Annotated in this window: 46 protein-coding genes (1 of these 46 running past the window's edge); 12 read left to right on the plus strand and 34 right to left on the minus strand. The window is 64.6% G+C overall.

Annotated features, from left to right (window positions below; all coding sequences use genetic code 11):
- Positions 1-430 precede the first annotated feature (430 nt).
- The 3 genes from MKI88_RS04635 to MKI88_RS04645 are packed head-to-tail and all read right to left on the minus strand — an operon-like array spanning position 431 to position 4,490.
- Positions 431-832, minus strand: a complete 402-nt coding sequence (locus MKI88_RS04635) for a thioesterase family protein (RefSeq protein WP_241629794.1) — start codon at positions 830-832, stop codon at positions 431-433.
- A 44-nt stretch (positions 833-876) separates the two neighbouring features.
- Positions 877-2,163, minus strand: coding sequence for a glycoside hydrolase family 130 protein (locus MKI88_RS04640; protein WP_241629905.1), 1,287 nt, complete (start codon positions 2,161-2,163; stop codon positions 877-879).
- A 47-nt stretch (positions 2,164-2,210) separates the two neighbouring features.
- Complete coding sequence (locus MKI88_RS04645) at positions 2,211-4,490, minus strand: glycosyltransferase family 4 protein (protein ID WP_241629795.1); 2,280 nt, start codon at positions 4,488-4,490, stop codon at positions 2,211-2,213.
- A gap of 224 nt (positions 4,491-4,714) precedes the next feature.
- On the opposite strand from MKI88_RS04645, the gene MKI88_RS04650 reads away from it, so the two are divergent.
- Complete coding sequence (locus MKI88_RS04650) at positions 4,715-6,586, plus strand: tetratricopeptide repeat protein (RefSeq protein ID WP_241629796.1); 1,872 nt, start codon at positions 4,715-4,717, stop codon at positions 6,584-6,586.
- On the opposite strand, the gene queF is transcribed toward MKI88_RS04650, so the two are convergent.
- Entirely contained in the window at positions 6,568-7,014 is a 447-nt protein-coding gene (gene queF / locus MKI88_RS04655) for a preQ(1) synthase (RefSeq protein WP_241629797.1), read from the minus strand. The genes MKI88_RS04650 and queF overlap by 19 nt on opposite strands.
- 150 nt (positions 7,015-7,164) lie before the next feature.
- Here queF and MKI88_RS04660 point away from each other — a divergent pair, with 150 nt between their 5' ends.
- The 4 genes from MKI88_RS04660 to MKI88_RS04675 all read left to right on the plus strand — a co-directional run bounded on the left by MKI88_RS04660 (position 7,165) and on the right by MKI88_RS04675 (position 11,761).
- Positions 7,165-8,664 (plus strand): S10 family peptidase, encoded by a 1,500-nt coding sequence (locus tag MKI88_RS04660; RefSeq protein ID WP_241629906.1) that lies wholly within the window; start codon positions 7,165-7,167, stop codon positions 8,662-8,664.
- Between the two features lie 114 nt (positions 8,665-8,778).
- Positions 8,779-9,621 carry a 3-mercaptopyruvate sulfurtransferase gene (gene sseA, locus MKI88_RS04665; protein ID WP_241629798.1) on the plus strand — a complete coding sequence of 281 codons (843 nt, stop codon included), beginning with the start codon at positions 8,779-8,781 and terminating at the stop codon, positions 9,619-9,621.
- On the plus strand, positions 9,618-10,808 hold the full coding sequence (gene metC / locus MKI88_RS04670; protein ID WP_241629799.1) for a cystathionine beta-lyase: 1,191 nt from the start codon (positions 9,618-9,620) through the stop codon (positions 10,806-10,808). The genes sseA and metC overlap by 4 nt, the downstream gene beginning before the upstream one ends.
- Positions 10,805-11,761 carry a mechanosensitive ion channel domain-containing protein gene (locus MKI88_RS04675; protein ID WP_348636235.1) on the plus strand — a complete coding sequence of 319 codons (957 nt, stop codon included), beginning with the start codon at positions 10,805-10,807 and terminating at the stop codon, positions 11,759-11,761. Before metC ends, MKI88_RS04675 begins: the two co-directional genes overlap by 4 nt.
- Here MKI88_RS04675 and MKI88_RS04680 read toward each other — a convergent pair.
- A complete protein-coding gene (locus MKI88_RS04680) occupies positions 11,758-12,105 on the minus strand; it encodes a hypothetical protein (RefSeq protein ID WP_241629800.1) in 348 nt (115 codons plus the stop codon). The two genes, MKI88_RS04675 and MKI88_RS04680, sit on opposite strands and share 4 nt — an antisense overlap.
- Before the next feature lie 226 nt (positions 12,106-12,331).
- On the opposite strand from MKI88_RS04680, the gene MKI88_RS04685 reads away from it, so the two are divergent.
- Positions 12,332-13,102 carry a TorF family putative porin gene (locus MKI88_RS04685; protein ID WP_241629801.1) on the plus strand — a complete coding sequence of 257 codons (771 nt, stop codon included), beginning with the start codon at positions 12,332-12,334 and terminating at the stop codon, positions 13,100-13,102.
- A 66-nt stretch (positions 13,103-13,168) separates the two neighbouring features.
- Here MKI88_RS04685 and MKI88_RS04690 read toward each other — a convergent pair whose 3' ends face one another.
- The 7 genes from MKI88_RS04690 to thyA form a co-directional block, all read right to left on the minus strand.
- Positions 13,169-13,585 carry a DUF3035 domain-containing protein gene (locus tag MKI88_RS04690; RefSeq protein ID WP_241629802.1) on the minus strand — a complete coding sequence of 139 codons (417 nt, stop codon included), beginning with the start codon at positions 13,583-13,585 and terminating at the stop codon, positions 13,169-13,171.
- Positions 13,578-14,105 carry a signal peptidase II gene (lspA, locus tag MKI88_RS04695; protein WP_241629803.1) on the minus strand — a complete coding sequence of 176 codons (528 nt, stop codon included), beginning with the start codon at positions 14,103-14,105 and terminating at the stop codon, positions 13,578-13,580. Before lspA ends, MKI88_RS04690 begins: the two co-directional genes overlap by 8 nt.
- A gap of 47 nt (positions 14,106-14,152) precedes the next feature.
- On the minus strand, positions 14,153-17,002 hold the full coding sequence (gene ileS / locus MKI88_RS04700; RefSeq protein ID WP_241629804.1) for an isoleucine--tRNA ligase: 2,850 nt from the start codon (positions 17,000-17,002) through the stop codon (positions 14,153-14,155).
- 157 nt (positions 17,003-17,159) lie between these two features.
- Positions 17,160-18,086 (minus strand): bifunctional riboflavin kinase/FAD synthetase, encoded by a 927-nt coding sequence (locus tag MKI88_RS04705; protein WP_241629805.1) that lies wholly within the window; start codon positions 18,084-18,086, stop codon positions 17,160-17,162.
- A gap of 67 nt (positions 18,087-18,153) precedes the next feature.
- Positions 18,154-19,329 carry a dipeptidase gene (locus MKI88_RS04710; RefSeq protein ID WP_241629806.1) on the minus strand — a complete coding sequence of 392 codons (1,176 nt, stop codon included), beginning with the start codon at positions 19,327-19,329 and terminating at the stop codon, positions 18,154-18,156.
- Positions 19,326-19,814: a dihydrofolate reductase gene (locus tag MKI88_RS04715; RefSeq protein ID WP_241629807.1), complete on the minus strand. Its 489-nt coding sequence runs from the start codon at positions 19,812-19,814 to the stop codon at positions 19,326-19,328. Before MKI88_RS04715 ends, MKI88_RS04710 begins: the two co-directional genes overlap by 4 nt.
- A complete protein-coding gene (gene thyA / locus MKI88_RS04720) occupies positions 19,811-20,605 on the minus strand; it encodes a thymidylate synthase (protein ID WP_241629808.1) in 795 nt (264 codons plus the stop codon). Before thyA ends, MKI88_RS04715 begins: the two co-directional genes overlap by 4 nt.
- A gap of 182 nt (positions 20,606-20,787) precedes the next feature.
- Here thyA and MKI88_RS04725 point away from each other — a divergent pair, with 182 nt between their 5' ends.
- Positions 20,788-21,168 carry a JAB domain-containing protein gene (locus MKI88_RS04725; RefSeq protein WP_241629809.1) on the plus strand — a complete coding sequence of 127 codons (381 nt, stop codon included), beginning with the start codon at positions 20,788-20,790 and terminating at the stop codon, positions 21,166-21,168.
- Here MKI88_RS04725 and MKI88_RS04730 read toward each other — a convergent pair.
- The 4 genes from MKI88_RS04730 to MKI88_RS04745 all read right to left on the minus strand — a co-directional run bounded on the left by MKI88_RS04730 (position 21,165) and on the right by MKI88_RS04745 (position 26,690).
- Positions 21,165-21,872, minus strand: coding sequence for a class I SAM-dependent methyltransferase (locus MKI88_RS04730; protein ID WP_407073301.1), 708 nt, complete (start codon positions 21,870-21,872; stop codon positions 21,165-21,167). The genes MKI88_RS04725 and MKI88_RS04730 overlap by 4 nt on opposite strands.
- Positions 21,862-22,989 (minus strand): peptide chain release factor 2, encoded by a 1,128-nt coding sequence (gene prfB, locus MKI88_RS04735; protein ID WP_241629810.1) that lies wholly within the window; start codon positions 22,987-22,989, stop codon positions 21,862-21,864. The genes MKI88_RS04730 and prfB overlap by 11 nt, the downstream gene beginning before the upstream one ends.
- Before the next feature lie 103 nt (positions 22,990-23,092).
- Entirely contained in the window at positions 23,093-25,633 is a 2,541-nt protein-coding gene (locus MKI88_RS04740; RefSeq protein ID WP_241629811.1) for a penicillin-binding protein 1A, read from the minus strand.
- A gap of 43 nt (positions 25,634-25,676) precedes the next feature.
- Positions 25,677-26,690, minus strand: coding sequence for an XdhC family protein (locus MKI88_RS04745; RefSeq protein WP_241629812.1), 1,014 nt, complete (start codon positions 26,688-26,690; stop codon positions 25,677-25,679).
- A gap of 72 nt (positions 26,691-26,762) precedes the next feature.
- Here MKI88_RS04745 and MKI88_RS04750 point away from each other — a divergent pair, with 72 nt between their 5' ends.
- Complete coding sequence (locus MKI88_RS04750) at positions 26,763-27,350, plus strand: NTP transferase domain-containing protein (protein ID WP_241629813.1); 588 nt, start codon at positions 26,763-26,765, stop codon at positions 27,348-27,350.
- 21 nt (positions 27,351-27,371) lie between these two features.
- Here MKI88_RS04750 and paoC read toward each other — a convergent pair whose 3' ends face one another.
- The 9 genes from paoC to MKI88_RS04795 all read right to left on the minus strand — a co-directional run bounded on the left by paoC (position 27,372) and on the right by MKI88_RS04795 (position 38,119).
- A complete protein-coding gene (gene paoC, locus MKI88_RS04755) occupies positions 27,372-29,576 on the minus strand; it encodes an aldehyde oxidoreductase molybdenum-binding subunit PaoC (protein ID WP_241629814.1) in 2,205 nt (734 codons plus the stop codon).
- Between the two features lie 3 nt (positions 29,577-29,579).
- Positions 29,580-30,530, minus strand: a complete 951-nt coding sequence (locus MKI88_RS04760; protein WP_241629815.1) for a xanthine dehydrogenase family protein subunit M — start codon at positions 30,528-30,530, stop codon at positions 29,580-29,582.
- Entirely contained in the window at positions 30,527-31,159 is a 633-nt protein-coding gene (paoA, locus tag MKI88_RS04765) for an aldehyde dehydrogenase iron-sulfur subunit PaoA (protein ID WP_241629816.1), read from the minus strand. Before paoA ends, MKI88_RS04760 begins: the two co-directional genes overlap by 4 nt.
- Positions 31,160-31,342: 183 nt before the next feature.
- Complete coding sequence (locus tag MKI88_RS04770; protein ID WP_241629817.1) at positions 31,343-32,332, minus strand: hypothetical protein; 990 nt, start codon at positions 32,330-32,332, stop codon at positions 31,343-31,345.
- A gap of 1,061 nt (positions 32,333-33,393) precedes the next feature.
- Positions 33,394-34,179, minus strand: coding sequence for an SDR family oxidoreductase (locus tag MKI88_RS04775; protein WP_241629818.1), 786 nt, complete (start codon positions 34,177-34,179; stop codon positions 33,394-33,396).
- Between the two features lie 12 nt (positions 34,180-34,191).
- The gene (locus MKI88_RS04780; protein ID WP_241629819.1) at positions 34,192-35,031 is read right to left on the minus strand and encodes an NAD(P)-dependent oxidoreductase; all 840 of its coding nucleotides are present in this window, start codon (positions 35,029-35,031) and stop codon (positions 34,192-34,194) included.
- 4 nt (positions 35,032-35,035) lie between these two features.
- Positions 35,036-35,761: an SDR family NAD(P)-dependent oxidoreductase gene (locus MKI88_RS04785; RefSeq protein WP_241629820.1), complete on the minus strand. Its 726-nt coding sequence runs from the start codon at positions 35,759-35,761 to the stop codon at positions 35,036-35,038.
- Between the two features lie 46 nt (positions 35,762-35,807).
- A complete protein-coding gene (locus tag MKI88_RS04790; RefSeq protein WP_241629908.1) occupies positions 35,808-36,590 on the minus strand; it encodes a carboxymuconolactone decarboxylase family protein in 783 nt (260 codons plus the stop codon).
- A 50-nt stretch (positions 36,591-36,640) separates the two neighbouring features.
- Positions 36,641-38,119 (minus strand): aldehyde dehydrogenase, encoded by a 1,479-nt coding sequence (locus MKI88_RS04795; protein ID WP_241629821.1) that lies wholly within the window; start codon positions 38,117-38,119, stop codon positions 36,641-36,643.
- Between the two features lie 180 nt (positions 38,120-38,299).
- Here MKI88_RS04795 and MKI88_RS04800 point away from each other — a divergent pair, with 180 nt between their 5' ends.
- Positions 38,300-39,007, plus strand: coding sequence for a transcriptional regulator (locus tag MKI88_RS04800; protein ID WP_241629822.1), 708 nt, complete (start codon positions 38,300-38,302; stop codon positions 39,005-39,007).
- 190 nt (positions 39,008-39,197) lie between these two features.
- Here MKI88_RS04800 and MKI88_RS04805 read toward each other — a convergent pair whose 3' ends face one another.
- The 7 genes from MKI88_RS04805 to MKI88_RS04835 form a co-directional block, all read right to left on the minus strand.
- Positions 39,198-40,841 (minus strand): arylsulfatase, encoded by a 1,644-nt coding sequence (locus tag MKI88_RS04805; protein ID WP_241629823.1) that lies wholly within the window; start codon positions 40,839-40,841, stop codon positions 39,198-39,200.
- An 85-nt stretch (positions 40,842-40,926) separates the two neighbouring features.
- Complete coding sequence (locus tag MKI88_RS04810; RefSeq protein ID WP_241629824.1) at positions 40,927-41,868, minus strand: TauD/TfdA family dioxygenase; 942 nt, start codon at positions 41,866-41,868, stop codon at positions 40,927-40,929.
- Between the two features lie 25 nt (positions 41,869-41,893).
- A complete protein-coding gene (locus MKI88_RS04815) occupies positions 41,894-42,769 on the minus strand; it encodes a TauD/TfdA family dioxygenase (RefSeq protein ID WP_241629825.1) in 876 nt (291 codons plus the stop codon).
- 14 nt (positions 42,770-42,783) lie between these two features.
- On the minus strand, positions 42,784-44,190 hold the full coding sequence (locus MKI88_RS04820) for an MFS transporter (protein ID WP_241629826.1): 1,407 nt from the start codon (positions 44,188-44,190) through the stop codon (positions 42,784-42,786).
- A gap of 8 nt (positions 44,191-44,198) precedes the next feature.
- A complete protein-coding gene (locus tag MKI88_RS04825) occupies positions 44,199-46,628 on the minus strand; it encodes a TonB-dependent receptor (RefSeq protein WP_241629827.1) in 2,430 nt (809 codons plus the stop codon).
- A gap of 685 nt (positions 46,629-47,313) precedes the next feature.
- Positions 47,314-47,967, minus strand: a complete 654-nt coding sequence (gene pgmB, locus MKI88_RS04830) for a beta-phosphoglucomutase (RefSeq protein WP_241629828.1) — start codon at positions 47,965-47,967, stop codon at positions 47,314-47,316.
- On the minus strand, positions 47,964-50,171 hold the full coding sequence (locus MKI88_RS04835) for a glycoside hydrolase family 65 protein (RefSeq protein WP_241629829.1): 2,208 nt from the start codon (positions 50,169-50,171) through the stop codon (positions 47,964-47,966). The genes pgmB and MKI88_RS04835 overlap by 4 nt, the downstream gene beginning before the upstream one ends.
- Positions 50,172-50,298: 127 nt before the next feature.
- On the opposite strand from MKI88_RS04835, the gene MKI88_RS04840 reads away from it, so the two are divergent.
- Positions 50,299-51,531, plus strand: coding sequence for a sugar MFS transporter (locus MKI88_RS04840; protein ID WP_241629830.1), 1,233 nt, complete (start codon positions 50,299-50,301; stop codon positions 51,529-51,531).
- Positions 51,532-51,533: 2 nt separating this feature from the next.
- Here MKI88_RS04840 and MKI88_RS04845 read toward each other — a convergent pair whose 3' ends face one another.
- Positions 51,534-52,592 carry a LacI family DNA-binding transcriptional regulator gene (locus tag MKI88_RS04845; RefSeq protein ID WP_241629831.1) on the minus strand — a complete coding sequence of 353 codons (1,059 nt, stop codon included), beginning with the start codon at positions 52,590-52,592 and terminating at the stop codon, positions 51,534-51,536.
- 176 nt (positions 52,593-52,768) lie between these two features.
- Between MKI88_RS04845 and MKI88_RS04850 the strand changes: the two genes are divergently transcribed.
- Together MKI88_RS04850 and MKI88_RS04855 are read left to right on the plus strand one after the other, a co-directional pair.
- A complete protein-coding gene (locus tag MKI88_RS04850; RefSeq protein ID WP_241629832.1) occupies positions 52,769-55,195 on the plus strand; it encodes a TonB-dependent siderophore receptor in 2,427 nt (808 codons plus the stop codon).
- Between the two features lie 34 nt (positions 55,196-55,229).
- The gene (locus MKI88_RS04855; RefSeq protein WP_241629833.1) at positions 55,230-57,227 is read left to right on the plus strand and encodes a hypothetical protein; all 1,998 of its coding nucleotides are present in this window, start codon (positions 55,230-55,232) and stop codon (positions 57,225-57,227) included.
- A 155-nt stretch (positions 57,228-57,382) separates the two neighbouring features.
- Here MKI88_RS04855 and MKI88_RS04860 read toward each other — a convergent pair whose 3' ends face one another.
- Positions 57,383-57,671 carry the 3' end of an alginate export family protein gene (locus MKI88_RS04860; protein ID WP_241629834.1) on the minus strand. The gene runs 1,070 nt beyond the window's last position, so 289 of the gene's 1,359 nt are visible here — the last part of the coding sequence; its start codon lies off the right edge, out of view — the gene reads right to left on this strand; its stop codon occupies positions 57,383-57,385.

The raw sequence follows: 57,671 nt of genomic DNA on the forward strand, positions 1-57,671 counted from the left end.
CGCTACAGCGCATATGGGTAGCGCGCGGCCGGTCAGCTTCGCTCCCACCGAGCTACACCATCATCAGGGACACGACCCAGGCCTGGTGAAGGCATGCGGTGAATGTCAGGCTTTGGGCGATCAAATTTCAAACGGGAAGATCCAACATTGCAGGCAGGGGCGGAGTTTCAGCCCCTTCTTCTCCCTCCCTGAAAGGGAACGGCGAAGTTAGATCTGCTGCTGCTGCTCGGATGCCCGCCCTCGGCAGTTCCGCTGTCCCGCATGCGGGCTTGCTGTCACTGTGGCCATCAATCACAGGCTCTTTGCATCGAGGATAGCGGTGCCGTGCCGTGATCGACGTTTACGATCACTGTGGGCTAACTGATTGAACGGATTGTCTTCGCGCGGCTGACCTACTGACCTTAGCCGCGCATTGCCCAAAGGCCGTGCGTCATGCCTTGCGAAAGAAGCGCTCGGCGATCTCGGTGGCGATACGCGCCGGCTTCAGCGTCTTGGCGTCGATGCAGCACCAGCTCGATTTCACCTCGGCCAGCACCTCTTCGCCGCGCTTGATCAGCGTTTCGTAGAAGGCGCGCGCGCCTTGCACCTTTTCGAGGATGACGGTGGCGATCACCTCGTCGTCGAGGAAGGCGGGCTTGCGATAGGTGATCTCGTGCTTGAGCGCGACCCACAGGTGTTTCGCCACCGCATCGGGCGGCGCCAGCGAGCGCCAGTGGTCGAGCACGGCTTCCTGCACCCAGTTCAGATAGTTGGCGTTGTTCACATGCCCCATGAAGTCGATATCGCCGGGAACGATTTCGATCGGATGGTCATGGGGAATCGCTACGGTCATGCGCTTACATTACTGTAAATAGTCGTGAAAGGCGAGGAGAAGCTTCACTTCATCAGGTCGAGCAGTGCCGGGACCGGCACAAAGGCGAAGGCGACTGAACTGTCGGCCACACCATAGGGCATGAAGATCAGGTCGCCATGCTTCATCGCGCCGCAGGTATAGACGACATTGGGCACATAGCCCTCGCGGTCCTGGTCGACGGCGGCAAGGACGGGCTCGGGCGTGCGCGCGAGCACCTTGGAAGGATCCTTCTTGTCGAGCAGTGCGGCGCCGATCGAATATTTGCGCATCGCGCCGACGCCGTGGGTGAGCAACAGCCAGCCCTCATCGAGCTCGATCGGCGGGCCGCAATTGCCCATCTGGACAAGCTCCCAGGGATAGACGGGCTCGAGCAGCTTCTCGCCTTCCTCCCAATGATCGATCGAGTCGGATTTCAGCAGGAAGATATTTTCGCCGTCCTGCCGGCCGATCATCATATAGCTGCCGTCGATCATCCGGGGGAACAGCGCCATGCCCTTGTTGCGCGCCGCAGCCCCCTTGATGGGCACGAGATCGAAGCAGTGAAAATCGCGCGTGCGCATCAGCTCGGACTGGATCTCGCGCCCCGAATAGGCGGTGTAGGTGCCGATCCATTCCACCGACCCGTCCTGATGCGTGAACTGGACGAGGCGCAGGTCCTCGAGCCCGTTGCGCTGCGCGGGGGTGATCGGGAAGATCACCGTGCCGGACAGGGTGCTGTCGGCGTGGCGATAGACCGTGACCGGACCCTCGGGCACGCGGTCCTCTGGCTCGTCGAGCGCGTCGGCGGCGGTCGCGAAAGGCGGCTCGGGCGCCAGCGTCAGCTGGCCTTTCTCGGTGATGATCCCCTCGCGAAACACGACCGTTGAGATATGCCCTTCTCCCACCGCGCGCAGCGACATGATGATGCGCTGCGACCCCTTGGGCATGCCCGTCTGGTCATGGTGCGCGACCACGCTGGGATTCATCAGCGCAGCGGCGGCATAGCTGTATTCATGGCAGAAATAGGCGCCGATAAGCTGGCGCTTGTCATCGCCGATATCGCCCAGATCGCGACCGAACTGTGCCTCGATTTCCTCATAGCGCGTCATGAACACGCGGCGCGTCTGCCAGTGGCGCTCCTCGAAATCCTTGAGCACGGCCTCGAGCTGCGCGCGCGCGACCTTGGTGTCCATTTCGAGCACTTCCTCGATCAGCCGTTGCGAGCGGCTGCGGGTCGCGCCATTGGCCTGCCAGGCGAGGTGAAAGGGGCGGACCACCACGCGCGAGGGGTCGGCGTAAAGCCGCAGGTGGTGATTGTAGACGCTGAGCATCGACTTCCCAGGCTCCACCAGCGCTCCCCCGCTGCGCGCCTGAAAATTCAAGCGACGGCATCCAGCCGTTTTGGCACGGCTGTGGCGGCCTTGGAAAGCCGGGAAATTGCGCAGGACGCAAGTTGCAGCGCGAGGATCGATTCTGCGCCCTGGTTGCGGTTGAGCCCCGTGGGCATCAGCCCGTCGAAGCAGCCGCCATCGGCCCGCGTGGCCAGCGGCATGTCGAGGTCGTTCTCGCCGAGGAACCAGCGATAGGCGCGCTGCGCCTCGTCAACCCAGCGGACATCCCCCGATGCGGCAAACGCCGCCTCGCAGGCGTCGATCGTCGCCTGCGCCTCGAGCGGCTGCTGGTCGAAGGGCATGGGGGGCTGGAATTCGCGTCCGAAGCTGTCGGTCCCTACCGCGCGAAAATGGCCTTCGGGCGCGATCTGTTGCGCGACGATCCATTCGAGCGTCTGCAGCCCGCATGCGCGATAGTCCTCGCGCCCAAGCGCCACCCCTGCGCGCAGCAGCGCCTCGGGCAAGCGCGCATTGTCATAGGCGAGCACCGTTTCGAACCACGGCCAGTCGGGCCGCCGCGATTCCGCAAGAAGCGACAATAGCTGATCGCCGAAGCTCTCGAGGATCTCGCGCGCTGCGCCATGGCCGTGCCGCGCCTCGATCACCGCGGCGGCGCCGAGCATCGCAAAGGCCTGCGCGCGAGGCGCTTCGAGCGCGAGCGCGTGATAGGCGGTACGATCGAACAGATTGGCTGCCCAGTCGGCGTGCTTCTGGATGGGCGCATGGCGCGATGTGACACCCAGCGACCACAGCGCTCGCCCGTGGCTGTCCTCGGATCCGAAATCCTCGCACCAACTCCGGTCGAAGCGCATGAAGTTCCGGAAGCGGCCGTGGTCGGGGTTCCAGCTATGCTGGACGAAGGCCGCATAGACCGTCATCCACTGGTCGCGCAGGCTTTCCTCCACATCCTCCATCCGGCTCAGCAGGATGAGCGCACGTGCATTGTCGTCGACGCAATAGCCGTGATGCCTGTCGGGCACAGAATAGATGCCGTGCTGGTACATGCCCGTCGAATCGCTCATGCGCAGAACCGCGGAGAGGTCTGGGGCGAGTGCTGTCGCGCCAGCGCTGGCCTTGCCCAGACGGCGCGGGCTGCGCCTTTCCATCTCGCCCAATATCACGGCTGCCTGTTCGGCTACGCGCGCCCAGGTCATCGTGCGGCCACGGGCATAGGCGCGCGCGGCAAGGGCGGTGCGCCCGGCGTCGTCGGCAAGCAATGCGCTGATCGCGTCACCCATTTGCGCGCTGTCCGAAAAATCGACCAGCACCCCATGCCGCTGATCCAGTATCTCCGTCGCATGGATATAGGGCGTCGATACGACGGGCTTGCCCACACCTACGGCATAGGACAGCGTGCCCGATGTGATCTGGTCGCGCTTCAGATAGGGGGTCACATAAACGTCGGCCGCCTGGAGATAGTCGAGCAGTTCATCGGTTCCCACGAAGGCGTCGATAAAGCGGAGATGCGCGCTCACGCCCAGCGTCTCGGCCAGCGCGATCAGGCGCTCGCGATAGGCTTCGCCCTCGCGTCGCGCCAGATTGGGATGCGTGGCGCCCAGCACGACATAGAGCGCCTGCGGATGCGCCGCCACGATGCGCGGCATCGCTTCGATCGCCACCTCGATCCCCTTGTCGGGCGCGAGCAGGCCGAAGGTCAGGATGACGTCGCGCCCCTCAAAACCGAAGCGCGGCTTGAGCGTCTCGGGGGCGACCAGCGCGCGGTCGGGAACGCCGTGAGGGATCACCTCGATCTGTGCATCGCTGACGCCATAGACGCGGCGCAATATCTCGCGGCCCGTTTCTGCCATGACGATCAGCCTGGAAGCGCGGCGCGCCAGCGCCTCCAGCACGCGACGCTCGTCCGCGCCAGGCTTTTCGAGCACGGTGTGCAGCGTCACGAGGACGGGCAGGTTGACCCGGTCGAGCAGGCTCAGGATGAACTCGCCGGCGGAGCCTCCGAAAATGCCATATTCGTGCTGAAGCCAGACCGCCCGTGCGCCGCTGTCGGCGATCGTCCGAGCGGCTGCACGGTAGGCGGCCGCATCGTGCTGGTCGATGGTGGAGACATGCTCGGGATAGATGATCCCCGTGCCGTCATCCATCGCATAGAGGTCAACGCGCATCGCGGGGAAGCGCGCGCGCAGCGCATCATATGTGTCGCTGGTAAAGGTCGCGATACCGCAGCGCCGCGGCAAAGCATTGCCGATCAGCGCGATGTGCGCCGGTGCTTCGATGGAAAACGCTTCACGGGAAGTCGTCTCGTCCATGGTCACCCTTTCGCTGGTGCAACAAATATGTTGGCGTCAAAACCCTGCGCTACAGAACGACTCCGAAGGGGGATGGTTGCTCATATTGTGCAATGCAACAAGGAGATTCCGCAGGCCGTTGGAATCATGCGGCCAAGCGCTGCTAGTCATCATGCTCAGGGGGTCTTGACCGTTGTCGGGGGGCCTCGGCTATCAGACGCCGGGAGCTTTGGGGGAGGGCAAGAATGTTGAATTCGGTTGCGTTGCTGTTTTTAGTCGTGTCGGCGCTTGCTCTACCCGCAGCATCTGTTGTTCGCGCGCCGACCGACGCGATTTCGGCGAGCGATATGCTGGTCAGTGCGCGCGTGGCCGCAGCCGAGGGGCGTGAAGACGAGGCGGTGCGGCTCTATCGCACACTGGCCGAGCACGATGATGCCGAGGCGATGTTCCTTCTGGGACAGGCGCTTCGGTCAGCGGATGGTGCCGCTCGCGATTTCGCCGAGGCGCGGAGATGGTTGCAGCGCAGCGCGGCGCAGAATCATGCAGGCGCGATCGTCGAACTCGGCTTGATGCTGGAACTGGGCCAGGGTGTTGAAGCGAATCCCGTCGAAGCGACCGATGCCTATCGCCGTGGCGCCGATCTTGGCGACGCGCGCGGAGCGTATTTCCTTGGCGTGAACTATCGGGACGGAATCGGGGCTGTGGCGGATGCGGCTGCCGCGGCTCGCTGGTTCCGGGTTGCGGCGGGAAGGGGGAGTTCCAGCGCGATGCAGGCGCTCGGCATCGCCTACGACACCGGCGCAGGAGTCAAACGAGACGATGGAGAAGCGCTGAGCTGGTTCCGAAAGGGGGCGGCGCTTGGCGACAGCTATTCGGAGCGTAGCGTCGGGATCATGTATCGCGACGGCCGCGGCGTGAAACGGGATCCGGTCGAGGCACTGCGCTGGTTCCGCAAGTCTGCGGATCAGGGCAATACTTGGGCGCTCAACGATGTAGGCATCGCCTATGCGGACGGGCAGGGCGTCGCCGAGGACGACGTCGAAGCAGCGCGCTGGTATCGCAAGGCTGCCGATGCCGGAAACGAAGTGGCGATGTATAATCTGGCACGGGCCTATGCGACGGGCGCCGGCGTTTCGAAGGATAACGCGGAAGCGTTGCGGCTTTATCGCAAGTCGGCCGACCTTGGCGACGGGGACGCGATGGTTCAGGTCGGCTATGCGTATGAGACCGCGGCAGACGTCAAGGAGGATTTCGCCGAGGCTGCGCGCTGGTATCGCAAGGCAGCGGACGCAGGCAATGCCACTGGGCTTTACAATCTCGCCAACCTCCATCGAAATGGCAAAGGCGTGAAGCAGGACTATACAGAGGCGCTTCGTCTGTACCGTCTGGCGAGCGAAAATGGCGATGTCGACGCGCTGCACTGGATCGGAATCATGTTTCAGGACGGCCTCGGTGTGCCGGCCGATCCCAAGGAAGCGGTGCGTTGGTACCAGAAGGGCGCGGACAAGGACGAGCCCTGGGCGGCCGCCAACCTTGCCCTGATGTACCTGAACGGAAATGGCGTTGCGAAGGATCTGCCGCGGGCTTTGCAATTGCTGCACAAGGCGGCTGAGGGAGACGTGCCCTTTGCATGGTCGACCCTTGGCAACCTCTATTACGACGGCGATGGCGTGACGCAGGACAAGACGAAGAGCGCCGGATATTACGCCAGGGCGGCGGAACTGGGGGATGCCGATGGCCAGCACGGCTATGCTTTCGCCTTGCTCAATGGCGAAGGGGTCGCGGTGGATGCGAAGGCCGCCATCGGCTGGCTGAGGAAGGCGGTCGATCAGGACGACAGCGAGGCCATGGTCCTGCTCGGTGCTTGCCATGAGGAAGGCAAGGGCGTTGCTGTCGACGCTCGCGAAGCGAACCGACTGTATCTGCAGGCTGCCGAACTCGGCAACGCACTCGCGATGCGCTATCTGGGCATCAATTATCGCGACGGTATCGGCGCCGATGCCGACGAGAAGCAGGCCGAGGCATGGTTCCGCAAGGCTATGGACGCCGATGACAAGGAAGCGCCCACCTTGCTGTTCAACATGCTCAACGGCGGTAATTATCCCCTGCCGCGATAGCCCGGCACACCCTGCTCGGGGAGCCACAGCCCGGCAGGCGGTTCGCCCGATTGCCAGAACACGTCGATCGGGATGCCGCCGCGCGGATACCAGTAGCCGCCGATGCGCAGCCATTTGGGTTGCATTTCGGCGAACAGCCGCTCGCCGATCCCCACGGTGCAATCCTCGTGAAAGGCGCGGTGGTTACGGAATGCGCCGAGAAACAGCTTCAGCGACTTGGATTCGACGATGGTCGCCTCGGGCGCATAGTCGATCACCAGATGCGCGAAATCGGGCTGGCCGGTGACCGGGCAAAGCGAGGTGAATTCGGGCGCGGTAAAGCGGACGAGATAAGGTCGTCCCGTGCGCGGATTGGGGACATAATCGAGCACCGCCTCTTCGGGCGAGTTGGGGAGCGTCGAGGTCTGGCCGAGATGGGTTGTCTGCATAACTGGCCATTTAGGGGATGCCCGCGCGGATAACCACCCTTTCGGTATTTTCGACCAACGACACTTGCCGCCGCGGCGCGCGAGCAATAGCAGGTCGATCAGATACTATATTCAAAGGGGCGCGGCGTGCTGAAATCGTTTGGAAAACTCATGGCTTGCGTGGGTGCTGTCGCGCTTGCCGCGAGCACGCCGGCATTCGCGCAGGACAAGGAAAAGGACAAGCCCGCTGCCGAAGCGCCAAAAGACGAGGCGATCCCAGCCCCCAGGCGATCGGTGACCAGACATAGCGGCCGCTTTGGCGGACAGGCAATCAGCTACACCGCCACCGCGAGCGAGACCTACCTCAAGGCCGATGACGGCACCCCGCGCGCGTCGATCTTCTCGATATCCTATGTGAAGGATGGCAAGGATCCCAACCGGCCAGTCACCTTTCTGTTCAACGGCGGACCGGGCTCGGGCTCGGTCTGGCTCCACATGGGTGCCTTCGGCCCCAAGCGCGTTGCCATCCCCTCGGACGCGCGCGATGACGGCGCGCCGCCCTATCCGATCGTCGACAATCCCGACAGCCTGCTCGACGTCACCGACATCGTCTTCATCGACCCCGTCGGCACGGGTTTCAGCCATGCGCTCGGCAAGACCGATCCCAAGGACTTCTACGGCGTCACCAAGGATGCCGAATCGATCGCGCAGTTCATCCGGTTGTGGCTGAACGAGAATGGCCGCTGGAACGCACCAAAATATCTGGGCGGCGAAAGCTATGGCACGACGCGCTCGGCCGCAGTGCTCGACCAGCTCGAGGGGGCGTATAACGATGTCGGCCTGAACGGCGTCATCCTGATCTCGACGGTGCTCGATTTCGCGGCGGGTGCGGACACGCCGGGCAACGAGATGTCCTACATCCTCAACGTGCCCTCGATGGCCGCGACAGCGCTCTACCATGGCAAGGCGCAGTCGGCGGGCGGGGTCGAGCAGTTCGTCGAGGAAGCGCGCCGATGGGCAATCGGGCCCTATGCCGCCGCCTTGCTCCAGGGCAATGCCCTGGCGGGTGAAGAGCGTGCGCAGGTACGCCGCGATCTAGCGCGTTTCACGGGGCTGTCGGAGACCTTTCTCGAACAGGCCGATCTGCGCGTATTGCCGTCGCGATTCTACAAGGAGCTGCTGCGCGATCGCGGTCTTACCGTCGGCCGGCTCGACAGCCGCTACACCGGCAAGGATTATGACAATGCGGGTGAGGAACCCGACAATGACCCCAGCTTCTACGGGATCGACGCCGGCTATACCGCGGCGATCAACGCGCACGCACGAGAGACGCTGAAGTTCGATACCGATCGCCGCTATGTCACCATCGGCAGCGTCGGCCCTTGGGACTGGCGCCTCGGCAATGGCCGTGACAGCGACGTCTATCTCAATGTCGCGCCGTATATCGGCAAGGGTCTGCGCGAGAATGCCGGGCTGCGCGTTTTCGTGGGGCAGGGCTATTACGACTTCGCCACGCCCTTCTTCGCCGCTGAATATGCGCTCAGCCGGACGGGAATGCCCAAGGACCGGATCGAGTATCGCTACTATGGATCGGGCCATATGATGTACGTCCGCGATGAGGATCGCGCGAAGCTGAGCCAGGATATCCGGGCGTTCATCCGCGCGCGCTGAACCGGCTTGATCCCGTCCGTCATGGCGGTTTCGAACGACCGGTAATCGCGCCGTCTCGACGGAGGAACCAGCGCGCACTAAGCATAGGAGGAATCAGGAAGAGGAGAGCGTTTCATGGACGTGCTGGTTTCGACCGAATGGCTCGCTGGGGAACTGGGTGCATCGGACCTGCGTGTGGTGGACGCGACCTATCTGCTTCCGGGGGACGGCCGCGACGCGGCGGCGGAATATGAAGCCGCGCATATCCCGGGCGCGGTCTACATGGACCTTGAAAACCTGGTCGACGGCACGAGCGATCTTCCCAACATGCTGCCGACACCCGAGAAATTCGCGAGCCGCATGCAGTCGCTGGGGTTGGGCGACGGCAGCAGGATCGTTCTCTATGACGATTCGCCCTATCGCACCGCAGCACGTGGCTGGTGGATGCTCCGCCTGTTCGGCGCGCATGATGTCGCGATCCTCGATGGCGGCCTCGCCAAATGGAAGGCCGAGGGACGCGAGCTGGCATCGGGCAAGGAACCCCATCGGCACCGTCACTATACGGTGTGGAAGGACGACGCGACGCTGCGCACGCTCGACCAGATGAAGGCCAATGTCGACAGCGGCGCCGAACAGGTGCTCGATGCGCGCAGCGCCGCGCGCTTCACGGGCGAGGAGGCGGATCCGCGTCCCAAGACGCATGCCGGCCACATTCCGGGGTCGAAGAACCTTCCTTACGGCAATCTCTTCAACGCCGACGGCACCTGGAAGCAGGGCGACGCGCTGAAACAGGCGTTCGCGAGCGCTGGTATCGATCTCGGCCAGCCGATCGTCACGACGTGCGGGTCGGGCATCACGGCTGCGGTACTCCTGTTCGGAGCGCAGCTCGCCGGTGCCAGCAAGGTCGCGCTTTATGACGGTTCGTGGAGCGAATGGGGTTCGGATCCCTCGACAAAGAAGGCGATGGGCGCGGCATGAGCAAAGGGGACGGGGGCGGACGCGGCGACGCGACGCGGCTCGTCCAGGCCGGACGGCGCCAGGAATGGGCGGGCGCGGTGGTCAACCCGCCCGTCTGGCGCGCGTCGACGATCCTGTACGGCAGCGTCGCCGAAATGCGTGGACGCCAGCACGATACGCATCATCAGTTCTATTACGGCCGGCGGGGAACGCCGACACAGTGGTCGCTCGCCGAAGCGCTGACCGAAATGGAGCCGGGGGCGGCGGGAACCCTGCTCTATTCCTCGGGCGTGGCGGCGGTGACGACGGCGCTGCTCTCGGTTCTCAGGCCCGGCGATGAACTGCTCATGGTGGACAGCGCCTATGAGCCGACGCGTGCCTTTTGCGAAGGGCTGCTGCGCCGCATCGGCGTCGTGACCCGCTATTACGACCCGCTGATCGGTGCCGGCATCGAAGCGCTGATTACCGATCAGACCGCGGCGATCTTCATGGAAAGTCCCGGCAGCCTGACCTTCGAGGTGCAGGACGTGCCCGCGATCACCGCGATCGCGCGCGCACGCGGTATCGTGACGCTGCTCGACAACACCTGGGCGACACCACTCTTCTTCCGCGCGATCGAAAAGGGCGTCGACCTCACCATCCTCGCCTGTACCAAATATGTCGTTGGCCATTCGGACGTGATGCTCGGCTCCGTCACCGCCAATGCCGAACATTGGCAGTCGTTGCGCAAGACCAGCTATTCGCTTGGCCAGTGCGCATCGCCCGACGATGCCTGGCTGGCAGCGCGCGGGTTGCGGACGCTCGACGTGCGCCTGTCGCGGCATCAGAGCAACGCACTTGCCGTCGCGCAGTGGCTGGACGAACAGCCCGAGGTGGCGCGCGTGCTCCATCCCGCACTGGAGAACTGCCCCGGTCACGCCATCTGGAAGCGTGATTTCAGCGGTGCCTCCGGACTGTTCTCGTTCGTGCTCAACGGCGGTGATGATGCGGCGCGTACCGCACTTGTCGACGATCTCGAATTGTTCGGCATCGGCTTCAGCTGGGGCGGATATGAAAGTCTCGTCATACCGGCCGATCCGCATCGCAGCGCGGTGGCATGGAGTGCGCCGGGGCCGCTGGTTCGCCTCCAGATCGGGCTCGAGAATCCGGGCGACCTGATTGCCGATCTTGCGGCAGGGCTCGGAAGCTTCCGCGAGGCGCGGGGATGAGCGAGCGCCAGCATGGCATAATGTTCGTGCTGCGCTGGCTTGCCCTGATCTCGGTTCTGATCGCGTTGTTCGTGCTGCTGTCGGGGCAGGTGCCCGGCTCGGCGCCGACACTCGCGTTCATGGATCGTTTCGGTTTCGAAGCGGCGCGCTACAGGCTCTCGCTGCTGAGTGTGTCGCGGCTGGTCGTTACCGTCGCCGCGCTGTTCGTGGCGGTTCGTATCGTCAACGGACTGGTCCATCGCTATGTGAGGCGCGTCGACGGGCTCGACCCAACCCAGAAGCTTCTGACCGAGAAGCTCGTCGGCATTGGCGTGATCGCGGTCGCCTTTTTCATGGGCATCGACGCACTCGGCATAGACCTGACCGCGCTCACCGTATTTTCAGGCGCCTTCGGCCTCGCGGTCGGCTTCGGCTTGCAGAAGACCTTCGGCAATCTCTTCGCCGGTCTGATCCTGCTGATGGATCGCTCGATCAAGCCGGGCGATGTGATCGTCGTCGGCGATCGCTTCGGCTGGGTCAACAGAATCGGCACGCGCGCGGTCTCCGTGGTGACGCGCGACGGCAAGGAGCATCTGATTCCCAACGAGAATCTGATGACGCAGGAGGTGGAGAACTGGTCCTATTCGGATCGTAACGTGCGGCTCCATATCCCGGTCAGGGTCTCCTACGACTCCGATCAGGATCGGGCGCGCGAACTCATGCTGGAGGCGGTGCGCGCCGCGCCGCGCGTGCTCGACGATCCGGCGACGGTCGTCTGGATCGTCAACTTCGGCGATTCGGGTATCGAATATGACATCCGCATGTGGATCAGCGATCCCGAGAACGGCGTCGGCAATGTTACATCCGATGTGCTGACACGTATCTGGAAGCTTTTCTGCGAAAACGATATCCGCATACCCTTCCCCCAGCGCGATCTTCATATCCGCGACTGGCCGACGGAAAATTCCGCTTAGGCGAGAATCTTTTCCATCGCGCGAATCGACTTTTCCATTTCGCGCGCCAGATGCGCCGCCGCGGCAGTGGCGCCTGCACCCTGTTTGCGACCCGCGATCAGCGCGGTCAGGCCAGCTGCCGCATAAGCAGCGGTTTCGCCCGCTACCGCGTCGAAGCGGCGCTGCACGAGCGGCGGGGCCGAATCATAGCGCGTGTCGAATGCAACATCTGCGGTTGCGAACGGTGTTGGAAGGCACGCGCCTGCGAGTTCGTTGACCAACGCCTGGATCGCGCGCAGCTCGGTCAGCTGCTGCGCGGGCGTTGGCTTGCCTTCGGGCACGATCGGCGTGGAAATCTCGCTCACGCGACCATTATCGCCGCTTTTGGCTAATGAATCGTTGAAGGCACGACTGTTGCGTTGCGGCAACAGCGCTGCCCTATCCTGCGGCGCATCGCACAATATTCTTGTGCAGCGCAGCGTGATTCGGCATTTGTGTTGCGTTCGTTGCAATTCGCCCCGGCCCTTCAGGGCAAGAGAGGCAGAGAGCGACGACGCAGGCGGGACGACGCATCGAATAGAAAGGAATATCATGCGCACGTCCATCACCGGCCTCACGGCCCTGGCTTTGGCCATGCTCGCAACGCCCGCGCTCGCTCAGGACGAGGCAGCGGCTCCCGAGGAAACGAGCAGCATCACCATCTCCGGTGGTGCGACGGTAGTCACCGACTATCGCTTCCGCGGCATTTCGCAGACCGACAAGAATTTCGCGCTGCAGGGCACGATCAGTCTTTCGCACGAGTCGGGTTTCTATGCGACGGTCTGGGGTTCCACCATCGATGACTATGTCGCCGCCGGTGGTGATCAGGAACTCGACCTGATCCTCGGCTGGAAGAAGACCTTCGGTGGCACCACGGTCGATCTCGGTGTGCTCTATTACTACTATCCCGGCGCCGAAGAGATCGTGCCCGGCTATGACAGCGACTTTGTCGAGCCCTATGTGGCGGTCTCGCACACCTTCGGGCCGGTCACCGGCAAGCTGACCGCGGCCTATGCGCCCAGCCAGAGCGCGCTTTCGGTCGGCAATGGCAGCGAAGACAATTTCTATCTCGCGGGCGACCTTTCGGGCGGGATCCCGGGCACGCCGCTCAGCCTGTCGGCGCATGTCGGCCACTCGTTCGGCCCCAGCTATCTGACGATCGGCGACGAATATACCGACTGGAGCCTGGGCGCGACCTACACCTGGAAGAACCTGTCCTTCGGCGTCTCCTATGTCGACACCGACAAGGCGCTGTTCAACCCGATCTCGGGCAAGAACGTGTCCAAGGCGGGCGTCGTCGGTTCGATCGGCGTGGCCTTCTGAACCGCTGAACCGCACACGAAAAAGGGGGCCGCGGCCCCCTTTTTTATTGGTGCTCGGGGCGCCCGCTTATTGCGGGGTCGAAGCGCGCGCGTCCTGACCGTCGCCCTCGGGCGCGGCAACGATGTCGCGCGTGACCGAACCCTTGTCGACGACATTGGTGTCGGGATCGCCCACGCCCGAGCGGATGCCCGCATCGGCGCGGTTGCCGCCTGCCTGCGTGATCACGCCGGTTTCGCTCGTGCTGCGCGGCGCGGGGCCGCCGAACATCGCCTGAAGCGCCTGCGTAGCCGAATCGGTTTCCTGCGGGCGCGGGGCGCCGGGCTTGGGCGGCACCAGCGCGAAATCGGGGGGGATCACCAGCGGCGCCTTGCGCGCGGTGGCGAATTCGTCGGGGCGGTCGCGATTGGTGATGCCGCCCGAGGCACAGGCCGAAAGCGTCAGCGCGGCCAGGCCCAGACTTCCAAAAATCACCGTCTTACGCATCCACAGTCTCCGTAGCGTCTTTAGTGTCGCCCGCACCGCCGCCCGCGAAGAGCGCCCGGATCAGCAGGACGATAACGCCGATGGTAATAGCAGCATCGGCGACATTGAATACCAAAAAGGGGCGAAAATCCCCGAAATGCAGGTCGGCAAAATCAACGACATGGCCGAACCTGACACGATCCACGATATTGCCCAGCGCGCCGCCCAGCACGAGGCCGAGCGCCAGCACGTCCCAGCGGCATTTCTCGCGCCACATCCAGATGACGACGCCAAGGCTGATCGCCAGCGTCAGCGCGACGAGGCCCCAGCGCATCGCCTCGCTGTCGGCGCGCAGAAAGCCCATGGAAACGCCGTAATTCTCCACCCAGGTCAGGTTGAAGATCGGCAAGATCTCGATCTGCCCGAGGGTTTTCAGGTCCAGCGGGACGGTGACGACATATTTCGCGATCTGGTCGATCGCGAAGACGCACGCGGCAAGGATCAGGCCGAGACGGCGATGGGTGTGGAGGGCTTCAATCATGGAGGGAGGTTTGATCTCTCTTAGCTTCACTTAGCTTCACAATTTTCTCACAAACGCGCATCGACGACGCTCTCGCAGCGCCCGCACAGATCGCCATCCTCCGCCACGTCGGGAAGGTGACGCCAGCAACGGCCGCACTTGGCTTCGTCGGTGCGCGTGACGACCACGCTCGCCTCGCTGCCGTTGACTGCTTTGGCGACGATGCAGATTTCGGCGAAATCCCCGGCATCGAGCCCGGCGAGATCGGGTGCCGCAATCTCGGCCTCGAGGCTTGAGCGGATGACCTTGTCGCGGCGGAAGGGCTCGATAGCCTCGGTAACGCGCTCGCGCGCGGCGCGCACGCCCTGCCACTTCGTCCCCAGCGCATCATCCCGCCACCCCGCATCGACCTCAGGCCATTCAAGCATATGCACCGATTGGTCTTCGGTAGGAAAGCGGCTTTGCCACACTTCCTCGGCGGTGAAGGGGATGATCGGCGCGGCATAGCGCACCAGCGCGTGGAACAGCGTGTCGAGCACGGTGCGATAGGCGCGGCGCTTCGTGTCCGTGGGCGCATCGCAATAGAGGCAGTCCTTGCGGATATCGAAGAAGAAGGCCGAGAGGTCTTCGTTCGCGAAATCGGTCAGCGCACGGATATAGCGGTTGAACTCGAAGCCGTCGGTCGCTTCCCTGAGGTCCGCATCGAACTGCGCGAGCAGATGGAGCACATAACGCTCCAGCTCGGGCATCTCGCTGACGGGCAGCTTCTCGGCCTCGGTGAAGCCGTCCAATGCACCGAGCAGGTAGCGGAAGGTGTTCCTGAGCTTGCGATACTGGTCCGAGGTGCCCGACAGGATTTCCTTGCCGATGCGGACGTCCTCGAAATAATCGACCGAGGCGACCCACATGCGCAGGATGTCGGCACCGCTTTCGCCGATGATCTTCAGGGGATCGACGACATTACCGAGCGACTTGGACATCTTGCGGCCATTGCCGTCGAGCGCGAAGCCGTGCGTCAGCACCGCGTCATAGGGGGCGCGGCCGCGCGTGCCCGAGCTTTCGAGCAGTGACGACTGGAACCAGCCGCGATGCTGGTCCGAACCCTCGATATAGAGGTTGGCGCGGACACCTTCCCCGTAACGTTGTTCGATCACGAAGGCGTGGGTCGAGCCTGAATCGAACCAGACGTCGAGGATGTCGGTGACGACCTCATAGTCTTCGAGCTTGTAATCGGGCCCGAGCAGTGCCTGATGATCGGTCGCGTACCAGGCATCGGCGCCGCCTTTGGTGACCGCGTCGATGATGCGGGCGTTGACCGCGTCGTCGCGAAGATATTCGCCCGACTGGCGGTGGACATAGAGCGCGATCGGCACGCCCCAGGCGCGCTGGCGGCTGATCACCCAGTCGGGGCGTCCTTCGACCATCGCATGGATGCGGTTGCGCGACTTTTCGGGCACCCAGCGGGTGCGCTCGATCGCATCGAGCGCGAGCTGACGCAGGCTCGGGCCGTTGCCCGAAGCATGGCCGCGCGTGTCGCCCTCAAGCCCGGCTTCCACCACGGGCAGCGGCTCGCGACCCCCGATCGCACGGTCCATCGGGATGAACCATTGCGGGGTGCAGCGGAAGATGATCTTCGCCTTGGAGCGCCACGAGTGCGGATAGCTGTGGTTGAAGTCGGCAGATGCCGCGAGCAGCGCACCCGCTTCGCGCAGATCCTCGCAGATCGGGCCGTCGGGGGCGTTGAACTTGTTGTTGATGACCGAGCCCTGACCACCGAGCCACAGCCAGTCGTCACGATATTTGCCGTCATCTGTGACCGCGAAGACGGGGTCGATGCCATTGGCCTTGCACAGCAGGAAGTCGTCCTCGCCATGGTCGGGCGACATGTGGACAAGGCCCGTGCCCGCATCGGTGGTGACGAAATCGCCGGGCAGGAAGGGGCGGGGCTTCGCAAAGAAGCCGCCAAGCTTGTGCATCGGGTGGCGGGCCTTGGACTGCGCCAGCGTCTCAGGTGAAACTATCCCAAGCGAACTAAGCTCAAGATTCGCACGCTTGGCAAAGGCGTCCGCCAGCGCTGCTGACAGCAGGTATCGGCGGCCGTCGCTGCCTTGATAGACGGTGTACTGCCCGTCCGGCGCCTGGCATTCGAGCGACGGGCTGAATGCCAGCGCCTGATTGACCGGAATCGTCCAGGGAGTGGTGGTCCAGATGACTGCCAATGCGCCAACAAGCGCCTCGACCGGGCTCTCGACGATCTCGAACCCGACGTCGATCTGGGTCGAGGTGATGTCCTCATATTCGACCTCGGCCTCGGCGAGCGCGGTCTTTTCGACGGGGGACCACATCACGGGCTTGGCGCCGCGATAGAGCTGGCCGCTCTCCGCGAACTTGAGCAGTTCGCCGACGATCGCGGCCTCGGCCTCGAACTTCATGGTGAGGTACGGATCTTCCCAGTCGCCCATCACGCCCAGCCGCTCGAACTGCGCGCGCTGCACCGCGACCCATTTCTCGGCATAGACGCGGCATTCGGCGCGGAACTCGGCGGGCGGAACCTCGTCCTTGTTCTGCTTCTTCTTGCGGTACTCTTCCTCGATCTTCCATTCGATCGGAAGGCCGTGGCAGTCCCAGCCCGGGATATAGGGCGCGTCCTTGCCGAGCAGGGTCTGGCTGCGGACGATGATGTCCTTCAGCACCTTGTTCATCGCATGACCCATATGGATGTCGCCATTGGCGTAGGGCGGCCCGTCATGCAGGATGAAGCGCTCGCGACCCGCGCGCTGTTCGCGCAGCCGGTCGTAAATCCCGATCTTCGCCCAGCGCTCAAGGATGGCGGGCTCCTTCTGGGCCAGCCCGGCCTTCATGGGGAAATCGGTCTTCGGCAGGAAGACGGTGTCGCGATAATCGGGTTTTTCGGTCATAGGTGGAGCGCTGCTTAGAGGATGATGAGCGAAGTTTGAAGCGCAATCCTCCCCCTTGGGGGAGGGGGGCCATGCGGAGCATGGTGGAGGGGGTGCCCGGGCTTCAAACCAGCCCCTCCGTCGCGCTGCGCGCGCCACCTCCCCCAAGGGGGAGGATTTATTGGGACAGAACCCTTTTGGCCTCTTCGCAGTCTCTGGCGATCTGCGCCTTGAGCGCATCGAGTCCGTCGAACTTCATCTCGTCGCGCAGGAAATGGATCAGCTCGACCTCGATCGTCTGCCCATAGAGATCGCCCGAAAAGTCGAAAAAATGCGGTTCGAGCAGTTCCTTGGGCGGATCGAAGCTTGGCCGGATGCCGAGATTGGCGGCGCCATCGAGGATGCGGCCGTCGGGCAGCCGCCCGCGCACCGCATAGATGCCGTAGCGCGGGCGCAGATAATGGCCGAGTTCGATATTGGCGGTGGGAAAGCCGATCTCGCGGCCCAGCTTGTCACCATGCTGGACCACGCCTTCGATCGCGAAGGGGCGGGTGAGCAGCTGTGTTGCGCTCTCGCAGTCGCCCGCCTGCAGCGCGTCGCGGATGCGGCTTGAGGAGATGACCTCGCCCTCCGCGGCGACGGGCCCCACGGCTTCGGTGAGGAAACCGGATTCCCGGCCGAGTTCGGCAAGCACGGCGACGTTGCCGCCGCGCCCCTTGCCAAAGGTGAAATCCTCACCGGTGACCACGCCTTTTGCACCGATAAGCTCGACGAGCCGCTCTGCCACGAATTGCCCGGCGGTGAGCGACGCCAGTTCGGCGCCAAATTCGAAGACGAGCATCGCATCGGCGCCCGCTTCGCCGAAGAGGCGCTGCCGCTGGTCGAGCGTGGTGAGGCGAAAGGGCGCGGCGTCGGGCTTGAAATGGCGAACGGGATGCGGATCGAAGGTGGCGACGAGCGCGGGCCCGCCGATCTGCCGCGCAAGCGCGACCGCACGGCCGACCACCGCCTGGTGCCCCGCATGAAAGCCGTCGAAATTGCCCAGCGCGATCACGCCGCCCCGCAGATGATCCGGGACGCGGACGCTGCCCGAAAGCCGCTCCATGAGCCGGGCTATAGGGTGGGGCGGGGCGAGGGGCAATCGCCTTCCTCCCCTCCCTCAAGGGAGGGGCTCAGTTAGGTTGCGGAACCAGCCCCCCGGCCAGCAACCGCATAACGTTGCCGCCCATCACCGCGCGAATTTCATCGTTGGTGAAGCCGCGATCGACCAGCGCCTGCGTGATGGCGGCGAGTTGCGACGTATCGAAACGCGTCGTGACGGCGCCGTCGAAATCGCTGCCGAGCCCGACATGTCTGATGCCGACGAGATCGCGGACATGCGCAATCGCGTGCGCGATCGCGGCGGGGCTGGTGTCGCAGACCGCGCTGTCCCAATAGCCGATGCCGACGATGCCGCCGGTGCGTGCCACGCCGCGAATTTCGTCATCGGTGAGGTTGCGGTTGACCTTGCAGGTCGCCTGGACGCCGCCATGGCTCGAGACGACGGGACGCGTCGCCATTTCGAGGATTTCCGCGACCGCGGCATGGCTGGCATGCGCGATGTCGACGATCATGCCCTTGCGCTCCATCTCGGCGACGACATGCCGGCCGAGCGGCGTGAGACCGCCCTTCTGGAGCCCGTGCATCGAGCCGGTGAGTTCGTTGTCGAAGAAGTGCGCGAGGCCCGCCATGCGGAAGCCGGCATCGTAGAGCACGTCCAGATTCTCGGCCTTGCCCTCGAGATTCTGCAGCCCCTCGATCGAGAGCAGCGCGCCCGTCACCCGCGCGCCGCGCGTCCGGTCTTCGAGCAGGGATGCGACATCCGCGCCGTCGCGGAGGATACGCAGGCGCCCCTTCGCCTTTTGCTCGGCACGCTGAAGTTTTTCGGCGTGCCAGAGCGAACGCTGCAGCAGCGAGGTCCATGTCCGCATCGGCTGGAGCTGGGCCACCGCGAGCAGCGTGATATTGTCGGTATCGGCGCCGTTCGCGTCGTAATTCTGGTCCTTGGGCGTCTTGGTGACCGACGAGAAGACCTGGAGCGCGACATTGCCCGCCTCGAGCCGCTTCAGGTCGACCTGGCCCTGATCGGTCTCGCTCAGCAGGCTGCGCTTCCACATCAGCGTGTCCGCGTGGAGATCGGCGATCTGGAGCGACTTGTGGAGTGCCACGCTATGCTGGCTGACCTCGGGCATCGGGCCGCGCACGACGACGTTCATGTCGCGTTCGACCATGCCCGGCGCGAGAGCGAGGAAACCGGCGATCAGGATGAGGATCAGGACCGCCGCGACGAGCAGTATCCTGCGCTTCACTGCGCGCGCACCAGCGTCACGAAACTATATGCGGGGCGGCCATTTGCCGCCTCGTGCCGTTCGCGGCGCGTTTCGCGCCAGCCATCTCCGAAATTGTCGAGCACCGTATCCCCCTCGGCCTCCAGATGAACTTCGGTCAGCTCGATCCGGTCGGCGCGCGACAGGAACAGCTGGTAAATCTCGGCACCGCCGATCACCGAGACGTGCGGCGCATTGGCGCGCTTCAGCGCATCTTCGGCGGTGTGGACGACTTCGGCACCGTCCTCGTCCCAGTCGGTGTCGCGCGTGATGACGATGTGGCGACGCCCCTCGAGCAGGCCGGGCAGGCTGTCGAACGTCTTGCGCCCCATGATCATGGGGGTGTTCTGTGTCAGCGACTTGAAGTGCCGCAGATCGGCGGGGATGTGCCAGGGCAGCCGGCCTTCGCGGCCGATCACGCCATTATCGGCGCGCGCGAGGATCAGGACGATCTCCGGGCCCTTCACACCGCCACCGGCGCCTTGATGTGGGGATGGGGATCGTAGCCGAGGATCTCGAAATCCTCATATTCATACGCGTCGATCGTGTCGGGCTTGCGCAATATGTGGAGCGACGGCAGCGGCCGGGGCTCGCGGGTGAGCTGAAGGCGCGCCTGTTCGAAATGGTTCGAATAGAGATGCGTATCCCCGCCGGTCCATACGAAGGTGCCCGGCTCGAGCCCGCACTGCTGGGCCAGAAGGTGCGTGAGCAACGCGTAGGAGGCGATGTTGAAGGGCAGGCCGAGAAAGACGTCGCAGCTGCGCTGGTAGAGCTGGAGGTTGAGCCTGCCGTTCGCCACCTGTGTCTGGAACAGGCAGTGGCAGGGGGCGAGCGCCATCTGGTCGATCTCGCCCGGGTTCCAGGCGGTCACGATCTGGCGGCGCGATGCGGGCTGACCACGGATCTGATCGATCAGCTGCGCGATCTGGTCGATATGGCGGCCGTCGGCGGTCTCCCAGTCGCGCCACTGCTTGCCATAGACGGGGCCGAGATCGCCGTCCTCCGCCGCCCATTCATCCCAGATGCTGACCTTGTTCTCCTGAAGCCAGCGGACATTGGTGTCGCCCTTCAGGAACCACAGCAGCTCGATGATGATCGAGCGCAGGTGGAGCTTCTTGGTGGTGACGAGCGGAAAGCCCTTCGACAGGTCGAACCGCATCTGGTGCCCGAACACGGCGCGCGTGCCGGTACCCGTCCGGTCCTGCTGGTCGGTACCCTCGTCGAGGATGCGCTGGAGAAGATCGAGATAGGCCTGCATGTTCGCCGCCGTTTATGACCGCGCATGCGCCGCTCGCCAAGCCTTTATCCGTTCATTCCGAAATGGATCGTATTGGCCGTGATTTCAGCCGCTTTGGAGTCGCCTGCGCTTCGCGAAGCCGTGTCGATACGTGATTTTGGGGCGGGTCGCGCAAAGGGTTCGATCAAGGCGGAGCAGCCCAGGTGCGTCGCAGATTCGAAAGCAGCGCGGCCGCGATCGCGTTTCTGGGGCCGGGACTGGCGCGGATGCGCAGCGAGATGCTGTGCGTTGCGCACCTCGATTCGGACGACGGACTGATCGGGCTCAGGCTGCGCTACGCGCGTCAGATCGACCGCGTCGACCTGCCCATTCGTACGATCGTGGCCGATGCGCTGGCGCTCCGGAGCGCCGCGCTGATCGTGGCGCATAACCATCCGGGCGGGGTGGCAGAGCCCAGCGCCGCCGATCTCGCCGCGACGCGGACGCTCGCCGATGTGGTAAGGCCGCTCGGGCTGAGGCTCCACGACCATCTGGTCTTCGCCGAAAGCCGCTGCTTCAGCTTTCGCGGCGCGGGACTGCTCTAGCGCTGGTAGCGGCAACCGCGGATCGCGTTCGGCTCGGGGCGGGGGCCCCGTGCCTCGAACTGCGCGATATAGCCGTCGACCGCGGGCAGCGACTGATATTCGACCTGCGCATAGCCGACCGCGGCGAATTCGCAGCGCAACAGCGCGATCGGCGTCCCGTGGTCCTGCGTCGGGCGCTCGGCATCGACCACGACCACGCGCCCGGTGCGAAGCAGCGAGGACCGCATTCGCCACAGGAATTCATAGGGCTGGGTGATCTCGTGGTACATGTGGACCATCAAGATGCGGTCGAAGCTGTTCTCGGGCAGTTTGGGATCCGCAGGCTCGCCCAGCCGCACGCTGACATTGTCGAGCCGTTCGCGATTGACACGCTCGGCGAGTGCATCGCGGACCTCGGGCACGATATCCTCGGCAAGCACGCGGCCTTTCTCACCCACGCGCGACGCCAGGCGGATCGTGTAATATCCTTCACCCGCGCCGATATCGGCGACGGTCATGCCCGGCCTGATGCCGGACCTGTCCATCACGGTATCGGCCTCGTTGACGCGATCGCGCGCTTCCTCGGTCGACCAGCGGCTGGATACGATCGGGGCGACGGGCCGGTCGGCGTCGGGAAAGCTGAGCTGCGCCTCGCCCTGCCGGCACGCGGCAAGCGACATCAGCAGCAACAGAAATCCCGCGCGGCGCATTGTCTTAGTCGACATCCTCCACTTCGACCTTCTCACCCGTTACGCGCTGCGAGAGCGCGGCGGCCATGAAAGGATCGAGTGCGCCATCAAGCACATCCGAGGGCGCCGTGGAAGTGACACCCGTGCGCAAATCCTTCACCAACTGATAGGGTTGCAGCACATAGGAACGGATTTGGTGGCCCCAGCCGATCTCGGTCTTGGCGGCATATTCGCCGCTCGCCGCCGCTTCGCGCTTCTGAAGCTCGGCCTCGTAAAGCCGCGCCTTCAGCATGTTCATCGCGGTCGCGCGGTTCTTGTGCTGCGACCGGTCGTTCTGGCTGGCGACGATGATGCCCGTCGGAATGTGGGTGAGACGTACCGCCGAATCGGTGGTGTTGACGTGCTGTCCGCCCGCGCCCGAGGCGCGGTAAGTGTCCATCTTGATGTCGCCCTCGTTGAGCTCGATCTCGATATTGTCGTCGATCACCGGATAGACCCATACCGACGAGAAGCTGGTGTGGCGCCGCGCCGAGCTGTCATAGGGGCTGATGCGCACGAGGCGATGCACGCCGCTTTCGGTCTTGGCATAGCCATAGGCGTTCTCGCCCTTGACCTGGAGCGTCGCCGATTTGATGCCCGCCTGCTCGCCCGCCTGATATTCGATCAGGTCGACCTTGAAGCCACGCTTTTCCGCCCAGCGCTGGTACATGCGCTGGAGCATTTCGGCCCAATCCTGGCTCTCGGTGCCGCCCGCGCCGGCATGAACCTCGATATAGGCGTCATTGGCGTCGGCCTCGCCCGCGAGCAGCGCCTTGATCTTGTCCTGATCGGCGCGTTCGGCGAGTGCGGCAATGCTGGCGACCGCCTCGTCGGCCATCGCTTCATCACCCTCGGCCTCGGCCATTTCGAGCAGCTCGACGGTATCGGCGAGTTCGCCCTCGATCGCGCGCGTCGCAGCGATGGCTTCATCCAGCCGGCGACGCTCGCGCATCACATCCTGTGCGGCCTTGGGATCGTCCCACAAGGTCGGGTCCTCGACCCGCGCGTTGAGCTCGTCGAGCCGGCGCAACGCGCGGTCCCAATCGAGAAAACGGCGAAGCAGCGCGAGCGCATCGTTGATCTTGTCGGCATTGGCCTGCGCTTCGGCGCGCATCTTCTTTCTCCGGTATCAATTGTACCCCCGCGTTCGTCGGGGTCCAGCCAAAGGCGCTGGATTGGGCCCCGGCCAGCGCCGGGGTACTATGTGGGGCTGCGATTTAGTAAATCCCGTCCTGACTTTGCAAGAACTCGCTGTCGCTCGCCGGGTGGGCGACGGCGCTGCCAGCGCCCGCCGCGCGATCGTCGGCCCTTTTGGCCTGTGCCACTTCCTCGCGACGGATCGAGCGGCGCGGCTCGCTTTCGGGCTTGAAGGCTTCCCAGATCACCGCCGCCTTCGGATCGTCGGTCGGCCATGCGCCGAAGACCTTGCGGCCCGACTTCCGGTCGATGCGAACCATCCGGACACCTTCGGGCGCGCGGAAGGGCACAACGGGCATATCCTTCATCGCCTTTTGAGCGAACTGCTTGAATATCGGCGCCGCCAGCGTGCCGCCCTGCGCATAGCCGCCCATCGGGCGTGGCTGGTCGAAGCCCATATAGACGCCCGCAACGAGATCGGCCGAGCCGCCGACGAACCACACATTGGTCGGGCCCGAGGAGGTACCCGTCTTGCCGAAAAGCGGGCGGTTGAGATCGCGGAGCACGGTGGCGGTGCCGCGCTGGATGACACCTTCGAGGATATGCACCATCTGATAGGCGGTCATCGGATCAACCGCCTGCTTGCGGCGCAAAGCCGGGCGCGGCATCGCCTTGCCGTCCCAGTCCTTCATGTTGCAGCGTTCGCAAGGCCGCGTATCGGCCTTGAAGATCACCTTGCCGTGGCGATCCTGGACATAGTCGATCAGCGTCGGGCTGAGCGCCTTGCCGTTATTGGCGAGGATCGAATAGGCGTTGGTCAGGCGCATCACCGTCGTGTCGCCCGCGCCAAGCGCGATCGCCAGCACCGCCGGATAGTTCTTGCCCGGCAGGCTCACACCCATGGCGGCGGCGGTCTTGACCACCTTGTCCATGCCCGTCTGCGAAGCGGCGCGCACGGTCATCAGGTTGCGCGATTGCTCGAGGCCCCACCGCATCGTCTGCGGTCCTGCGCCGCTCTTGTTGTCGAAGTTGCGGAAGCATTTCTGACCCAGCCGTGCACCCTGATAGACGCAGAAGGGGCCATCGACGATGATCGACGCGGGGGTCATGCCGCTATCGAGTGCCGCGGAATACGCGATCGGCTTGAAGGTCGAACCCGGCTGGCGCTCGGCCTGTGTCGCACGGTTGTAGCTCTGGAGGCGCGAATCGAAGCCGCCCTGCATCGCCAGCACCTGTCCGGTGTGCGGATTCTGCGCAACCATGCCACCCGAGATTTCGGGAATGTTGCGCAGCGCATAGACGCCGCCCTGTTCCTCTACCGCGATGATGTCGCCGGGCTTCATTGCCTGGAAGGCGCTGGTCGCGGTGCCGCGACGCGGCATCTGCGCATTGCCCGCAGGCAGCGTTCCCCGATTTCCGTTGGCGAAGCCCAGTTCGGCGCTGCCCGCCGTCTTGGACAGGACCACCGCGGCTTGCCAGTCATGATAGCCGATGCCGATATTGGTCGCGAGCAGGTTGCGGTTCCAGCCTTCGCCGACCTCGATCGGCTTCTTGTTGATCGGACCGCTCCAGCCCTTGCCACGATCATAGCGGATCAGGCCCGCGCGCAGCGCCTCGGTCATCGATTCCTGCATGGCCGGGTTGAGCGACGAGCGCACCCACAGACCGCCCGAATAGACGCTGTTCCTGTTCTTGCCGCCTTCGTCGCTTTCGCCGAACTTCTCGATCAGCTGGCGGCGGACTTCCTCGATGAAATAGCCCCCGACGCGTTGCTCGCGGCGGCCGACATAAGGCAGCAGCCCCAGCGGCTGCGCCTGCGCCGCATGCATCTGGCCTTCATCGATGAAGCCGTTGCGGCGCATCTCGCCCAATACCCAGTTGCGCCGAACGATCGCCTTGTCGACATTCGCGGCACGGCTGTAGGTGGACGGCGCCTTCGGCAAAATGGCGAGAAACGCCATCTCGTGGAGTTCGAGCGCGTCGACATCCTTGTCGAAATAGGCGCGTGCGGCTGCCTGCACGCCGAAGCTGTTCCGGCCGAGCGCGATCTGGTTGAGATAGAGCTCCATGATCTGCTCTTTGCTGAGCACCGATTCGATCCGCTTGGCGAGGAACGCCTCCTTGATCTTGCGGACATAGCTGAGCTCATTGGTAAGCAGCAGGTTCTTGGCCACCTGTTGCGTGATCGTCGACGCGCCCACGGGGCGGCCCGAATTGGTCAGGTTGGTGAAGATCGCGGCGATGATGCCCGGATAATCGAGTCCGCCATGCTCGAAGAAGGTGCGGTCTTCGGCGGCAAGATAGGACCGCACGAGCAGCGGCGGATATTCGTCGAAACTCAGCTGTACGCGGCGCTCGCGTGCATAGCTGTGGACGGGCGCTCCGTCGATCGCGCGGACGTTGGTGGGTAGAGGCGGCTCATAGGTGAGCAGCGTGTCCGCCGAAGGCAGGCTGCGCGCAAAAATGGCCCAGATAAGCAGCAGGCCGAGCAGTCCCGCCAGCGCCATATAGGCCAGGATACGCACCCAGCGCTTGTTCCACCAGGGTCTCAGCCGGTCGAGCACGCCGCTCGCCTCACGCTTCAACCGGTAACTGAAATTCTCGGGCACCGCTTCGGTCATAGGCTTCCGGCTCTAGCAAGTTTTACCGGCTTTGCCAGCCGCGTCAGCGCGCATCTGGTCGCAACGCGGGCGCGAGCGACCGTCGGCTGGTATCGTCCTGCTCCGCTGCCGGCTGATGCCCCGACGAGGCGATCCGATTATAGTCCTGCACGATTTCGGAAAGAATTGAGAGGGCGAGCGTCGCAGGGTCGCGGGTTGCCGGGATGAGCCCGATGGGCCCTCGCAAGGTGTCGAGCAGATGTTCTGGAATGCCCGCAATCCGCAAGCGTTCCAGTCGCGTGGCGTGCGTTCGCCTGCTTCCGACCGCTCCGAAATAGAAGCCGGGCAGATGGACGGCCTGTGGCAGCAAGCCCTCCTCCCAATCGCGGTCGTGAAAGAGAAAGACGATCGCGGTCCAGGCATCGGTATGGACGGGGGGCAGCGTCGTGCGGGTCAACAGCTCGATCGTGTCGATCCCCCGGGCGGTGAGTTCGGCCAATGCGCGCCTGTCAGGTGTGAGCGCGGCGACGTCGGCGCCGAAACCGTGCGCAAGGCGCGCGAGTCCGGTCAGATCTTCGCCCTGTCCGATCGCGACGATGCGAAGCCGCGGCAGATAGGAGATGTCGAAGTTGTCATCCTGCCAGCCAGGCTGTGGCGCCGCCGCATCGGCCATCGTCACCCCTGTCCGTGACAAGCGCAGCGTCGCCATTTTCCGTGCATCGAGCAGGGCAACGATATCAGCGATCGCCTGAGGATCGGGGCGCGGGTTGAACAGGAGGTCGATGCCTCCGCCGCATGGCAGTCGAATGTCGAGATAGGGCGAGCCTGCACCGAACCTCACCAGCTTCGCGTTGCCGCTCGCGAGCGTGCCAAGCGCTTCGGCCACGACCGCGGCTTCGACACAGCCTCCCGAAAAGGATCCGACATATTGGCCATCTTCGGCGATCGCCATCTGCGCACCGATCGCGCGCGACGACACGCCCTCGATCCCGGTGAGTGTCACGAGAACGGTGTTCAGCCGTTCATCGGTGCGCGAAAGGATGAAGCGCAATATGTCTGCCGGAGCGCTTGCAATCATGGCCGTGGCGCGCGGACTGTAGCGCGCGCGCCAGGGGGATCGCCGGGAAAACTGGACAGGAAGAATGCCATCATGATCGAGCCCGCCAATATCGCCGCCATATTGCTCGCTGCGGGGCAGTCGCGACGGTTCGGCGCGGGCGACAAGCTGCTTGCGGAACTGGATGGCGATCCGGTCGCCCTCCACGCGGCGCGGCGGATCGTCGCGCTGGAGCCGGGGCGCCGGATTGCCGTGTGTAGCAGCGCTGACGGCGAGCTTGCGCGCCGGCTCGATGCACTCGGTTTCGAGATCGTATCGAACGCGCAACCCGAGCGGGGACTTTCGCAGTCGCTTGGTGCGGGCATCGGCCTTGCCGCCAGCGGGAGTGCCGCGGCGGCGCTCATCTGCCTTGCAGACATGCCTTTCGTCACCGTGCACCACCTGCGCGCGCTGCTGACGCGCTTCGATCCGGAACACTGCCCGGTCATGGCCTCGGAGAAGGACGGGGTCGCGATGCCGCCTGTCATATTCGCGCGGTCGATGTTCGATCGTCTACGGCAGGCGCAGGGCGACCAGGGGGGCAGGGCACTTCTCGCCGGCGCCGCGCGCGTACGGGCGCGGGCCGGAGAACTGGCGGATATCGACGTGCCCGACGATCTGCCGCACGGCCGTCAGGCATAGTGTTTTCCTCGCACCGTCCGATCATGTCATGTCGGGAAGCCGATCGAGCAGCTTGTCGAGCGTGATCGGATAGTTGCGCACGCGCGCGCCCGTCGCGTTGTAAACCGCGTTCGCAACCGCCGCTGCGACGCCGCAGATGCCGAGTTCGCCGACCCCCTTCGCTTTCATCGGCGAGGTGTTCGGATCGGTTTCGTCGAGGAAGATCACCTCCTGATAAGGGATGTCGGCATGGACCGGCACCTCATATCCCGCGAGGTCGTGGTTGACGAAGAAGCCGAAGCGCTTGTCGACCGCCAGTTCCTCCATCAGCGCCGCGCCCGCGCCCATCGTCATCCCGCCGATGACCTGGCTGCGTGCCGCCTTGGGGTTGAGGATACGCCCCGCCGCGCAAACGGCGAGCATCCGCCGGATGCGGATTTCGCCCGTCGCGCTGTCGACACCGACCTCGACAAAATGCGCGCCGAAGGTCGACTGCTGTTTCTCCTCGGCGAGCTTGCCGAATTCGATGATATCCTCGGCGACGAGTTCGCCGTCTCTTGCCGCGTCACCAAGCGCGAAACTGCGCCCGCCTGCCTTGACCATGCCGTCAGCAAACACCGCGTCGGCGGGCTTCAACCCGAGCTTCTGTGCTGCGGCGTCGCGGAGCTTGACGCACGCGGCATAGACGCCGGCCGTCGAGCTGTTGGCGCCCCATTGCCCGCCCGAGCCCGAGGAAACGGGGAAGCTGGAATCGCCCAGTTTCACCACGACCTTGTCGAGCGGCAGCCCCATCATTTCGGCCGCAGTCTGCGCGATGATCGTATAGCTGCCGGTGCCGATATCGGTCATGTCGGTTTCGACGGTGACGACACCTGCATTGGAAAGCCGGACGCGCGCGGCCGAATTGGTGTTGAGATTGTTGCGGAATGCCGCAGCGACACCCATACCGACGAGCCATTTGCCATCGCGTGTCGCGCCCGGCTTGCCGCGTTTGGCCCAGCCGAATTTGTCGGCGCCCATTTGCAGGCATTTGTTGAGCTGGCGCTGGGTGAAGGGCCGGCTCGGCGCTTCGGGGTCGACCTGCGTGTCGTTAAGGATGCGGAACTGGACGGGGTCCAGCCCGAGCTTTTCGGCCATCTCGTCCATTGCGATCTCGAGCGCCATCATACCGGGCGCCTCGCCGGGCGCGCGCATGTCATTGCCCTCGGGCAGATTCATGGCGGCGATGCGCATTGCCGTCATGCGGTTGGCGCCCGCATAGAGAAGCCTGGTCTGCATGACCGCGCCTTCTGGCTTTGTGCCGGCAATATCGCCCGACCAGCTTTCGTGGCCGATCGCGGTCAGCTTGCCGTCAGGCGTCGCGCCCAGCCGGATACGCTGGATTGTCGCGGGGCGGTGGGTCGTGTTGTTCATCATCAGCGCGCGGTGGAGCGCGACCTTGACCGGGCGCTTTGCCGCCTTTGCGCCTAGCGCCGCGAGGATGGCGTCGGCGCGAACATACAGCTTACCGCCGAAACCGCCGCCGATATAGGGCGAGATCAGCCTGACATTCTCCTTTGCGATGCCCAGCGTCTTGGCGACGTCGCCCACCGACCAGGCGATCATCTGGTTCGACGTCCACATGGTCAGCTTGTCGCCCTCCCACGACGCGATCGACGCGTGTGGCTCCATCATCGCATGCGCATGGTCGGGCGTCGAATAGCGCTCGTCGAGCTTTACGGGAGCGGCGGCAAAGGCCGACGCGAAATCGCCGACTGCGGTTTCAGGTTGGCTGCCATAAAGAAGGGGCGCTATTCCTGCCGTGCCGACGGTGGCGGAAAGGTCATAGACACCCTTGTCGCGCGCATATTCGACGCGGACGAGTGAAGCGGCGGCGCGCGCCTGTTCGAAGGTTTCGGCGACGACGAGCGCGACCGCCTGATGATAATGCTCGATATCGGGGCCGCCGAGCAATCTGGCATTGTTGAAGTCGCCCTTGCCGAGCTTGCCGGCATTGGCTGCCGTAATGACGGCTAGCACGCCGGGCGCGGCCTTTGCTTCGTCGAGGTTCATCGACGCGATGCGGCCCTTGGCGATCGCCGATCCGACGACATAGCCATAGGCCTGGGTCTTGACGAAATCCTGATGCTCATAGGCGTAGGCGGCGGTGCCCGTCGTCTTGAGCGGCCCTTCGATCCGGTTGGTGGGTTTGCCGACGACCTTCAACTGGTCGATCGGGTTTGTGGCGGCGGGCGTGTCGAATTTCATGGCTCAGCCTTTCGCTTGCGCCAGCACGCCGGCGAGCGTGCGCTCGACCAGTGGCAGCTTGTAGGCATTTTCGTGGGTGGTCTTCGCGCCCGCGAGCAGCTTTGCGGTGACCGCTTTCGCGCCGCGCGGCAGATCGGCTTCAGCCGCCTCGACGCGCCAGGGCTTGTAGGCGACGCCGCCCAGCGCGACGCGGCCGGTGCCGTCCCTTTGCACGACGGCGCCGACCGAGATCAGCGCGAAGGCATAGGACGCCCGGTCGCGCACCTTGTGATAGATGTGGGTGCCGCCGATGGGCTTGGGCAGCGTGACCGCGGTGATCAGTTCGCCCGGCGCCAGCACCGTTTCCAGATGCGGCGTCTTGCCCGGCGCGCGATAGAAATCGGCATAGGGAATGGCGCGCGTCTTACCCTCCACATCGACCGTTTCGACGCTGGCGTCGAGTGCGCGGAGCGCGACGCCGACGTCGCTCGGCTGGGTCGCGATGCACGCATCGCTGGCGCCGATGACGGCAAGGATGCGGTTGAAACCGCCGATCGCCGCGCAGCCGCTGCCGGGCTGACGTTTGTTGCATGGCTGGTTGGTATCGTAAAAATAGGGACAGCGCGTGCGCTGGAGGATGTTGCCCCCCATCGTCGCCTTGTTGCGGAGTTGCCCCGAAGCGCCCGCGACGAGCGCGCGCGAGATGAGGCCGTAGTCGCGACGGACGCGGCCATCGGACGCGAGGTCGGTGTTGCGTACCATCGCACCGATGCGCAGCCCGCCTTCGGACGTCGGCTCGATCTTGTCGAGCGCGAGGCGGCTGATGTCGATCAGATGCGCGGGCGTCTCGATCTCGAGCTTCATCAGGTCGAGAAGGTTGGTGCCGCCGGCGATGAAGCGTGCGCCCTTCGCCCGCGCGAAGGCGGCGGTGGCGGCGGCGGGCGTGTCGACCCGCTCGTAGGTGAAGCTTTTCATGCCTTCACTCCTGCAACGTCGCTGATCGCCGCGACGATGTTGGGATAGGCGCCGCAGCGGCAGATATTGCCGCTCATCCGCTCGCGAATTTCCATGTTGGTCACTGCCGGGGCGGCAGTCAGGTCGGCGGTGACATGGCTGGGGATGCCGGCCTTGATCTCGTCGAGCACCGCGACTGCCGAGCAGATCTGCCCCGGAGTGCAATAGCCGCACTGGTAGCCGTCATGCACCACGAACGCGGCCTGCATCGGGTGGAGCTTTTCGGGCGTGCCGAGCCCCTCGATCGTCACGATCTCGTCGCCCTCGTGCATCACCGCGAGCGTCAGGCAGCTGTTGATGCGGCGTCCATCGACGATGACGGTGCACGCGCCGCACTGGCCATGGTCGCAGCCCTTTTTGGTGCCGGTCAAATGCAGATGCTCGCGCAGCGCGTCGAGCAAGGACACGCGCGTGTCGAGTTCGAGCGCGCGCGCCTTGCCGTTCACCTTGAACGAAACCTTCGCCATGGCAGGAGCGGGGGCTGGTCGGGCAGGTTGCGCCACCGCTGGCACCGCCGTGGCGGCCACAGAGGCAGCGCTTCCGATCAATATGCCGCGCCGGGACACTTCGAGATCGCCTGAATTCTGCATGGCTGTTCCGATCCTTTCCTCTTTGCGGAGGCACAAAATATCGAGGTTGAGCGTCGGACTTCGAATTTTGCGAGGGTGCGAAGCGGTGCTCACCGATCCATGATAACTGAAGCGACGCCAGACGATTGGCCGGCGCAGATGTCATAACTCTATATCGGCCGTTCATCAATGTGTGGGGGGGGGCTACTGGCGACCGCGTTCGTCGGAAACCGGCTCCATCCCGTCGACCAGGCTTTCGCCGGGCCGTTGGTCCCGTTCGCGATCGAGATGCCCGTCGCGGACTTCGATCGGTGACCGGCCGGTCAGCCAAAGGGCGAGATTCCGGACAAATTGCCTGATCGAGCGTCGGGCGTCGGCGGAATGTGCGAGACCGGCGCCCGGCGCCTCACTGACAAAGCTCGGGCAGCCCGTTGCAGGGTCCCAGTTATAGTCCGCGAAATGGTGGAAGGTCGATTGCGCCACTGCCGGGCCGTCGCCGCTGTCGGAAGGCTCGAAGGCGACGGCAATGTTGAAGTGTCTGCCGCTCACCTTGCTGGTGCCCGTCGCGATTACGCGTGCCGTGGGGTCGTCTGGAGGTGTGCCGACCGCACCTTCGTGCGGATGGGCGGGAAGGTAGCGGATCAGTCCATCGCGTGCCGCCGGATCGTGCAGCAACGGGTGCGGCGTACCGACGGCAATGATCTCCTGAAAATCCCCGTTTGCGCCCGAATGATAGTTTGGCCACAAGATCGCGCTGGTCTCGCGATCATCGATGACGTGGCGCGCTTCGTCCGGTTCGACATTCTTGCTGTGGAAGAAATGCGCGGTGCCGACGCCGCCAAGCGAGCAGACGGAACTGCCCAGGTCCATATGATCGCGGGTTACCAGAAGCCCCCCGCCGTTCCTCCGGAAGCGGCTGATTGCCGCGCAATCTTCCTCGTCGAGCCCGTCACCCGTGTCGACCGCAAACAACCACAGCTCATCGAAGTCCGACCTGTCGATCGTCGACAGCACCGGATCGGGGGCGCCCGGCGTTGTGCGGTCGCGCGCGGTCACGGCGCACAACGGCATGCCGTCCTCATCGAGAAGCCCGGCCAGATAGTCGCGCAACATCGAAAAGCGTCCGATATGCCAATCGTCGGCAATCGGCGGAATCGTTGTCTGAAGCAGGATACGGATCGGTGAGGCCATCATGCTTTCCTCCAGGATGATCCCCGGCCGGTCTTGCCGGAGCGACAATCAAGTTAGCGCGCACATGATCCCGGTGCCCGATTTGGGGCAGAGACTCGTGTTCGCATGCATCCATTGTAGCTTGAAGCACGACGATCGGACCATCACAGATCGCGCCCGGCTATGTGCGGCCCGAACGAATTGACGCGATCAATCGCGGCTATCGTGCTAGACGGCCTCATCACCTGAAACTGCGCTCAAGCATCTCGTGACAGAGGGACCGTTGTGCCCCCGCTTGCAAACGAGAAGGCTAAATCATGAATCTCGATCACCTGCTCTTGCGTGAACAACGCGAGACGACACGCGCAACAGGTGCCGCCCATGCAAAATTCTGACATAAGCCGGGCGATCAACGTCGATGCCGCAGCCGAGGCAGTCACCGAAATCTGCCAAAGGCTTGGAGTAGCGGTAAGCGCCATGGAGCCTCTGCTTTGCGGCGGCACGCGCGTGGTATGTTGCTCGAGCGTCGGGGCACATGCGCTTCGCAAACAGCTTGGCGACAAGGTGCTGCAGCGCAAGGTGTCACGAATTCCGCTGGCGCCGCGGCACAGTTATTGATTGACGCGGCCCCTGGGCAGGGGGCTGGTCACCATCCTGTTTCTGCACCGCACTTCGGCGCGCCGCGACGAACGGAGGTGGTGGCCATTTGCCCGTGATATGGCCCGGCCTGTCGCGTCGGTGGCGTGAGCGACCGGGCTTTGCGTTAAGGAGCAGTTTCGTGACTGTCGAAAACAGAAACCTCCGGACGACGGGTGAGTCTAAATGAGAATATCGCTTGAGGATGTGAGAGCTTCACTCGAACTGGGAAAGCGGCTGCAAGAGATGAGGCGTCAAAAGGCGGCTCAAGCAGTGGCGAAACGTGCAAGCACGATCCTGGTACCACGTGCGGAGCCGCGCTCATAAATATTTGATTTTCGGTCGCGGGAGTGCCGTTGCGTGCCCCGCGGCCCGACTGTCGCGTCAACTCTTGCCGGATTGCCTGCAGGGCGCGGGTTGCACAGGTGTCCATGTCCGCGATGCGGCTCTCAGGGTCTCAGCACCCAACCGCCGTCGATGTGAAGCGTCTGGCCCGTGATCCACGCGCCGGCTTCGGAGCACAGCAGGAGGAGAGCCCCCACAAGTTCGTCGGGCTCTCCTTGCGGACGGCTGGCGACCGTCATCTTGAGAAACTGAAGGAACGGGGAATCGTCGGGCACCAGCTGCTTGCCGGCATCCGAAGTGACGTTGCCGGGCGCGATGGCGTTGGCGGTGATGCCTTCCTTGCCCAGCGCCTTGGCCAGCGTCGTAGTCAGGCCGACCAGCGCCAGCTTGCCGATGCCGTAGATGCCGATGGCGGGGAATGCTCCGCCCGAAGTCTGGTTGACGATCCGCCCGCCGCCGCGCTCGCGCATCGCGGGTATCGCAGCCTGACAGCAGATCAGCGCGCCGGTCAGATTGACGTCGAGCGTACGGTTCCAGTCTTCGAGCGGGACGTCGGCGATGCTCTGATGGCCGAGCTCTGCCATCAGCGCGGCATTGTTGACGAGGATGTCGACGCCGCCGAACGCGGACTTGGCCGTTGCGACCATGACTTGGGCGGAGGAAGGGTCGGTGATATCGACGCGCACGCCGATCGCTTTCGCTCCGGTTGCCGCGATCTCTTCGGCGACGGCCTTTGCGCCTTCCTCGTTGATGTCGGCTACGACGACCGCAGCTCCCGCCTTCGCGAGACCCAGTGCATAGGCCCGGCCGATGGAGTTGCCGCGCCCGCCAGCACCCGTCACGATCGCGACTTTGCCGTCCAGACGAAACTGCTCGATTGAAAATGCCATATTATGTGCTCCTCAGATATCTTGCCCGGTGGCTTCCGCAAGGAACCCGGCGGCCGCGTCCCGCAGCGTCTCCATGCCTGTGTGGCCCGGCAAAACCGTCCCCAACAGTCTGACGTCCTTCACAAGCAGCGGCGCGCCGTGCGCGAAAGCCTGCGGGTTGGGCAGGCGCGCATAGACCTCCATCCCGAAACTGCGGCCGCTGCTCGCCTTGATCAGTTCGGCGAGCGCCTTGCGTTCGATGCCCAGCGCCTCGCCTGCGGCGAGCGCCGCATGCGCCAGGCCCATGTTCGCCGCCATCAGCGCATTGTTGACGATCTTCGCGCGTTGCCCGGAGCCGACGGGGCCAAGATGGACGAGGGCGCCGGCATAGCTTTCGAACACTGGCTTCGCCTGCGCGAAAGCGTCCGCGCTGCCGCCGCACATCACTGTCAGCGTTCCTGCCGCCGCGGCCGGCCCGCCGCCGCTCACCGGCGCATCGAGAAAATCGATGCCGCGCGCGGCGCAGCGCCTTGCCAGCGCCTCGCAGCTCTCGGGGAGGATGGTGGAATGGACCACCAGAAGGCTACCGGGCTTCATCGCGGGGATCAGTTCATCACAAATCGCCGCCACGCCCGCATCATCCACCACGCAAACGCCCACCAGATCGCAGACCCGCCCCAACTCCGCGACCGATCCGGCAGCGGTGGCGCCAATCGCGACAAAGGTCTCGAGCGCTTCTGGCCGCCGAGCCCACAGTACGAGCGGATAGCCCGCTGCGGCGATCCGTTCTGCCATCGGACCACCCTGGCTGCCGAGGCCGATGAAACCGATCCTGGCGGATTTCGAAAGGGTTTTGGCCGGTGTGTCGTTCATCGGATCATCCTGCCGTCATTCCAGCGTCAAGATTGACACAGGCGCCGTGGAAACCGCGGCCGGCGTCGGATGCCAGCAGCAGGATCATGTCCGCCACATCGTCGACTTCGACCGTGCCGCGTAACCCTGAAAACCGCTTGATGAGCTCGAAGTCGCAGTTTTCCGGCGGGCGAAAATTGGTGGCGATGTTCGTGATCATGCCGCCCGGCGCCACGGCGTTGATGCGGATCGGCTGCTTGACGAATTCCATCGCCATGGCCTTGGTCATGCCCACCAGACCCCATTTGCTGGCGCAATAGGCAGCGGCGTATGCCTCGCCGATGAAAGCCGCCGAGGAGGCGACGTTGACGATCGCGCCGTTGCTTTCCAGCAGGTGCGGGATCGCGGCCTGCGAAAGCAGGAAGGGGGCTGCGAGATTCACGTCCAGCGTGCGCTGGAACTGGTCCAGCGGCATCTGGGGCGTGTTCGCGAGATAGATCAGGCCCGCGACATTGCACAGCGCGTCCAGCCGCCCGAACCGGGCAATCGCGGCCGCGACGGCTTCTGCGCAGGCGGCCGGCTGCGACAGGTCTGCAGGATGGACCAGGACTTCGACGCCATCGTCCGTGAGCAGTGCCGCGGTTTCGGCGAGCCCGGCTTCGTTGAGATCGACGAGGCACAGGTTCGCACCGGCCTGGGCGAGCTTGCACGCGGTCGCCCGACCAAGGCCCGAGGCGGCACCCGTGACCAATGCGGTCTTCCCGGTCATGTCCGTTGCAATCGTCATATCGAAATCCTCATCCGTTCCATGGCAGTCCGGCGGCGATCTTTCTGGACATCTCGACGACCGCGCTCTGGATGACCGATGCCTTCGGCCAGCCGGCATGGATGCCGTATTGCAGGACGAATTCCTGCATCTCGTCGGGCTGGCAGTTGCCGCTCGCCATTGCCGCGTGGATGTGGCTCTTGATCGGGGTCTCGGCACAGGATTCGCACACGCCCACCAGCGTTATCCAGCGGCGCGCGCGCTGATCCAGTCCCGGCCGGCACCACATCTCTCCAAACACGAAATTCCGGATCGCCTCGAGATAGGGCGATGCGGGCGGGCCGCCGGAAAAGGTCATGGTGTTGATGAATTCCTGCGCGCCTTGTTCGCTGCGTACCTCCGGATCCCATGCCTCGGCCCGGATCGGGGGGCATTCGGCCGCGGGCAGGCCGATTGCGGCAGACACGCGCGTGACCGCGCTTTCCAGTTCGGCGCCCTTGGTCCAGCCGCCATAAACGGCGAGGTGCAGCGCCGCCTCGCGGAGTTCGGCAAGGCTGAGTTCGCCGCTCGTGAGAGCCCCATGCACATATCGATCAAGGTGGTCGGCGGAGCCGTTGGCGACTGCTGCGCCAGCCATCGCAATGAGAAACCTCGCGCGCCGGTCCAGCCCCGGCCGTGCCCAGACCTCGGCGAAAATGAAATCGCGCCAGCTTTCCTCATAGGGTGTCGCGGGCCTCGGCAGGGCAGCGCCGGTGACCTCGGCGGCAATGGCATTGCCGCGCGCGGCGCGCTCAGCGGGATCAAGCAGGGGCATCGTCACATAGTCTCCCGGAGTCTCGACGGGGTCGTCGGTGGAGGTGCTGCTCAGGCCTGGAGATTGACCCAGACGTTCCTGACCTGCTGGAATTCGCGCAGGCCTTCGATCCCGCCGAGGCGGCCATGGCCCGAATGCTTCATGCCGCCGAACGGAACGCATGGGGTCATGGCTTCGCCCGCGCCGTTGACCTGAACCTGCCCGGCCTGCATCTGCCCGGCGACCCGGTGGGCGCGCGCGAGACTGGTCGTGTGGACATAGGCGCCGAGGCCGTAATCGCTGTCATTGGCGAGCGCGATCGCCTCTTCCTCGCTGTCGAAGGGGGTGACGACGAGTACCGGGCCGAAGACCTCGGTGCGCGCGATCTCGCTGGCGGGATCGACATCTGCAAGGACCGTGATCGGCAGGAAATAACCGTCGCCCAGCTCACCGCCCAACCTCCCTCCGCCAGCCAGCACGCGCCCGCCTGCGGCGACGCCGCGATCGATCAGCCCCGAGATGCGGGTGAGGGACGCTTCGGAGATGACCGGCCCCATGATGGTATCCATCGCATAGGGATCGCCGACCTTGATATGCCCGGCCATCGCGGCGAGCATTTGGAGATAGGGTTCGTAGACCGCGCGATCGACGAGGAGGCGCGTGCCGTTGACGCAGCCCTGGCCGTTGGCGCTGACGGCGCCCGAAAGACCGCGCCTGGCGGCGGCCTGGAGGTCCGCGTCGGCGAACACCAGCACCGCCGACTTGCCGCCGAGTTCGAGCCCGACGGGCTTGAGCATCTGTGCGGCATTGGCGAGGATCTTCTTCGCCGTCGTGCCGCTGCCGATGAACTCGATCTTGCCGATCCCCGGGTGCGAAACCATGGCTTCGCCAACCTCGGCGCCGCCCGTCACGAGATTGACCACACCGGGCGGAAATCCGGCCTGCCGGATCAGTTCGACCAGACGCATCACGCTATAGGGGGCGAGGTCGGGCGCCTTGATCACGATGCAATTGCCCGCTGCCAGTGCCGGGGCCAGCACCATGGTCGCGGCGAACAGCGGCCCGTTCCACGGAACGATCACGCCAACCACGCCATAAGGTTCGTAGGACACATAGTCATGCGCGGCCCCGCCCCAGGTGGGAACCGTGCGACCCTCGATCTTGTCCGCCCAGCCGCCATAATAGCGGAACTTCTGCGCCGCATCGGCGGACATGTGGGGTCCGGCGAGAATGATCGAGCCGTTTTCAGCCGTGAGGAGCGGCGACATCTCCTGCGCCTGTTCTTCGAGGACAGCGGCGAGCCTGAACATCAGATCGCGACGTTTGTCGCCGGGCAGAGCGCGCCATGCCGGGAACGCTGCGTGCGCTGCTTCAACCGCGCGATCGACATCGGCCGGGCTCGCCATGCGCATCTCACGCGTGACCGTACCTGTGCCCGGATAGATATGGGCGAGGGTGTCCCCGCTGCCCTGCTCCTCGAGCGCATCGCCCACGATGAGCGGATAACGCGGCAGCGCATCCAGATCGGGCTGGTGAAAAGTCATTGCCATCCGTCTCCTGTGCATGTCGGGTGCGCCCGTCACGGCGTTCGCCCGAATCTCATTCTCAACGCGGAAGCAGAATAATATGCATATTTATGGCAAGTCAATCGTGGATAATTGGCATGTTTGCCATTTTGATGGAGAAATATATGCTAAGAATTATACGATGCGAAGTGCGGGAGGGCAGGCGTGACGGGTAGCGGGGTGCAGCGGCGGAACCTGGTCGGCGCGACGGCGGATCGCCTGCGCGACATGGTATTTGCGACCGAGCCGGACAGTCTGGTCGGCTCGCTCCAGGATCTGGCAAAGACGCTGGACGTTGGCATTGTCACGCTCCAGCAGGCGGCGAGGGTGCTGGAGCATGAGGGGCTGCTCGAGGCGCGCCGGGGTCCGGGAGGAGGCTATTATGGCACGCGGCCCGATTCCGCCGCGCTCGAGCGTTCGATCGCGGCATATCTCCGCTCCAATCCCACGTCCTTCGAGGAAGCGCTGAACATCACCTCCTTGTTGTTCAATGAACTAGTCCCGGCTGCGGCCGGTTGCACCGACACCGCCCTCAGGGCCGAGCTGGCGCTACTTTCCCAACGACTTGGAGGCTGCACCAGCGCCAGCGATTACGGCAGTTTTGAAAGCGACTTTCAGGATCTGCTTTTCAGAATGGTCGATCAGCCGCTGTTCAAACTGCTCACCGTGGTGACATTGCAGGTGGGGGTGACCAAGGCGGGCCGGTTGTTGCGTGGTGGCGAAAAGGCGGTTGCGGACTGGCGGGCGGGCCGCCAGCGGATCATCTCGGCAATCCTGCAGGGAGACTCCGAGCTTGCCCGGTTCGAGGCGGATCGCAGCAACCGCCGCGTCGTGCTGCGTGGTCTCGATGAAGCCGGGCAAGATGGCGTGTGAGAGTGTAGTCGGCGGGAGGCCTCGGCATGTCGCCGGATATATTGAACTGGCCTTGCGCAACGGCCGGTGGCCGGAACGCCTGCCGGGGCGATCATGGGTTCTGCCGTAGATAGACGTTGAGCAGATCATCTTCGGAATTCAGCCGAAGGCAGGGTGGCGGGCGGCGCGGCCACGCAAGCCGCGCGCAGGATCATGGTTGATAGATCCTCTGGTCGGGGATGATGACGCCGACATCCCTGGCATAGACATCCCAGGCAGCGACCAGATCAGCAAGGCGCTGCGGTTGTTCCGCGCTGAGGTCGCGCGTCTCGCCCGGGTCATCGGCGATATTGAAGAGCTGCCACGCCCCGGAGCCGATATCGGTGATTTTCCAGTCGCCTTGCCGCAGCGCGCGCGAGCCGAAAAGCTCGGTCCCGATGGCATCGCTGGCGGCATAGACGCGCTCCGACTTCCCCGTCAGCCAGGGCACCCAGCTCTTTCCGCGTATCGGTTCGACCGCGCGCCCGTTGAAATGCCCCTTGGGATCGGGAACCCCGGCAAGCTCGATGAAGGTCGGCACGACGTCCGCGACCGAAAGATAGGGCGTGCCGATACCGCCCTGACGCGCGAAACCCTTGTGGCTGATGAACGAAACCGCACGGGTGCCGCCCTCGGTCGCATAGGCCTTGTAGAGGCGCGAAGGCGCGGTGGCAGCCTGTGCCCAGCCGGGTCCATAGCCGATATAGGAGGTCGCGGTTCCGCGGTTGTCGAAGCGGTTGTCGGCGGCGTCGGCGCGCTGTTTGATGCCGACCATCTCGGTCTTGTTGATGTCGAGCGCCTCGGCGCCATTGTCGGCGAGGAAGAGGATGACCGTATTGTCATACTCGCCCGTCGCCTTGAGCACGTCGATGACGCGTCCGACATTGCGGTCGAGCCGGTCGACCATCGCGGCGTAGATTTCCATGTCACGCGAGGCGGTGCGCTTTTCTTCGGCGGAAAGCGCGTTCCAGCCACCGTTCTTGAGCACGGGTGGATGCGCGGCCTTCGATGCGTCGATCAGCCCGAGCTCGGCCTGGCGCTTGAGCCGCTGCGCGCGTAGCACTTCGAAGCCCGCATCATAGCGGCCGCGATATTTGGCGATGTCTTCGGCGGGCGCCTGCAAGGGCCAATGCGGCGCGGTGAAGGCGAGATAGGCGAAGAAGGGCTTGTTGCCGTCGGCGCTCGCCCTGGTCGTCCGGATCTGGTCGACGAGCTTGGTTGCGAATGTGTCCGAGGAATAGAAATTGTCGGGCAGCTTGGCGAGCGTCCGGCCATTTTCGCGATAGGTCGAACCCGTCAGCGGATCATTGGACGTCCCGAGGCCGAAATGGTTGTGACCGCCCTGGAGCAGCGTGAAACTGTGCTGGAAACCGCGCGCGCTGGGATCTTGCGCAGGCGTCAGGCCGAGATGCCATTTGCCCGAATAGAGCGTGCGATAGCCGCCCGAGACGAGCAGTTCAGCAAGCGTCGCCACCTCGGGTCGCAAATAGCCTTCGAAGCCCGGCTTGCCCTTCTGGTTGGGCGCGATCAGCTCGGCCATGGTGCCGAGCCCGGCCTTGTGATTGTCGGTGCCCGAAAGCAGCATCGAACGCGTGGGCGAGCAGGTCGGCGCGGTGTGAAAGCCGGTCAGCCGCACACCCTGCCGCGCGATCGCGTCGAGGTTGGGCGTGTCGATCTCGCCGCCAAAGGCACCGAGGTCCGAATAGCCGAGATCGTCGGCCACGATGATGAGGAAATTCGGGCGCCTGGGTGTTTCGGCGGCGGCGGGCACGGTGCAGGCGGCAATGGTGGAAAGCGCAAACAGCAATCGGCGCATCAGATCGTCCTTCGAAAAAAGGGGCCGCGTCCACGGGGGATGAAACGCGGCCCAGGCAATCCCCGGGAGAGAGAGGGACTCCCGGTTATTCGGCGGCCTCGAGCGCCACGGTGGGCTCAGGCTTGATCACGCGGCTGCGGCTGCCGTCGACAGCGACCGGCACGTCGCCAGCGATCGTGGCGCGGCGCAGCGTGCGGCGCTGAAGCCCGAAATCGGCGATCGCGCGGTGCTGTGTGGAGCGGTTGTCCCAGATCGCGACGTCGCCCGCGCGCCAGCGCCAGCGCACCGTGTTTTCGGGTTTGGTGATGTGATCCTGGAGGATCGAGAAGAGCCGCTGCGAATCCGCGCCGTTGAAACCGACGAACTGTTTGACGAAATGGCCGAGGAGCAGCGCGCGCTCACCCGTTTCGGGATGGACGCGCACGACAGGGTGCTCGGTTTCATAGACCGTCGAGGCGAAGACGCTGCGGTGCTGCTCGAGCTGCTTGCGGCTCGCGCCCGAGAAGGTCGCCGCATAGTCATAGGCGTTGGTGTGCAGCGCCCAGAGGCCGTCGACGAGCGTCTTCAAACTGTTGGGCAGTTCCTGATAGGCCGTGACGCCATTGGCCCAGAGCGTATCGCCACCTGCTTGCGGAATGGTGATGGCGCGCAGGATCGAGGCTTCGGGATAGGCATCGACAAAGGTGACATCGGTGTGCCAGCTCGACGCCGCATAGCCTTCCTTCGAATCGAGCTCGAGCAGATATTTGCTGCCCGGAACGACGGGAACGGTGGGGTGCGCGACGGGTTTGCCGAAGCGTTCGGCAAAGGCTTCCTGCCTGGCGTCGTCGAGCTCGACCTGATCGCGAAAGAAGATCACCTTGTGGCGCACGAGCGCCGCGCGGATCGCGGCGATCGTCGCATCGTCGAGATCCCCCGAAAGCGCGATGCCGCGGATCTCCGCGCCGATGCGGCCGGCTACGGGAACAATGTCGAGCGGGTTTTCGGTTTCGCGGGCGTTGATGAAGTCATGTGTAAGCACGGTCATGGCAATGTCTCCTTTGTGTCGGGTTTCAGATGTCGAGATCGGGGCCCAGCGGCCGGTCGCCGATGATCGTCACGCGCTCCATGTGGCGCGGTTCGTTATAGTCGGGCACGGCGTAGTGCTGGGTCGCGCGGTTGTCCCAGAAGGCTATGGAGCCCGGGCGCCAGCTCCAGCGGACCTGGAATTCCGGACGCTTCACCTGATCGAAGAGCTTCGCCAGCAGGGCGTCGCTCTCTGCCGGATCGAGCCCGACGATGCGCCGCGTGAAGACCGAATTGACATAGAGCACCTTCTCGCCGGTCTCGGGATGGATGCGGACGACCGGGTGTTCCACCGGCGGGTACTGGCTGAGCAGCGCCTGCTTCTTCTCCTCGGTGTCGAGGAACTGGATGAAGACGCTAGGATCGTGGATCGCGGTCAAACCGTCGATCCGTTGCTTGATCTCGTCGTCGAGCGTTTCATATGCCGCGACCGCATTGGCGAAGACGGTATCGCCGCCTAGCGAGGGCGACACATGCGCGCGCAGGATCGAGGCGGCCGACGGCGCCTCGCGGAAGGTGGTGTCGGCGTGCCAGTTGCTGTCGGTCGTCTGGCGATATTTGCCGACAAAATCGCGCGAGATCAGCGGCAGGATCTCGGGGTAGTCGGGATGCGAGAAGACGGGATGGACCTCGAGATCGCCAAAGGCCGCGCCAAAAGCGATATGCTGTTCACGCGTGATGTTCTGGTCGCGGAAGAAGAGCACGCGGTAGCGCAGCAGTGCGGCCTGCAGCGCGGCAAGACGCGGCTCATCCAGCGGCTCCGCCAGGTCGATGCCCGTGATCAGCGCGCCCAGACTGGGCTGGAGCGGCGTGATGTCGAACAGGCTGTCGTCGATCTCGAAATTGCGTTGGTGGATGGTCATGGCAACTACTCCTTTCATTCGGCGGGGATGAGGCCGTGCTCGCGCGCGTCGAGCGCGCGGCGGATTTCGGCGTGGCGGTTCTGGTCGAGCGGGAAACCGTGGATGAGCCAGGCCGAGCCTGCGTGCGCGATGGCGGGGCCGAGCGCGAAGACGAGCAGCAGACCCGTCAGTGCCTCAGGCGTATTGGCGCCATTGGGATTGAAGCCGAGCCAGGCGACGAGCGGGAGCGCAACGCCGACGGCCGCGGCCATCGCCGCTTTGCTTGTGAGGCTGAACACAGAGAAGAACAGCGCCGTGCGGTCGACGCCCGTGTCGAGCCGGTGTTTGTCGGCGACGTCGGCGACGATCGCGCGCAGCATCAGATTGCCCGAGCCCTGCGCGAGACCCTGCGCCACGGTGAGCGCGAGCAGCAGCGCGAAATTGTGAGGAGCGACGAGCAACAGCGCGAGATTGATCGCGACCTGGACGAGTTCTCCCAGCACCGCGGTGCGATGCTTGCCCAGCGTTAGCGCGATCCGCATCCAGATCGGCCCCGCGGCGATACCGAAGACGAACTGGAGCAGGAACAGTCCGCTCGCCCATTCGGGTCGGCCCATATAGCTCGTCACGAAGAAGACGATCAGCGTGCTGCGTACGAGCTGGCCGAAGGTCACCGCAAAGTCTGAACCGATGACGCGCAGGAGAAGCTTCTCGCGTGCGATGAGCGCGACGGCCTGCCGGAAGGGCAGCCGCGCGACGGGGACGGCGGGGGCGGGCGTCTCGGGAAAGGCGCGCAGCACGAGAGCGAGCGTGACGACAAGCGAGATCAGCACCACGCCGCCCATCGCGGCAAGCTTCAACGGAGCGTCGCCGGGGCGAAGCTGGTCGATGATCGTCGGCAGCATGAGAACAAGCAGCAGCGCCGATGATCCCGCGACGGTGCCATAGGTCGCGATGCGCGTGCGCTCGTGATAGCGCCCTGAAATCTCGCCGCTCCAGGCGAGCCACGGGATCTGCATCATCGACCAGCCGAGGTAGAAGAGGAACAGCGTAATCCCGAGCGAGACTGCGCTGACCCCGCCCCATGGGAAGAACAGTGCAACCGCCGCAATTCCATAGAGCGCAGCACCGGCGACGATCCAGGGTCGGCGGCGCCCGAAACGGCTGCGCGTACGATCGCTCAACAGGCCGATCAGCGGATCCGTCGCCGCGCCCCAGAGTCGCTCGAACAGGAATAACAGCCCGAGCGTGGCCAGTGGTATCCCATAGTGCTGCGCGTAGATCGCCGGGACGTGGACCCCCAGCGGCATCTGCGCCGCATAAATCGGAACTGCGAAGGAGGAGAAGGCAGCGAGGCGCCAGCCATCCAGCCTTTCGCCGTCAGCCGTCGCGTCGGCCGCCGGGGTGGAAGAGGCACGTCCAAGGGGAAGCACGGTCGCCATCGTTCACCTCACAATTTGGTCCGGAGGGTGACGCCCACGGTGCGCGGCTCGCCGACCAGTGCGGTGACGGCGCCGGTGTTGGCCGGGCTGAGCGTCAGGAAATAATTCTCGTCGGTCAGGTTGCGGGCCCAAACCGCGAGATCCCACTGATCGTCGTCCGAACGGATGCCGAAGCGGACGTTGAGCAGGCCATATCCCGCGATCTGCGCGTAGCGCGAGTTGGTCGCCGATGTGTTGAAGGACGAGCGGTGCGAGAAATCGCCATGCCCATACACCTCGACCCCCTGACCGCCCCATTCGCCGACGGGCTGGGCGAGATCTGCACCGAGCGTATAGGTGAATTTCGGGGAGCCCGAGAGTTGCTCGCCCGTCAGGTCCTGAATACCGCCCAGGTTGAGATTCTCCTGTGCCTGGGGCGCGTTGCGATAGTCGCGATAGGTGGCGTCGGTATAGGAGGCAGAAGCGTTGAAGCTCACCAACTCGGTCGGTGCATAGACCAGATCGGCCTCGAACCCGCGCGAACGCACCTTGGGAATATTCGCGATATATTGCCGGAAGTTCACGGTGTTCTGGACCTGCTCGGTGATCGCGGTCTGATAGTCGCTGACCTCGGTCCAGAAGCCGGCGAGGTTGAAGGTGAGCGTGCGATCGAGCCACTGGCTCTTCAGCCCGACCTCGAAATTGTCGATCTCTTCGGGGCGGATATCGGGTTCGATACCCGGCGGCAGCGCGGAGAGGTTGAGGCCGCCCGATTTGCTGCCACGCGAATAGGTGCTGTAGACCAGCGCGTCCTGCGCCACCCGGTAGGACAGGCTGATCAGTCCCGAGAGACTGTCGTCGCTGAAGCTCGTCGAGAAGCTGGTGACCGGGTTGAACTGGTTGCGGATCGCGAGTGCTGCTGCGGCCTGGGCGGCGGGCAAGGTCGACAGGTCGATGCCTGCGACATGGAATTGCTCGAACGCGCCCGACTTCTTCTCGTGCGTGAAGCGCAGGCCCGCCGTCAGCTTCAGCGCGTCGCTGATGTTCCAGTCGGCCTGGCCGAAGACCGCAAAGCTCTTGGTTTCGGGCGTCGAAGTGGAATTGGCCTCGAAGCCGTTGAGCGCCGCATTGCCGATGACCGCCGGCACCGTGGGCAGGTTCCAGTTTGCTGCCGCCGATCCATAGGCGGTGGCGCCATAACCGCGGACGATCTGCCAGAAATAATAGGCGCCGACGACATAATCGATCGTGTTGCTGCCCGTGGAAGCGAGCCGGAGTTCCTGGCTGAACTGCCGCTGACGATTGGCCTGCTGCGCCTTGGTGATGATCGGTAATGCGGTGGAATCGCCGTCATTGGCAGGGTTCCAGTCCCACCAGCGATAGGCGGTGATCGAGGTCAGCGCGAGCTTGCCGAAATCCCAGTCGACCTGCCCCGACAGGCCATAGCCTTCCATGTTGGACTGATAGTGCCCGTCGGCATCGCCCAGCCGCTCAAAGGGCGCGATGGGCAGCGGTGTGTACCCCGCCCGCGCCGCGCGATCGTGGAAATTGTTCGCGATCAGCGCGCCATTGTCATAGCGGTCGAATACGGTGGCGAAGACATTGAGCACATGGTTTTGCCGCTGCCGCGAAAAGTCGCCGATCAGGCGGATTGCGACATCGGCATCGGGCTTGATCAGCAACTGCGCGCGCGCGGTGAAGTTGTCGTAATCCTGCGCGTGCCGCTGCTTGGTGACGTTGTAGAGAAAGCCGTCGCGGTGCGTGTCGGCGATGCTCAGACGGAAGGCGACGCTGTCCCCCAATATGGGTGCAGAAGCCGATCCGCGTACCTGATGATAGCCATAGTCGCCGATCGTCGCCTCGCCCGAGAATTCGGGGTCGAAGCTCGGCAGGCGCGAGGTGATGTTGATCGCGCCCGAGGTCGTGTTCTTGCCGAACAGCGTGCCCTGCGGCCCGCGCAGCACCTCGATCTGCTGAAGGTCGACGAGATCGAACTGCGACTGGCCGACGCGGCCATAATAGACATTGTCGATATAGATGCCGACGCCATTCTCGAGCCCGTCATTGGTCAGCGCGACGTTGGAGCCGAGGCCGCGGATGTTGATGTTGGTGTTGCGCGGATTGAAGCTGAACACCTGCAGGCTGGGAACGAGCTGCTGGACCTGACCCAGCGTGAAATTGCCCGTCGCCTCGAGCGCGCCGGCGTCGACGACGCTGAGCGCGATCGGCACGTCCTGCGCGCTTTCCTCGCGGCGGCGGGCGGTGACGGTGATTTCGGCGATGTCGGCGGTATCGACTGCGGCATCGACAAGCACGGGCGCAGCCGGCGAGTCGACGTCATTGGCATGGGCAGCCGCATTGGCATGGGCAGCCGCGGGAAAGGCGAGCGCGGCGCCAAGCGCCAGAAGCGCGGTGGCAGCGGCGAAGGTGGCATGATGGCTTGTCGTTGATTTACGCATTATTTGGTTCACAGTCCCCCAAGGCCGGAAGCGCGCACGCCTCCGACGCCGCGCGCAGTGGCGCGCAGTCAAAATTGTCCTGAATTTCGGGACACGCGGGTGCATTGCCCGACCGCACGGATGCGGACATGGCGCTGCGAGTCACGCGTCAGCCGGAATCGTTCAGCCTGTCTTGAAAACGTGTCTTCGCATTCGTCACTTCCCCTTAAAATGGGGGGATCACGAAGCCGGGCGTCACGCTGCCCTGCATCGCGCTTTAGCCGTTGTTGACGCGGAGCAAGCTGCATCCCTTCAAAAGCCGCGGGCCAACCGGAGGCACATTTGCGCCCGAGCAGCTGGCCAAGCCGCTCGCTATCCGGTATGTTGACTTAAATGGTAGAGAATGAGTCGGTCAAGGGAAGATTTGCTTCGCGCCGACAAAGTTCAGATAGGGAAAGCCGAACTGCAAGCTGAGCGTGCGGTCGACCGGGTTGCCGAACTGATGCATTGTTCGAGGGCTGCACGCTATGCGCGGATGGCTGCCGCGCAAGTTGCGCACGCCGATCCGCGAGCCTGCCTGCAACGTCTGGTGGTTAGGACGGGCTTCGAGTGTCCGACTTTGTCGGCGGGTGCCGCCAGTGACGCGGCGAATATGGCGGGCGCCAGCCCCTGGCTGGCATTCCATGGCTGTGTTGTCGTAGCCGCTTCAGAAGCGCGCGATCACTGCGTCCAGATCCGCCTCGGCGGTTGTCGGAAAAACGATGTGCGCACGGGCGAGTGTGGACGCGACGCCGATTCCCACCGCGATCATGCCAGCGGCCAGGATCGCCTCGATTCCCGCTGCCGAATCCTCAAAGCCGATCGCATCGCCTGGAGCGACGCCGAGCGCCTCCGTGCAGGCGAGGAAGATGTCGGGCGCGGGCTTGGATGCCGCGACCGCGCCCGCGTCGGCTATGAAATCGAAGTCCGATGCGATCCCCAGCCGCGCAAGAAGCGTCGGCGCGTTACGGCTGGCGGAGGCGATCGCGGTCTTCATGCCCAGCGCGCGCGCGCGCGCGACGAGTGCGGCTGCGCCGGGGAGCAGGTCTGCGGGCGTCATCGCGGCGACGGCGTCGAGATAATAGCCGTTTTTTCGAGTTGCGATCGCGACCATTTCGGCTTCGGGCAAGGTGACATTGCCGAGCGCGAGAATGTGGCGCAGCGAGCCCATGCGATCGACACCCTTGAGCGCTTCATTGGCCTCGGCGTCGAACGGGATCGAAAGATCGTCGGCGATGCGTTTCCATGCCGCGAAATGTGCGACCGCGCTGTCGGCGAGTACGCCGTCGAGGTCGAAGACCGCTGCCCGGAAACGCGTCATGCCACCACCTCGCGAACAACGGGCTCCGCGCCGAGCATGAATTCATCGTCGCCATGCCACATGACAACCGCATCGCCCGAAACCAGAGTGTAGGTTACGCGATCGCCTTCGACCGACACTTCGATCGCGCGCCCGCGATAGCGGATGCGGAAGGCGTAGGCATGTAGTTCGGGCACAGCGATGGGTCTGAAACCGAGCTTGCCGTCCAACGTGCGCAGGCCGCCAAAGCCGATCGCAAGCGCGTTCCAGCTACCCGCGAGCGCGGCCATGTGGAGCCCGTGGTCGCTGTTGCCGAACAGGTCTTCCAGGTCGGTGAGCGTCGATACCCGCCAGTAGCGGAAGGCACGCGTCGCATCCCCCACTGAAGCCGCCGCGGCCGCGAAGGCGCTGGCGGACAGCGTCGAATCATGGACGGTGATGCCTTCATATTCGTCGAGCATCCGGCGGCGCATGTCCGTATCGAAGCAATCGCGCAGCAGGACGGTGGCGAGCACCGCGTCGGCCTGCTTGGCGACACGGTGACGATAGATGGCGAGCGGGTGGAAATGAAGAAGCAGCGGATACTGATCCGCGGGCGTTTCCTCGATCGGCCAGCGTGGCTTGGTGAAGAAGCTGTCGTCCTGCGCGTAGATGCCGCGTGCCTCGTCCATCGGTAGCAGCATCGAGTCCGCGGCGCGTCGCATCGCCTCCGCCTCGCCGGGGGCAAGCTGGTCGGCCGCCATATCGGCAGCGTAGCGCAGATGCTCGGCCGCCATCATGTTGGTGTAGAGGTTGTTGTCGACGAGCGCGGTATATTCGTCGGGGCCCGTGACGCCGTTGATGACGAAGGCATCGCCGCGCGCGGGATCGTGAAAGCCGAGATCGAGCCAGATCCGCGCAGTCTCCGCCAGCATCTCCGCCCCGCCTTCTGCCAGGATCGATGTGTCGCCGGTGGTCTCCACATAGAGTCTCAGCGCATAGCCGATGTCGGCGTTGATGTGATATTGCGCGGACCCCGCGGGGAAAAAGGCCGAACATTCGCGTCCTGCGATCGAGCGCCAAGGATAGAGCGCGCCGCGCGCGTGCCCAAGTGCGCGCGCATTTTCGCGCGCTGGCCCCAGCTTCGAGATGCGCCAGGCCAGCATCGCGCGCGCGATCTCCGGACGGGTATAGACGAAGACGGGGAGCACGTAGCTGTCCGCGTCCCAGAAGACATGGCCTTCATAGCCTTCGCCGGTCTGCCCCTTGGCGGCGATCGAACTCGCCCCGTCGCGCCCCACCGCCTGGACGAGCTGGAAAAGGCAATGCCGCACAGCTTGCTCGGCCTTGGGCGACGTCCGGAAATGCACCGCGGCATCCTCCCAGAACGCTCCAAGCCAAGTTGCCTGCTCGGCCACCAACGCATCGAACCCGGCATGTGCCGCCGCCTCGAGATCGCGCCGCGCCGCCGCGAGGAGCGAGGCCGGAGCCTCATCGCGCGCGGCGTGATAGGCAGCGAGGATCATGATCGTGCGGGTTTCGCCCGCCGTCAGAACAATCTCTTCGGACGCGCGCGTCACCAGGGCCGCGACACCAAAGCCACTTTGCTTCAGCCCATCGACGCGGCCTTCGATACCGTCCTGGTCGACGATCAATTGCGGCTGCCATGGGCTCTCAGCCATTTCGGGCGTCACGCGCGGATCGTAGATCGCGGGTGCTTCCTCCGATGCTGCGACAGGGGCTGCGGGATCGGAAACGCCGCCGCGCAGTGAAATACGTGCCTCCGAAGTCGCCGTGAACTCCAGTCGCGTCGCGACAATCGCGGTACGTGCAAAGGATATGAGACGCTCGCTGCGGATCGTGACACCGCCGATGTTCCACTGCAGGATGAGCAGGCCACCGCGCATGTCGAGCGTGGCCATGTCGGGGCCAGCGAGCGCAACACCGTCGATTGCAATGTCGAGGCGCGTGGCGTCGGCGACGGCGAGCCGCGTGTCGCTCTCCCGCGCATAGCCATAGGCGCCTTCGTGATAGTCGATGGGCACGCGTTCGAAGACGCCGTTCAGATAGACGCGCGGTGCGTTCGCCGACTCGCCGGGGCCGCGAACGCCGATGAAACCGTTGCCAAGGACGAAGATCGAGGGGAGGTGCGGCGCGTCCATCTGCGCGCCCTCAGCAGCCAGATGCCAGCTATCACCCGAAAAACGCATGGCTTCGAACGCCGCTTCGGGCAACCTTGCTCCCACGATCCATCCTTCTCCCTGGCCGTCCTACGCGTGCAGTGACGATTTGCTATGATATGCATTTCATAATAGATCGGGCGCGCGGCGCAAGCGCACAATCGATAAGGTGCGACGCGCGAAGGGAGGACGGATGACTGCGGCACGCCTGAAAATCGGCATTTTCCTGAGCTATGCGATCTTCGCGATCCTGCTCAACAGCGTCGGCACGGTGATCCTCCAGTCGATCGAATATTTCAGGATCGACAAGGTCACGGCGAGCACGCTGGAGGCGTTCAAGGATCTGCCGATCGCGATCACGAGCTTCCTGATTGCCTCGTTCCTACCGCGCATCGGCTATCGACGGGGCATGATCGTCGGGCTGGCGGTGGTGGGCGCCGCGTGCACCGCGATGCCGCTGATCAATGCCTTCTGGGGCACGCGGCTGCTGTTCTTCGCGATCGGGGTGAGCTTCGCGATCGTCAAGGTCGCGGTCTATTCCTCGGTTGGCCTGCTGACCGAGACGCGCAAGGAGCACGCCAGCCTGCTCAACGTCATCGAAGGCGTGTTCATGCTGGGCGTGCTCGGCGGCTACTGGATCTTTGCGGCGTTCATCGATCATGGCGATCCGTCCTCGCCGCGCTGGCTCCAGGTCTATTGGGTACTCGCGGCGGCGTGCGCAGCGGCGATCGTGGTACTTGCGACAGCACGCTTCGACGAATCGCGCGCGCATGACGAAGTCGGCACGCATTCGCCCGCCAGCGATTTCGGCGCGATGCTGCGCCTCGCCGCACGGCCGCTGACGATCGTCTTCATCGTCTCGGTGTTCCTCTATGTCCTGATCGAACAGGGGATCGGCACGTGGCTGCCGACCTTCAACCGTCAACTGCTCGGGCTGTCTGCGCCGATGAGCGTGCAGGCCGCGTCGATCTTCGCGGTCGGGCTTGCCGTAGGGCGTCTGGGGGCCGGCGCGATCGTCCGGCGGACGGGCTGGTATCCGCTGCTCATCGCCTGCCTTGGCGCGATGGCGGTGCTGATTGTCGTGGCGCTGCCGCTGGCAAATGCGGCGAGCGGTGAAGCCGTGGACAGCTGGGCAGGGGCACCCGTCGCCGCCTTTGTCTTCCCGCTGATCGGGCTGTTCATGGCGCCCATATATCCCGCGATCAATTCGGCGATCCTGAGCGCGATGCCGCCCGCCAACCAGTCTTCGATGGTCGGCCTGATCGTCGTGTTCTCGGCGCTTGGCGGAACGACCGGATCGTTCATCATCGGCCGCGTCTTCGCGGCATTCGAGGGGGCGGGAGCATTCTACCTGCTGCTGATCCCGATCGCCGTCGTTGCAATTTCGATCACCGCGCTCAAGCGCCTGACCGATCGGGCGGCATGACCTCAGGTCTCGCGGACGATCAGCCGCGTCGGGAGCATCGCTGATTTGGCACGCCCGCCATCGATCTGCTGCATCAGCTTCTCGACGAGGATCGAGCCCGCAATGTGCGTTTCCTGCTCGATCGTGGTTATCGCGGGGGTGAAGTGCGCCGCGGGCGGGATATTGTTGTAGCCGACCAGCGCATAGTCGCGTGGCGCGACATGGCCCGCCTCGCGAAAGGCGCTGATCACCGCCATCGCCGCGGTGTCGGAGAAACAGAGCACGGCATCGGGACGCTCGTGCTCGGCGATCCACGCCCTGGCGGCGGCATGGGTGGAGGCATAGGCCATGTGCTCGACGCTGAGCTGGTCGATCGCGACCTCGGCGCCGGCCTTCGCAGCGGCGGCGCGCATGCCCTCATAGCGCAGGCGGATCTCGGCATGGCTGGTGTCGCCGACGAAAAGCCAGTGCCTTGCGCCGCGCTTGACGAAGCGCTCGCCCGCGAGCTGCCCACCGAGCCGGTTGTCGCTGCCCACCGCGCAATAGGCATTGGTGGGGCAGACCGCGCCCCAGACGACAAAGGGTGTGTCGGTGCGCGCCAGTTCGCCGAGCATCTTCTCGCGATTGCCCTGGCCCAGGAAGATGAAGCCGTCGGCTGCGCGCGAGCGAAGCAGGTCGATACAGGTGCGCGCATCGGTCACGCCGGCGGGGGAGAGCAGCACGTCCTGGTTGCGCACCGAAAGCGCCTCGGACACGCCGGCCAAAAGCTCGAAGATGAAGGGATCGGCGATACTGCCGCGGCCACGATGCGATCCGAAATCGAGCATCACCGCGATCGTGTCGGTCCGCAGCTGACGAAGCTTCTGCGCATTGCGATTGACCGCATAGCCATGCTCGCGCGCGACTTCGAGAACGCGGTCGCGGGTTTCTGCACTGACCAGCGCGCTGCCGTTGAGTACGCGCGAGACCGTCGGTTTCGAGACATTGGCGAGCCGCGCGATGTCGGCCATGTTGACCGCCATCGACCGGGACTGGCGGTCGGGGCCGCGCTTTCTGCCCTCGCTGCTGCCGCTATCAGCCATCGATCATCGCCCGGTCATTTTCATAGCTGTTGCATATCCGCTTCAGTGCCCGGGAAAAAGAGGCTTGCACCGCATTTCTGAAACAACATTCTTGAAATGCATTTCAGTCTCGCATAGCGTCGCCCTCAATCCGGTGCGCCGATCAACGGCGCCATCACGTTACAGGAGAGGATAAGATGCTTCCCCAATCCAGCCTTGTTGCCCGTCGTTCCGGCGCCGCGCTGATCGCATTGGCAGCCGCGCTTGCCGCGACGCCTGCCGCTTTTGCGCAGGATCCTGCGCCCCAGTCCCAGGCTGAAGAGCCGGCCACCGAGGGTGAGGAGATCATCGTCACCGGCACCGCGGGTGCGGGTACGCGCCGGCAGGACGCAGCCTTTGCCGTCACCACCGTCGACAGCGCGCTGATCGACCAGGTTTCGCCCGCGAGCACCGCCGACCTGTTCAAGGTCATTCCCGGCGTGTCGTCGGAAAGCTCGGGTGGCCAGAACGGCGCCAATATCTTCGTCCGCGGCTTCCCCTCGGGCGGCGACGCGCAGTTCGTGACGCTCCACACCGAGGGCGTCCCCTTCTTCCCGCCGCCGACGCTCTCCTTCCTCGAGAACAGCCAGCTCATCCGTGTCGACGAGACGCTCGATCGCGTCGAGGCGGTTCGCGGCGGCACGGGCGCGCTCTTTTCGTCGGGGCAGCCCGGTCTGACGATCAACTTCGTCCAGCGCGAGGGCAAGCAGGACTTCGAAGGGCTGCTCAAACTGTCGGGCACCGATTTCGGCGAGCTTCGCGCGGACGGCTATGTCTCGGGACCGATCGGGCCGAGCACGACCTTCATGGTCGGCGGCTACTACGCGGCCTCAGACGGTATCCGTGATGCGCAGTTCACCGCGGAGAAGGGCGGTCAGATCACCGCGAATGTGCGGCATGATTTCGACAAGGGCTCGCTGCTCGTGTTCGGCCGCTATCTCAACGATCGCGGCCAGTGGCTGCTGCCGATCCCGGTGATCCAGGACGGCAAGAAGATCAGCGGTTTCCCAGGCTTCGATGCAGGCACGGGCACCTTTGCGGGCAACGAGACGCGGCTTGGCGTGCTCAACGACGGGACCAGCGTCGACCTCGCCGACGGCCGCGGTGCAGACATCGTCAACCTCGGCGCAAATTTCGAATATGAGATCGCCGACGATTTCACGATCCGCAACAGGGCAAGCTGGCTGAAGGGCAGCGCCGATACGACCGGCATGGTCCCGGGTGGAACGACGCCGCAGACCGCCGCGGAATATGCAGCTTCGCGCGGCGGCACGATTTCGAGCCTGACCTTCACCAATGGCGGCGCGGCGGTGCCCGATGCGGCGAACCAGCTCGTCATTCCCGTCGGCATGTGGGTCGTCCGCAAGGATATCGAGGCGTTCGTCAACGACCTCGCGGTCGAATGGAAGACGGGCAACAACACCTTCACGATCGGCGCCTATTACACCGATTATTCGTCACGCGATCACTGGAACCTGGGCAACGCGCAGCTGCTCACCGCCGAGCCCAATGCGCGGCGGCTCGACATGACGATCATGAACACCGCGAGCGGCGCCTTGCAGCAGGTGACGCGCAACGGCTTTGCGGGCGGTTCGTTCTTCAACGTCAACGCGTCCTATGATGGTCGCGACGTCGCGATTTATGCGGTCGACGAATACCAGATCACGCCCGAGCTGCGCGTCGATGGTGGCCTCCGCTACCAGCATCATAGCGTCGACGGCACGCTCGAAAACAACACCTTTGGTGTCGATGCCGATGGCAATCCGGATACACTGTGGGATAACGGCACGGCCGTGCTCAACGGCACCTTCTCGACGATCCATTACCGCAACGGCGAACTCGCCTGGACGGTGGGTGCGAACTACGACTTCACGCGTGAATTCGGCGCCTTCGCGCGCTACAGCCGGGGCAACAGCTTCCCCTTCTTCGACAATCTGCGCGACGGTCTCGACCAGACGCAGAAGATCGACAGCTATGAACTGGGCTTCAAGGCATCCACCGACCTGTTCAACCTCTACCTCACGCTGTTCCGCAACGAGTTCGACGGACTGGCGACGACGCAGATCGTCAACGGCGCGCCGATCGCGGCGGTCGGCGGCGCGCGCACCAACGGCGTCGAGGTCGAAGGCGTGATCCGGCCGGTCGACGGCTTCCAGGTCGCCTTTTCGGGCACCTATCTCGACGGAAAATACGAAGATCTGTTTTCCAACAATGGCCAGATCGACAACACCGGCAACCAGGTGCAGCGTCAGCCCGAATGGCAGTGGCGCGTCACCCCGTCCTACACCGCCGAGTTTGGCGGCGGGATGAAGGCCAATATCTTCACGACGCTCGCCTATATCGGAGACCGCTTCTCGGACATCGAGAACCAGCAACTGCTTCCCAACTACTATAAATGGGATGCGGGTGTGTCGTTCGACCTGAACGAGCGGCTGCAATTCTCGGTGGTCGGCGACAACCTCACCGACGAGATCGGGCTGACCGAGGGCAATCCCCGCACGCTCGGTTCGCAGGGCGCAGGCGTGATCCTGGCGCGGCCGATCCTCGGGCGGTCCTTCCGCTTCAGCGTCGGCTACAAGTTCTGACCTGACGGTGCGACTGCGCATCGGATTGAGCAAAATGGCGGGCGCGATGCTTCTGGGCATCGCGCCCGTCGCGCTGACATCGGCATGGGCGACCGACCCGGGGCCGCTGGCGTTTCGCATCGACGAGGGGCGCAACATCAACGCCTTTGTGCGCGATGGCGCGACGGCGGCGCATCTCGTGCTGCGATCGGGTGCCGCGCCGCGGCTGCTCGTCGCTTTTCCGGCGGGAAACAGCGGAGTCGGCCTGTGGTTCGAACACGCCGACAAGCCGATTGAGTGGAAATTGTTAGCGCCCGCCGCGCCGCTTTCTATGCGCGATGCACGCGACCGGCCGCTCAACGGCGTTTCGGCGACGATCGAGGCGCGGGCCGATGCGTTGGTGGTTGACGAGGCCGTGCTGTCATCGGTGCGCGTGCTTCGCGATTTCGAACTCAGCCGCGCGCTGCCCGATGTGGTGAAGACCACGGCGACGGTGCAGGGCAACACGGTCATCTGGCAGCGCGACAGGCTGGATGGCGCCCCCGGCTATCGCCTCGAAATCACGCTCGAAAACGGCCGGATCGCGCGCGGCGCCGACGGACGATTGCGACTGGCCGCGGGCAACGACGGCGTGCTGCGCTTCGGCTTGCGCGCCTTGACTGGCGAGACGCCACTGACCCCGCTGGGCGGCGATGCGCTGCTGACCCCGGCCGCTGCCAATGACACGCGGGCGCGAGAAGTGCTCTCCTTCCTCAGCTACCGCGAGAAGTTCCTCGCGGGCTCGTGGCGCTTCGACACCTATTTCGGGCGCGACACGCTGATGTCGGTGCGGCTGCTGATGCCCGTGCTCCAGCCCGATGCGGTCGAAAGCGGGCTGGGCGCAGTGCTGGCGCGGCTCTCTCCGGAAGGCGAGGTGGCGCATGAGGAGGATATTGGCGAGTTCGCGCTGCTGCGTCGTCGGGCAGAAGGCGGCGCGGGCGGCGATACCCCGATCCATGACTATGGCATGATCGACGACGATTTCATGCTGGCCCCCGTCGCCGCGGCCTGGCTGCTCGACGATGCGCGTGGCCGCGCGCGCGCCGCCGCCTTTCTGGCACGACCGGGCGCGGGCGATGCGCTGGCGCGCAACCTGCTCTGGGTGGTGCGTCGTTCGGCGGCTTTTGCTGCCGATCCGCGCTTCGCCAATCTTGTGGCGATCAAGCCCGGGCGGCGCACCGGCCAGTGGCGCGACAGCGAGGAGGGGCTGGGGCGCGGGCGGTATCCCTATGACGTCAACGCGGTGTTCGCCCCCGCGGCGCTCGACGCGATCGCGCGGCTGAGCGCGAGCGGCCTGCTCGATCGCCATCTTTCCTCCCCGGACCGGACGCTGCTGGCGCGCGCGGGGGAGGCTGCGAGGGTCTGGCGCGAAAAGGCGCCGCCGCTTTTCGTGACGCGCGTCGAGCGCGCGCGCGCCGGGCAGGCGATCGGCGCTTATGCCGCAGAGATCGGCGTCGCGGCGGGTGCCGAGGGTAGCGGCGATGTCCGCTTCGACGCGCTGGCACTCGACGAAGCGGGCAGGGCGGTGCCGGTGATGCACAGCGACACGGGTTTCGCGCTGCTGTTCGGTGCGCCCGATGCCGACGCGATTGCGCGCGCGCTCGATGTCGTGCTGACGCGCTTCCCCGCAGGGCTCGAAACCGAGGCTGGGGTTGTGGTCGCCAATCCGGCCTATGCCGATGCCGGGGTCAGGCAGCGCTTCGGCAGGAGCGCCTATCACGGGACGGTGATCTGGTCATGGCAACAGGCGGTGCTGCTGGCGGGCGTGGAGCGGCAACTGGCGCGCAAGGACTTGCCCGAGGCGCTGCACGCCCGGCTCGAAGCGGCGCGGACAAAGCTGACGACGTTGATCGCGGCCCAGCGCGCGTGGCGTGCTTCCGAACTGTGGACATGGGCCTACGACAACGGCCGTTTCGTTCCCGCCGCATTCGGACAGGGAAGCGGCGACGAGGATGAGTCGAATGCGGCGCAGTTGTGGAGCACGGTCTTCCTGGCACTCGACGGAACCAATTGAGGCGTCGAGCACTTGGCCGTCGCTTCGCCTTCGCCGCCCCCGATGTTGTACCGAGCGCTGCTGGTCAGGAACATCGTCTCGCACATTGTTCGCGCGCTCGTGCAAGCGGTCCGGCGGCACATGCTATGTGATGTTGGAACTGTCCGCTTGCCCCTCTAGAATTTCAGCATCGCTTCGGCGCCAACCATGCGGATCGTGCGCGCAGGTCCGGTGTCGCGGATGAATGCGCCGGGGCGAAAGGCCGAGAGCGAGGCGGTAAAGGACAGGACGTCGCTCGCCTGCCAGCCCGCCACAATCTCGACCTGATTGCCGATATGGCGCGCGGTGCTGCCGCTCGCGGCGCGGATCAACTGGCCGGGCACGTCGTAGATGCCGTCGCCGCGGCTCTCTCGCCAGAAGGCCGCGGCGGTCAGTTCCACGGTCACACCCGAGCCGAGATCGAAG

This window comes from Sphingomonas sp. LaA6.9 (genome assembly GCF_022601895.1).
Taxonomy (GTDB): domain Bacteria; phylum Pseudomonadota; class Alphaproteobacteria; order Sphingomonadales; family Sphingomonadaceae; genus Sphingobium_A.

Bases quoted from the DNA above. Each gene is read 5' to 3' on its own strand.
- MKI88_RS04815 (WP_241629825.1), bottom strand. From the start codon at position 42,769: ATGACCATCCACCAACGCAATTTCGAGATCGACGACAGCCTGTTCGAC.
- MKI88_RS04645 (WP_241629795.1), bottom strand. From the start codon at position 4,490: ATGGACGAGACGACTTCCCGTGAAGCGTTTTCCATCGAAGCACCGGCG.
- MKI88_RS04750 (WP_241629813.1), top strand. From the start codon at position 26,763: ATGATCGAGCCCGCCAATATCGCCGCCATATTGCTCGCTGCGGGGCAG.
- MKI88_RS04730 (WP_407073301.1), bottom strand. From the start codon at position 21,872: ATGTCGACTAAGACAATGCGCCGCGCGGGATTTCTGTTGCTGCTGATG.
- queF (WP_241629797.1), bottom strand. From the start codon at position 7,014: ATGCAGACAACCCATCTCGGCCAGACCTCGACGCTCCCCAACTCGCCC.
- prfB (WP_241629810.1), bottom strand. From the start codon at position 22,989: ATGCGCGCCGAAGCGCAGGCCAATGCCGACAAGATCAACGATGCGCTC.
- MKI88_RS04795 (WP_241629821.1), bottom strand. From the start codon at position 38,119: ATGGCAATGACTTTTCACCAGCCCGATCTGGATGCGCTGCCGCGTTAT.
- MKI88_RS04840 (WP_241629830.1), top strand. From the start codon at position 50,299: ATGACTGCGGCACGCCTGAAAATCGGCATTTTCCTGAGCTATGCGATC.
- ileS (WP_241629804.1), bottom strand. From the start codon at position 17,002: ATGACCGAAAAACCCGATTATCGCGACACCGTCTTCCTGCCGAAGACC.
- MKI88_RS04705 (WP_241629805.1), bottom strand. From the start codon at position 18,086: ATGGAGCGGCTTTCGGGCAGCGTCCGCGTCCCGGATCATCTGCGGGGC.
- MKI88_RS04845 (WP_241629831.1), bottom strand. From the start codon at position 52,592: ATGGCTGATAGCGGCAGCAGCGAGGGCAGAAAGCGCGGCCCCGACCGC.
- MKI88_RS04660 (WP_241629906.1), top strand. From the start codon at position 7,165: ATGGCTTGCGTGGGTGCTGTCGCGCTTGCCGCGAGCACGCCGGCATTC.
- MKI88_RS04770 (WP_241629817.1), bottom strand. From the start codon at position 32,332: ATGATGGCCTCACCGATCCGTATCCTGCTTCAGACAACGATTCCGCCG.
- MKI88_RS04790 (WP_241629908.1), bottom strand. From the start codon at position 36,590: ATGCCCCTGCTTGATCCCGCTGAGCGCGCCGCGCGCGGCAATGCCATT.
- MKI88_RS04675 (WP_348636235.1), top strand. From the start codon at position 10,805: ATGAGCGAGCGCCAGCATGGCATAATGTTCGTGCTGCGCTGGCTTGCC.
- MKI88_RS04780 (WP_241629819.1), bottom strand. From the start codon at position 35,031: ATGAACGACACACCGGCCAAAACCCTTTCGAAATCCGCCAGGATCGGT.
- MKI88_RS04810 (WP_241629824.1), bottom strand. From the start codon at position 41,868: ATGACCGTGCTTACACATGACTTCATCAACGCCCGCGAAACCGAAAAC.
- pgmB (WP_241629828.1), bottom strand. From the start codon at position 47,967: ATGACGCGTTTCCGGGCAGCGGTCTTCGACCTCGACGGCGTACTCGCC.
- MKI88_RS04855 (WP_241629833.1), top strand. From the start codon at position 55,230: ATGGCGGGCGCGATGCTTCTGGGCATCGCGCCCGTCGCGCTGACATCG.
- MKI88_RS04690 (WP_241629802.1), bottom strand. From the start codon at position 13,585: ATGCGTAAGACGGTGATTTTTGGAAGTCTGGGCCTGGCCGCGCTGACG.
- thyA (WP_241629808.1), bottom strand. From the start codon at position 20,605: ATGCAGGCCTATCTCGATCTTCTCCAGCGCATCCTCGACGAGGGTACC.
- paoA (WP_241629816.1), bottom strand. From the start codon at position 31,159: ATGCAGAATTCAGGCGATCTCGAAGTGTCCCGGCGCGGCATATTGATC.
- metC (WP_241629799.1), top strand. From the start codon at position 9,618: ATGAGCAAAGGGGACGGGGGCGGACGCGGCGACGCGACGCGGCTCGTC.
- MKI88_RS04685 (WP_241629801.1), top strand. From the start codon at position 12,332: ATGCGCACGTCCATCACCGGCCTCACGGCCCTGGCTTTGGCCATGCTC.
- lspA (WP_241629803.1), bottom strand. From the start codon at position 14,105: ATGATTGAAGCCCTCCACACCCATCGCCGTCTCGGCCTGATCCTTGCC.
- paoC (WP_241629814.1), bottom strand. From the start codon at position 29,576: ATGAAATTCGACACGCCCGCCGCCACAAACCCGATCGACCAGTTGAAG.
- MKI88_RS04745 (WP_241629812.1), bottom strand. From the start codon at position 26,690: ATGATTGCAAGCGCTCCGGCAGACATATTGCGCTTCATCCTTTCGCGC.
- MKI88_RS04760 (WP_241629815.1), bottom strand. From the start codon at position 30,530: ATGAAAAGCTTCACCTACGAGCGGGTCGACACGCCCGCCGCCGCCACC.
- sseA (WP_241629798.1), top strand. From the start codon at position 8,779: ATGGACGTGCTGGTTTCGACCGAATGGCTCGCTGGGGAACTGGGTGCA.
- MKI88_RS04775 (WP_241629818.1), bottom strand. From the start codon at position 34,179: ATGGCATTTTCAATCGAGCAGTTTCGTCTGGACGGCAAAGTCGCGATC.
- MKI88_RS04805 (WP_241629823.1), bottom strand. From the start codon at position 40,841: ATGCGCCGATTGCTGTTTGCGCTTTCCACCATTGCCGCCTGCACCGTG.
- MKI88_RS04635 (WP_241629794.1), bottom strand. From the start codon at position 832: ATGACCGTAGCGATTCCCCATGACCATCCGATCGAAATCGTTCCCGGC.
- MKI88_RS04850 (WP_241629832.1), top strand. From the start codon at position 52,769: ATGCTTCCCCAATCCAGCCTTGTTGCCCGTCGTTCCGGCGCCGCGCTG.
- MKI88_RS04640 (WP_241629905.1), bottom strand. From the start codon at position 2,163: ATGCTCAGCGTCTACAATCACCACCTGCGGCTTTACGCCGACCCCTCG.
- MKI88_RS04740 (WP_241629811.1), bottom strand. From the start codon at position 25,633: ATGACCGAAGCGGTGCCCGAGAATTTCAGTTACCGGTTGAAGCGTGAG.
- MKI88_RS04825 (WP_241629827.1), bottom strand. From the start codon at position 46,628: ATGCGTAAATCAACGACAAGCCATCATGCCACCTTCGCCGCTGCCACC.
- MKI88_RS04820 (WP_241629826.1), bottom strand. From the start codon at position 44,190: ATGGCGACCGTGCTTCCCCTTGGACGTGCCTCTTCCACCCCGGCGGCC.
- MKI88_RS04650 (WP_241629796.1), top strand. From the start codon at position 4,715: ATGTTGAATTCGGTTGCGTTGCTGTTTTTAGTCGTGTCGGCGCTTGCT.